Raw genomic sequence first — 57,671 nt, 5'->3', positions numbered from 1 at the left:
GGACAATACATATGAGTATAAAGAGGGAAAAGCAGCTCATTTCTTTACAGAACAGGACTTAATTCAGCATTTTGCTGGGATGCGAGTTATTGAAATGGGATTATTAGATGAAGAGATCCCCTATAGTGAGACGGAAACCGAGAAATACAGCTTGAGGTATATCATTGTGCAGATGGTATAATTTATAAACAGAGGAGTGGTCTTATGCCTTGGCCGATGGTTCATTTTGCCGTTGCATCTCGTCTGGTAGCGAATCCATCACCTGAATTTCTATTAGGCAGTATTGCGCCAGATTCGATTCATGTTAGAAACAACATCACTAGAGCTGACAAAGCCAAAACACACTTGATGATTGAAGAACATGTATTTGTTACTGACGAGCAACTGATGGATTATGTTGAACTGAACAGACAACAAGCGATGCAGGATAAACGATTTATGGACTACTTGTGCGGGTACATTGCGCATATTTACACAGATCGGGTCTGGACATTCAATATCTATCCGCCATATGAGACTCTTCCAGAAGGTAGAAAGTTCTACACCCAAGATGTCACGAAGCTGGAATTCCTTATTCTACAGCAGGATGGTGCCAACGAATGGCTAGATAAGCTAAAAGTAGGTCGAGCCTTCGACTTAGGTGGTCTTCGACAGCATGAAGTCTACCAATATCGAGAGGAGAAATTGCAATTCTTCAAGACACCGGAACATGAACCAATAGAAGATCCAAGCGTTATATCGTTAAGTCTAGTGAATAAGTTTATCACGAATACAGCCAATGAGATTAGGGAGCTATATCAGCAATCGGGAATTATGAAATGAGAGGACGAATAATAACATGACGAAATACATAACGGAAATTACTGATCTAATGCGTAAGTATCCAAGGGCATCAGCAGTTATATTATCTGCTATCACAATTAATCTAATCTATACCCTAGGCAAAAACATAGGCACATTCATCTATCAGTTAATTCACTAAACGCATAGAAGTCAGATAAAGGAGCGCTGATACGTAATATGAAGAATTCAATCCGTCTCACACGGTATGATCAGCAGTATGATGATGCATTAGCGAATTTTTCTCTCACAGGTGAACAGTTCCGATTTACCGCAATGCCTGCGGAAGTGATTGAGGAAGCGATTCAGAATGAAAATAAATACCCCATCGTTATTTTGTATGAAGATACGCCAGTTGGTTTTTTCATTTTGCATCGATACTCTGAATATGCTGATGAACATGTTAATCGAGAGAGAAGTCTTCTGATCAGGGCTCTATCGATCTCAACCGAATATCAGGGAAGAGGGTATGGCCTTGAAGCTATGCAAGTATTGCCGTCGTTCGTGCAGCAACTTGTTCCAGATATAAATGAGATCATACTGGCTGTAAATGAGGAGAACGTCGCTGCCCAGAAGTTATACCTCAAAGCAGGGTTTGTGGATACAGGCAGACGACTGGTGAAAGGGCAACTTCTCCAGTTTATTTTTCATTATAAAATGGGTTAGGAGTGAGGGAGATGGATATCGTAATGAATCTAGAACCCCATGGTTGGCTGGATATCTTCATCACACCGACTTCTGGTCAACCTATCGAGATTCCGGCTTCATTTCTTACGGATGCCATTCGTGATCTAGTAGATAAACTTATTGTCCTGAGAAAGGGAGCAAATGATGTGGAAATTACGATCCAGACAGAGCCAGGGGAATATCGATTCTGGATTAAGAAGCAATCGCCTAGCCGAGTTCGATTTGAAGTGTATGAAATGAGTGATAACTTTAGCTCAGAAGCAGTCCAAGAGGGACGCCGTTTAATGTCAGAAGAAGTTCCGATGGTACGGTTATATAAATTGATGTATAGAGAACTAAAGAAAATGAAAGATTTAGGACTTGATGAGTATAAAAAGCGGTGGAGCGGAGATTTTCCTCTAAGTGGATTTACACAAATAGAGAGATATGTTCAGAACTAACGAGGTGAACGTTGGATTTTAGAATACTAATGAAGATGACATGAGGGGGAGATTATGTACGCTGTCATTGCTAACGTGATTATAGACAACCAGCTCCGAACAGGTGCCAAGGTGTTTATTTTATATTGTCATGGGATGGCTGAGAGTCCTAAGGTCTACGGAATGGCCAAAGGTGGCAAGCGCATTGAGAAGTATATTTCATACAAGAAACTCAAGAAGTTCAGATCCCAGTGGATTCCCGAGCACATTAGGCCTCGCGTTCATTGGTCATATGAGGATCGAGCGAGTGCAGATCGGAGTGCCAAAGCACTGGAGTTGATGTGGACTAACGTCCGCGTATACGATACTTCTGGCAAGTTAGTTAAGGATGGCGTGTCTTCTAGTAAGGTTGATGAGATCGCTAAGAGCATGAACTTTATGGATCGTCGTTATGTTTTTGATGAGAATGAGAATTAAGAGGCTGCTCTGTAGAGTGGCCTTTTTTGGTATAGAGAGGAAGCAAAGTGCAACAAACCTACAAGTTCTTGCAACAAAACGCGGAATCGTAGTTATAGCTTAGTTCGGCATGTATGATAAGTCGTAAGAGGAGGGACATTCACGTGAAGCTTATATTTGAGGTCAGTTCATTGCTTGAGCGAAGTACAGCTAAGATTGTCACACATCCAGAGGAACAACAGCACTGGGATTCGATCCGAGAAGCTATTCAACAAATGGATACAAAGATGGTAGTCATCAACGCTAAAAACAACCGCAATATGCAGATTCCACTCAGTTCGATCGCCGTCATCCAATCGGAAGATCGGTTGTGCAGTGTACGTCTGATCACAGGTGAGCACTACTTACTCCCCAAACGCTTGAAATTTGTGGAAGAGGATCTAAGTGAGCAGCATTTTGTGAGAATTAATAATCAAACGATCATTAACACAGCTTGTATTCAAACATTCGCGGCAACCCAGCAGGCAAGAATTCAAGTCGAGCTTGTGGACGGCTCCAGCTATTATGTCAGTCGGTATTACATCAAACAATTCAGGGGGAAATTAGTATGATAAAACAACTTCGCCAATCGTTCTTTCAAGTATTCACATTGACTTCGTTATGGGTGACGCTTCTGTTAACGGTTTTTGATCCAAACCATTCCATTCGTATGACTTATCTATGGAATGTTGCTGGAATTGCTGTTATTGCAGCGCTAATATTCGGGGTTATGTATGATGCATTATGGAACTACTTTACCCTCAAGCCGGTATGGAATATTGTCATTACATCTACGTTGAATATTTTAGGTGGGATGGCGATGGTTTGGTTATATTCGCCAGACATGTTTGATGTGATCGCACCTTGGTTCCCTGGAATGTGGTTGCTATCCATTGTGCTGCATATCCTTGCTTTTTATTTTTATGCTAAAATGGATAACAAGAAAAAAGTGGAAGAATTAAATCGAATACTGAAGTAGGTAAGGAGAGTAATAATGCGTGAAGATGAACTGCTTGCATTATATGGCTTAGACCCGAACCCGCAGTATAGAGATCAGATCAGGCAAAAGTTAGAAGAAGAGATTCATCAGCTGCATGTCGAAGACCATGAATATCTCAAAACACTTTGCGTAATGTTGTTCTGTATGGGGAACGTGGAGGATACCCAGCTCATCTGGCAGGCTAAACGCAAAAATCAAGATACAGGCAGCTACATTGATGTGCAGCTCCTGTGTGGTGCAGGTTATGAGGAAACGATCTCTTACCTTGATCTACAAGAGGATGTGCTCGCATTAGCAGAATTACAATATCTTCGGCAGTGTGAGCCATATGATTTTGTGCATTTCTCCAAAGCGGAGTGGGTAAGCCATTACAAGCGTTATTATGGTATTTCGAGATAAGGAGGTTACATGACTAAAAAAGGTAGAAACATCATCCTTGTTGTTCTATTCGCCATTTTAATTCTAGTGTTTACGAATCCCAATGAAGCAGATTATGAGCAGTGGTTGGCGGAGGAACACGGTATTCATTATACGAGTTCTCCCGAGATGGGTAGAGAGTATGTGATGTCCACGAATGGTGTGGATCAGAAGATTGAATACCGTGGGGGTCATATCCAGCATGCTGGAATCTATACCTTCTATGACAATCGTTATACGGATGCTGACGGCAACGATATAAATATCAAGGCGTTCGGTATTCTGAAAATGCTATTTGATCGATCTTAATCTGTCCTGGTAATAAAATGGATCAATGACGAGTGAGTAAATTTTATTATTTCTTAGTTATGAAACTGAAAAAGAGAGTTGACTACCATACGCCCGTGCTATGATTTTACATCATGCATCGTGGCGTATTTTTGTTAAGCCATATATGGCAGGATCGTATGGATATTCGCAAATTCCACATTATGGGTTATGATGTACTATAGAGAAAATTTAACAGTAGCAATGATAAATAGCAGAGTTTCTCCTAGATCCGGTCGTAACGTGTGTTCCATAGTTGGGGGAAGTGCTATTGGGTAAGTTACCTTTTCCATATTATAAAAGGGGGAATCCAGAGATGCGGAAGGTAAGTATGCTTTTACTGGTACTCGTTGTTCTCGTATTAACTGCCTGTCAAGATCAATCTACAAGTGAACGTGTGCGAGAATCAAGCTCAACGCGAGCGACCAATAATGAAACAGAGCAGATCACTTCCGAGAACGAATCATCAAGCGAGGTAGTTGTTGAGCCGGTAGGAGAAGAACCTGTATATCTGGATGAAGCGAACTATTCAGGCGATGAACTCGAAATTATACAACTAATCAACGCCCGGATACGTTATTTATGGGAAGAGGATGAACAGCAGTATTTACAATTGTTCCAAGAACAATCAGGCGTTTCTAGCATACCAAGTTATAAGATAAAGAACGTTATGTTCACGAGTGATCTTACCATTAAAGAGCAACGAACATTGTACGAAGGGCTCGTTTTTCTCGAAGAAATTAGATTTGGTGGCAAGAAATCACCGAGCATGTATGTGTTCACTAAAATCAAGGGCGAGGGAGACTCTGCTCGTTGGAAGTTTGCTGGGATTGATTAAGTGTAGCAAGCCAGTTGCATGTTCCGCTAATAGGGATATGTAACTTGTACATATGTATTAGATTAACATTTTGGAGGTTCGATTATGTCAGTTTATGCACTAAGTGTCATCGTAGTAACTGCATTATTGCTCATTGTTGGGAAACGAAGAAAAAGCAAAGTCTTGCTAGGTTGGGGCGTTGCAAGTCTTACACTACTGCTGATCACTATGGGGACTGCGTTTATCTTCGGATTTATCGATGGATTTGCTGAAGGCATGTCAGCTAGATAGTTAAATGCGATGGAGGTTGCGTTATGGAATACATAGGTAAGCATGTGCGGATTACGCAAGTAACGGAGGAAGATCTTGATTTTCTGTGTAGATTGGAGTGTGACCCAAGCATCTGGGTGTACGAAGAGAGTGTAGAATCAGATGAAGAGAAGGTAAGGGAGAAATATCGAGAACAACTGCCTACAAGTGCAGAGCGATATGCTTACGATTTTATTATTAGACGTGTAGATGACTCTGAGAACACGCCGATTGGGCTTGTGCAGATGTGGAGCTATGTTGACTTTCGTAAGAGCTGGGAATTAGGGTTCGGCATGCTGCCGGATTATACTGGCCGAGGGTATGCGAGCGAAGCTACCCGGTTGTTGCTTCAATTTGCTTTTGCCGAAGTACAGGCTCACAAAGTGGTTGGCATGTGTAATGCACAAAATACACGGTCAGCTCTTCTAATGGAGAAGGTGGGTATGAAGCGGGAAGGTATCTTTAGAGATGAATTATTTTGTAATGATCAGTATGTGGATCAGTATTTCTTCTCGGTGCTCAAGAGTGAATTTTTTGCAGACGCAGGTGTAGAAGGAGAAGGAGTCTGACAATATGAAGGAAATGTAAAAGGAAAAGTGAGGAGTGCTGTGAGATGTTTGAAATCATTGATATTAGACAGAAGCCGGAACGGGTACAAGAGGCTGTGCAGTATTTCTGGAAACAGTGGGGAACTGAAACGAGCTATCACTTCTACCGAGATTGTATAGAGCGTTCGGTTGAGACGGAGAGTGATGTACCTCGATTTTATGTAATGTTGGATGGGGATCGAATCATTGGAGGTTACGCATTATTACGTAGTGATCTGAACAGTAGGCAGGATCTGTTTCCTTGGTTTGCCTGTCTCTATGTAGAGCCTGAATACCGAGGGAAAAAGCTTGGCGAACAACTACAGAAGCATGCTATTCGTGAAGTGCAGGATAAAGGTTACGACAAGCTTTACCTCTGCACAGATCTAACCGACTACTATGAGAAAAATAACTGGACTCATATCGGCAAAGGATATTTGCTAGATGATGAAGAGACACGGATCTATGAATACACCATTTAATGCCTTAATTCGTGCATACTTCAATCATGGGGAATATAACATAACGGATGTTCCTTTTGGTCAGACAAATACGACAAAGATCATGGAGATTCATGGACAAAAATATATTTTGCGGATCTATAATAAGTACACAAAGTCGATAGATGGCATTGAACTTGAATCCGAAGTAACGACCGCCCTTGATAAACATGTGGATCTGTTTGAGGTGCCTGTATTTCGTCGAACACTAACTAATGAGAAGTATATCGAGTTGGAAGAAGGGTCATTAGGAGCCGTTACGACATTTCTTCAGGGAGATGTACCACAATTAATTAATGTAGAGCAGGCTAGAGAGTTTGGGAGACTTGTGGGTGGTTTTTCTGGCCGAGTTCGTGAGTTCAGTGTGGATAACCATATTTACAGAGGGACATCATTTACAAAAATGTATGACATTCATCCGTTAGCTACTAGTCAATCGATTAGGTCATTTTTAGAGAATCCCCCTTTCCCAATATCGAGGAAATTACTTACGTTTTATCGCGATATGATTGAAGCTATTGAGGGTTCGGGGCAGACTTTAGAAGAATTGCCGCATCAGTTCGTTCATCATGATCTATTAATCTATAATTTGCTGGCTCAGAACAATAAAGTAACTGGGGTGTTGGACTTTGATTTTGTCTCTTGGGATGTTGCGTTTATGGAATGCACGATTAGCCTCAATCATCTAATTCATGAATCGGAAGGCTCATTTGAGATGATAGAATCATTTTTAACAGGCTATTCGTCTGAACGCAAACATTCTTCTCAAGAGATCGAACATCTGATGCTGCTAACACAGATATATTATATGTCAGTTTTACATTTTTATATTGGTCAGCACTATGCGGGTATTACAGTTGAACACAACTTCATTTTTATCCTCCAACAATATGAGAGAAATATACAATGGTTACATCAAAATGAATATCAATTACAAACTTTGTTGTATGAACATTTAGTTAACTAAGAGCTGTGACCGGTTGATCGGATTAAAAACGCTGTATAACAGCAATAGTTGATTCTATATATTTTGTATCCTGTGATTCCAACCTTGGAACGGAGTGAGAACATCGAACAGACCTTATATCTAGCTCAAATATTGGCAGAGAAAGTGATTCGGACGGCAGGACAGGTTGTTAGAAATTCGTTTGACCAATTAACCTGTGTGGTTCAAAAGGGAAGCCATGGTGATGTCGTTACGTCAGTAGACTACGAAAGCGAACGCATCATATGGGAAGAGATCACCGAAGCTTTTCCAAATCATGCGATTCACAGTGAAGAGCGAGGTCATAATGGTCAGAGCAATGAATGGTTGTGGCTGATCGACCCGCTAGATGGAACCAATAATTTTGCTATAGGGTTACCTGTGTTCTCTATCTCCATCACGTTAATGTATCGCGCAGAGCCAGTCCTTGGAGTGATTTATGAGCCTTTGGTGGATCGTTTGTATGTGGCTTCGAAAGGAAAAGGAGCATATTGTAATCAGGTCAAGCTTGCCGTAAGCAAGAAAGAAGATATTCATAGAGGTACAATCGGCTGGATTCAAGGTCATCAAGTTCAGAATGAAAAGAAATCGGTTAACTTACGGCAACATTTGGATGTTCGGTTCAAACGGATGATGAGACTGTGGGCACCGACACTACAGTGGTGTATGCTCGCCAAAGGGGATATCGATGGCATCATCCTCTACAATTCGGAAGGGGACGATCTCTATTCCGGCTTACTTATGGCTCAAGAAGCAGGGGCGATCGTTATGGATTTTTAAGGTGAGTTTTTTGAGAAAAGCCATCCTGAGCCCTATCTCATTGCATGCCATCCGAATCACCAAACCTATTTGCTCAACATCGTGAAGGAAGGGTTGGAGATATAGAGATGATTACGGAACTTCAACGGCAGGATTTCGATAAGGTGCAGCATATTATCAACACTTGTAGCACACTTGAGGTACGGGCTGTAGTGTCCGGCTATAATCCGGGCCGCATTTATGTTGATGATATTTCGAATATCACGGCTGCTCTCGTTTGGATTCAGGGGCAAAGCGGCTTTCAGTTAATCGGGGATCCGCAGAGCGAACCTTTTATGAAGGAATTGCCTGCATTTATGACAACACATATTGAACCTGAAATAGCAGAGTTAACACTCGATTCCGTGGAAATTGGCGTACAGGATGAGCGCTGGGAAGAAGTTCTGCGTAACATGGCAGACAAGCGAGAACTCTCCAGTGATAATCAGCATGTATATGGATTCCATTCACCACGGGGAACAGAACGTGTGGCAGGAAATGAAGAGACCGATGCTGATGTTCAACATCTAGAGCGGAATGCTGTCCAACTTGTGAGAGTAGATTCTGCACTTATACATAATCGCAAGTTCGGCAATTCATCCTTTGTGGCGGATAAGATCACTCACTTTTGGGATACAGCAGATGACTTTTTGCAGCATGGTTTCGGTTATATGTTAGTTCATGAACGGAACAATGAGATTATGAGTATTTGTCTCTCAGGATTTGTTGCAGGACAGACTCATGCTATAGATATAGAAACTGTGGAAGCATATAGGAATAGGGGCTATGCTGCTGTTGTAGCAAAAGCTTTTGTAGAAGAATGCAGGCGTGAGGGTCTTCAGCCGTATTGGGATTGTAGTCCGGATAATACAGGTTCTGTCCGATTGGCTGAACGTGTAGGAATGGTTTTCGATTTTGATTACAGCGTGTATTGGTATCCATTATCGTCATAATTGGGCGTATCGTTATTTTGTTATGTGAAGGAGATTGGACATGAATGAATTGTTGCAACAGCAAATGCAGTTCTTAATTGAGATTGATAAATTGAAGACGATTGAACGACAGACCCGAATTATTCATGGTGATCGACGTGAAAATGATGCAGAGCATTCCTGGCATCTCGCAATGATGGCCTTGATCTTGCAAGGTCACGCGAATCAGGATGTGGATCTGCTTAAAGTGATGAAGATGTTACTGGTTCACGATCTGGTAGAGATCGATGCGGGAGATACATTTGCTTATGATACGGTGGGTTATACGGATAAATATGAGCGGGAAATTCAGGCCGCCAACCGATTATTTGGACTGCTGCCACAGGCTCAAGCAGAAGAATTAATGAATCTATGGTTAGAGTTTGAAGCAAAAGAAACGCCGGAAGCTGCATTTGCTTCATCACTGGATCGTATGCAACCAGTTATACATAATCATCAGAATGAAGGAGATACCTGGATGAAGAACAACATCACCAGCGAACAGGTATTGAATCGAAACCGTGAAGTCGAGAGAGGTTCCGAGACGCTGTGGGCATACGTACAAGAGATTGTACAGGATTCTGTCGATCAAGGGATTTTAGCGAAGTCAGCACCCCAGGTTACTTCAGAATAAATGTAGTTTTGGTATAGAAGAAGGAGGTAGCCTATGGGATATATCACGGAACTAAGGACAATTTTGGGCTCACGACCACTAATTTTGACAGGTTCCTGTGTACTGGTGTTTAACGAACAAGGACATGTGCTCTTGCAAAAACGCACCGACAGTCTGGACTGGGGAACGATTGGAGGTTCGATGGAGCTGGGTGAATCCTTGGAGGAAACAGCAGCACGTGAATTGTATGAGGAAGCAGGTTTGAGAGCGGGGGCGTATCGACTCATTACGGTGTTTTCGGGACAAGACATGTATTATCGCTATCCGCACGGGGACGAGATCTATAATGTGATGGCTGTATATGAAGCATTGGACGTAGAAGGGGAACCTCAGATTATGGACGATGAAGGATTGGAGCTGCGTTACTTTGATCTATCCCAACCGATTCCAGAGATCAATCCGATTACAGCATATGTGTTACAAAATACAGGATATATCAAAATGCCTGATTAGGAAAAATGTGCTAATATATAACACTACGATTTAATTTATATTTTAGCAGGAGGTACTATGATGAGTTTTGACTTCATTACATCGTTGGTCATGTTATATTATTTCGCAGTTGCGGGGCTTGTGCTTTATGCTCTTATTGTTTTTATTAGACTTGGACATCGGGGAATCAAGGCACTTGATATTTATCTAAGTGAGAAGCGCGGGGATCGGCAATAGAAATTGAACAAAATATTTACATGAAAACGGAGAGGACAGAAATAACCTGAAGAAGCGGAGCGTTCGCCTTTATCCCCGGATTTCCCCTTTGGAAAAGGGAATTAAAAGAAATCTGGGGATAACAGTGATCGGAAGGTTGTTCTGTCATCGAAGTGACCAATGTGAATATTCTTTAGTTCAATAAAAATAGAATTATCATTTTTCTCTCAGTGTTTTATTGATCTTTTATTGGTATGATTGCACTATCACTCCATTTAAGAGAGGTTAATGATATGGATACCTTTTTAGAACAAATTAATGAACTACAGGTGATTCAGAAAGATCTGGTAAGCATACACCCGATGTTTGCAGAGTATTATCCGGTGGTTGTAGCATACGAATCTCTTCTATATATCTACGATTATTCTATAGATACACAGCAGTATGAATGGGTCAAAACCGTTCCAGATGACATGAACATTCCAGAGGAATGTATGGCAGCATTTCCAATACCTCATATGGATTGGCGCGTATGTGCAGTCGTTACCGATGCGGTGTTCCAAAGCTTTGAACAGAAGGTCTATCTGTTTCATGAATTCGTCCATTGTTATGTGTATGAACAGTACAGAGAGCAGGTTGGTGGGCGTATTGGTATCAAAAGCACGATGGAGCAGCGAAAACGGGTAAGCTGGGAAATTGATTATGAGTTTCCTTATGACGATGAGACGATTGTTGGCATCATTGACGAACTTAACTTTGCGTTACAAAAAAAGGACATCAAGCAGGTAAGAGAGATTCGAACACAGTTATTTAGCTCACTTAGCTTAGAAGCCGGTGAATTCTGGAACTGGCTGGAGTGGAATGAAGGTTATGCTCGGTATATCGAGAACCTAATTCGAGCAAAGTTCGAATTGGAACAGAATCGTGTGGGAACAGAGAAACCGCTCAGTCGGCTTATTTTCTATGCAACTGGCTCAGCCTATATTGATCTGCTCGTTCAAGAGCAGCCGGTGCTTCATACAGACCTGGCGCAATTATTTGAACAGTTACAAGCAGAGCGTGTGAATGTTGAACTGAAACGGAGAGAACAAGACGTATGAATCGCCTGATTACCATTCATCCCTTAACGGCATCAGATGTGGATAGCGCCAACTTAGTGTTTGAGACAGCCATTCGAGGTGCGTTTCAGGACGAAGGTTTGGATACTCTACATGATGACTTCTGGAATGAAGTGAATGACAAAAAAAGGCTGCTCCAAATGGCCTTGCAACAAAGCCATAATCAGGATGAAACGATGTTTTTTCTCCTAGCGAAGAGGGAAGATACAGTCGTTGGAACGATTTCCTTTGCGCCTTGTAGTGAGATCATTCGTAAGGGCACTAATCAGGAACTGGCAGATATCGGTGAACTGGGTACGTTGTACATTTTACCCAAATTACAAGGTCAGGGAATCGGTTCTGCTCTAATTCAGGCGTTAATCGGTGAACTTCAGCGGCGTGGTCTAGAAAAGTTCTGTCTGGATAGCGGTTATAAACATGCCCAACAGCGCTGGAAACGGAAATTCGGTAAGCCTCACACCGTGTTACGAGACTACTGGGGAGAAGGGGCAGATCATATGATCTGGCTGTGTGACGTGAAGGATTTTGCAGCCAAATAACACAAAAACAAGAAGAGATGATCCTCTGTCGAACAGGAATCATCTCTTTTTTTACAATGGCTTAATTCCAGTTCCATATCTCTACGCGATTAAGCTGGAATTGATGAAATTCCGGCAGCTTTGTTATTTTCTCCAACTCACGTACAGGACCTGTAACGACAGCCCCATAGACTTGCACGCCATTTTTTTTCAAATAGGCAAGACGCTGCTGATCCACATCCGAACCATTGTATTGTACATTGCTAGTCATCCATTCCAGATCAGACATCATCGCTTGAACTTGCTCTTGCATCTGTTCTGCCTCGTCTGGTGCAAAGTAGGCATACCAACTAGAACCAGTTTCTCCGAATAAGGTAAGAGGTTTTAGCGTGAGATGAGGCGTCATATAGTCGTACATACCCGAGCGTGAATAGGAGATATCTAACTCCTTCAATTCACCTGCATAGATTGACATCGCGGTTACCCCAACATCGTAATTGGCGAGAAGCTTCATCAGTTGTTCTGGAGATATTAGATTTTTCACGGAAAGGGATAACTCTGCGACATGCCCATCATCAATTTTAGCAAGCCTGTTCAAGTTCATACTATCGTTAGCATCTTCCTCAACAGGCTTATCGGATATAAGAGAGTAAGGAAGATAAAAAGGACCGGGGCTGTTGCCATTCATATATGCTCCTGTATTGGTAAACGTATAGCTCAATTTGCCGCTGATACTTAGTTCCGCTTCAATCTCTCCAGTGATTACTTCCCATGAGCCTACTTGTCGATATATTTTCAGATTCGCTTTTTGAGTTAGAAACGGACTAACCTCAAAAGCTTCATGAACGGGCTTTTCTACACGTAGCCCATCACCGTGCATCTCTACAACAGATACGATGGAACGTAGGAAGTCATTGCGTACTTTTGATTGATCGAAGTAGATATGGAGTGATGATACATAGATGTGGTAGACGATAAATACGAGAAATAGAGCACCTCCTGCGTTAAGGAAAATTTCCATCTCGTCTTCCATACCATGCGTTTGAACTGCTTTTGACCCCATTCAGGATGAAGATCCTCAAAATCTTCTTCTTGAAGGACACGCTGCTCATCATGTTCTGTGTGATTAGACATTCTCAATCGTCTCCTTTCATTTGAAGCATCTCTGCTTTGAATCGTTCTCTGGCACGAAAAAGGGTAACCTTGACCTGGTTCATATTCATATCCAGAATTTCGCAAAGCTCCTTGTAAGATAACTCGTTCATTTCGCGTAGTAACAATATGGTTCGATACTGTTCAGGAAGCTTCTTCATCACCTGTTGAATACGAATGGTTCGTTCACGTGCGTTAAGTACTTCCTCTGGAGAACGGTATGTATTTTCTGAACCTTGCTGTTCCAGTTCCCGATTCATTTGCATTTCACCACGTTGTTTACGATACCAATCAATAAATAAGTGCCGGGCTACTTTGTACAACCACGCTCTGGCGTAGCTTGCATGCTCGGCTTTCATAGATACCATAGCCCTGTAGAATGTTTCTTGAACTAACTCCTCAGCGGTCTCCTGAGATCCACACATGCGGTAGAGATAGAGATGCAGGGAGGATTGGTACTGCTTGAATAGTTCGGCATATAGATCACTCCTCATTTCAAGTTTCCTCCTCCTTCTCTTAAGACAACGGCGCAATGTCAATTATGTTACAGTACATTTGAAAATGTTAGGAGGTTAATTTTGTGGACAAGCCAAAGCACATGCATGAAATGATTAAAATTGTATTCATGGATATAGATGGAACTTTATTAAGTGAGGTGGATCGAACGCTATCACCTCGAACAGAGCGATCGATTCAAGAGCTGCTTCGCCGAGGAATCCAAGTCGTCTTAGTAACAGGCAGACCCTATAATCTATGTGAGGAATTCAGGAGATTGGGCATCGATACGATCATTTCAGCCAATGGTGCCTTGATTAAGAGTGGAGAACAAGTGATCCATAAGTCTGTACTCTCACCCGACATGGTAAGAACGTTCAGCGAATTTGCACAGGAGAATGGTCATGGTATTTCCTATTTTACAGAGACGTTTGAGATGAACGGGGACTTTGAAACCGATGTACGTATTACGGATGCATTAAGAGACACGTTGGGCATTATGGAGTACCCTGGGAGAATTAATTCGTTAGATAGCGAAATATATTGTCTCTGTCTATATGCAGATCAAGCGGAAGCGGAGATATATCATAGGCAGTTTCCATCCCTGAATTTTGTGCGTTTCCATGAGTATGTATCCAATGTGCTAGAAGAGAATATGGTATCCAAGTCATCCGCTGCTGAGAAAGTACTCACGTTTCTAAACATTTCCCGAGAAGAGGCAATGGCGTTTGGAGACGGTGAGAATGATATCGATCTGTTGGAGTATGTTGGTCTGGGTGTTGCGATGGGGAACGGGGGAGAACGCATTAAGTTAAGCGCAGATTATATTACGCGAAAAGCAAGTGAGGATGGGATTATGCATGCATTGAAGGCATTTAAGCTCATCTATTGATATCCTAATTATGGATTTTCATGTAGAATGGTGTGAATCTTCTAAAAAGAAATAAGGAGGAATTTTCCCTATGATAGCACCTAAACTGCAACCAGGAGACGAAGTTCGTGTGATCTCCCCATCGAGAAGTCTCTCCATTATAGAAGAGGAGCATATTAAACTAGCCAAAGAACGATTGGAGGCCTTGGGTCTAATCGTCTCTTTTTCGGCTAACGCATATGAGATGGATGATTTTGCTTCGTCCTCTATTGAATCGCGTATTCAAGATTTGCATGCAGCCTTTGCTGATCCGCAAGTCAAAGGAATACTGGCAACTATTGGTGGGTTCAACTCCAATCAGTTGCTGCAATATATCGACTATTCACTTATTCAGGCCAATCCGAAGCGGTTCTGTGGCTACTCCGATATTACTGCATTGAGTACCGCTATCTATACGAAGACAGGGCTGATAACCTATTCGGGTCCTGCGTTCTCGACGTTTGCTATACTTCATGGCAATGAATACACCGTCGAGTTTTTCGAGAAAATGATGATGGGATCGGCCGATTTAATTCACGTTACACCCTCTGAAGCATGGAGTGATGATGCGTGGTATCGGGATCAGGAGAATCGTCAGTTTATTACGAACCAAGGGCCGGTGATTCTGAACGAAGGACAGGCAGAAGGAACCATTATTGGCGGCAATCTATGCACATTGAATCTACTTCAAGGTACAGAATATATGCCATCTCTAGAAGAGACAGTTCTGTTCGTTGAGGATGACTATATGGCCGACCCGTCTACATTCGATCGTGATCTCCAATCACTTATTCATCAGCCTGGGTTCGAACAGGTGAGAGGGCTAGTCATTGGTAGATTCCAGAGAGCATCAGGAATGACACTGCAATTATTAGAGAAAATCATTCGCAGCAAGCGAGAATTAACGCAGATTCCGGTTATTGCAGATGTCGATTTTGGACATACCGCACCACACTTTACCTTCCCTATTGGGGGCAAGGTCAGGCTTCACGCACAAGGAACGAGCGTAGAACTCTGGATTTCGGAGTACATGTCGGAGTGAAAAATTAATGGATATCTTACTTGTTAAAAATAGGAAAGGTTAATATAATTACGTTTGGCATATGTAAGCAGACAATCCCACAGCCGATGTGGAAATCTAGAGGTGAATCATGAAATTCAGATGGGTGTATGTTCTTATTCTTGCTTTAATCACTACAATCGTCTTACCTACAGCAGATGCAAGTGCAGCAGGTACGATTGCAGTGAAATCGAAAGTGCTTTATTACAAAGGCCAACCGTACATAGAGCTTTCAGGTGGAAACAAGAGTGTGACAGCGAAGCTTAATAAGATGTTTAAGGTACATGCAGTTAACATTGTGAGTGCAGACAAAAAGATTAAAAGGGAAAATAAAAAGTACTCTGTAAGCACCACAAGTGCTACAGTGAAATTCAATCAGAAAGAAAAGATATCTGTTGTGTACGAGGATTATATTTATGCAGGAGCAGCACATGGTTTTCCATCCTCTACGTCCTACAACTATGATCTTAGAACGGGCAAGAAACTGAAGTTTATAAATTTTGTGCAAAATGATGACCAACTAGCCAATTTAGAAGACTCGATCTCAAGCAGCCTTAGAGCGATGTATAATGCGAATCAAGGTATCTTTGAAGAAAATATTAATGATTTCCCATTAGATCAAGAGCCTGCATTTTACCTCTATGATAAGGGGATCGTAATTCGCTTCTATCCTTATGAAGTTGCCCCATACGCTGCAGGATTCGTTGATGTTAAAGTTCCCTATAGCAAAATAAGCAAATAGATTTAAGAGTCAAGATGACGATTATGAAACTAGGTTTAACCAAGCATGGTTCTTAACTGAATCATGTTTTTTATTATTTTCAGTTCCATGACTAGTGGAATGCACGAGCGATAGAACGAGTACATACATAATTTCATAAAAATATTTAAAATATTCTAAATAATTCCAGTGTTCTTCGTCATTTTATAGTATATTTAAGGTATTCGGGAGGTGATAGAGGAACAATGCAACGTTAGTGATCTGTATGGCTTCTATGTGCATGCATACCGTAAGCGAAGCTTAACCCATTCCATGAAGGAGGTTTTAGTTGATGCCTATTGGTTGTTGGTTACGAAAAGCCGTTCTGTTGACCTTATCGTTCATGTTAGTATCTGTCGCATATTCACCCCACTCGGCTTCGGCAAATGCAAGTCCTGTGCAAGGATTTCATGTAAGCGGTACTAATCTATTGGATGCTACGGGAGCTCCGTTTGTTATGCGTGGTATAAACCATGCGCATACCTGGTTTAAGAACGATCTGGAAACTGCGATTCCAGCTATCGCGGCGACAGGTTCCAACACTGTACGAGTCGTACTATCGAATGGAAGCCGCTGGACAGCAGACTCGCTTGCTGATGTGGAGCGAATTCTAGCACTCTGTGATCAGTACCAGCTGACAGTTATGCTGGAAGTTCATGATGCAACCGGTTCCGATAGTATAGCGGAGCTTAAGAAGGCTTCGGATTATTTTATCAGCATCAAGCAGGCGCTAATTGGTAAGGAGGATCGTGTCATCGTGAACATCGCCAACGAGTGGTATGGTTCATGGGGCACGGATGTCTGGGCTGCCGGATATCAGCAGGTCATTCCTGAGCTTCGTCAGGCGGGGATTCGCAATACCCTTGTGGTAGATACAGCAGGATGGGGGCAGTACCCAACGGCGATCTTTGACAAAGGATTAGATGTCTTTAACTCCGACCCACTCGCGAACACGATCTTCTCCATTCACATGTATGAATATGCAGGCGGAGATGCAGCCACGGTAAAAAATAACATTGATCAAGCGCTCGCTATTGGCGTGCCTGTTATCGTTGGAGAGTTCGGCTTCCAGCATACCAGTGGTGACGTGGATGAGGCGACTATTATGAGTTACGCTCAGCAAAAAGGAGTAGGCTGGCTCGCCTGGTCTTGGTATGGAAATGGCGGTGGTGTGGAGTACCTTGATCTGAATAATGGTCCAGGGGGTGCACTGACGAATTGGGGACAAACGGTTGTGAATGGCCCTAACGGTACGCAGCAAACGTCGGTTCTGAATCGGATCTACACCACACCAGGGTACCAACCGGTTCCTGCAACATAGGTGGCATAATAAACACATACTATCCCAATTTGTACCTGCGTCAGGAGTTTGAATGCAAACCTGCCGCAGGTAGATTGGAGGGTGAGCCTAGGCGGAGGAAAAGGTTGTTTTGAAGCGCCGATTCCGCTGCTCAATAATCTTCTCATAGTCTGCAATGAGCTGGTCGAAGATGTTCTCCCATGACCGCTGATGTGCAAGTTTTCGCCCATGTATGCCCATGACTTTAAGCTGCTCAGGATGATTTGCCCACAGATCTATCTCACGAATCAGTGCATCTGCACGCCCCGGTTCAAACAATATGCCACTTCGATGGTCAGCGACAAGATCCCTTACACCGCCAGCATTAGCTGCTAATACAGGCAAGCCCGAAGCCATAGCCTCCAGTACGACATTGCCGAACGTTTCCGTACAGGAAGGAAATACAAATAGATCTGCCGAAGCATACATATGAGCAAGCTCATCCCCATGCAAATAACCAGTGAATGTTACATTTGCTGGTGCTTGTTGACGCATTTTGGGGAGTAGTGGTCCATCGCCAACGATAACCCAGTGAATACGCGATTGCAGCTCAGCCGGTAAATGCTGCATCGCCATAGTAAGTGTGCCGATATCCTTCTCAGGCGCGATTCGTCCAACGTAGAGCAGGATGAGCGGAGCAGTAATCCCATGACGAATACGGAATTCTGAATTTCGTTTATCCGGTGTATATAGATTGCAGTCAATTCCGCGCGACCATTGCTTTAATCGCTGAATGCCTTGTTTGTGCAACCATTCGAGAGTCTCCAGTGAAGGGGCGAATGTAGCGTCGGCTCCGCGGTGGAACCATTGGACATACTTCCAGTAGAGGGGAATCATGCTTTTTAATCTGTAATATTCGAGGTAACGATCGAAGTGGGTATGATAGGATACGACATGCGGAAGATGATATTTGTGTGCATAGCGGAGGCCAAGCAGCCCCATATTGAATGGCGTGGAGATATGTAACAGATCCGGCTGAAAAGCCTGCAATTGTTTGTAGGTGGAGGTTCTGCTGGGTAGAGCAATTCGACATTCGGGATAGAGGAAAAATGGGATATTAGCAACAGGCCGCACTGGACAATCATCATTGCTCTCGATAATGGAGTTAGGTGTGAATAACAGATGTTCGATCCCTCTGCGCTGCATATGGGTACTCCAACGTTCGAGTGTGGCAGCAACGCCATTCGTATCTGGAGCATAAGTATCCGTGAACAAGGCCAGGCGCATGATCATCCCTCCCGTGACTCTTGATGCCAAGATCATAACAACCGTTCATTATGGAGAAGTCAACGGCACGTTAACTTATTGCGTTTTCTTGTAAATTGTAAGCACGATACAGCACATCCGTTTACTAAGCTGGTAAGTATTCTGTCAGCATATCTTGTACAGCATATTCTGCTATGATGGGATGAGGTGTCGGCGCATTCTGGTAGCACATAATGGTAAGTCGTCATGTTAATTTGTTCGTTAAAGATAGAGAATTATTGGAGGCAGAGGAATGAAACAATTAATAGAAGAATTACAGGAATTATTACCTTTGGATCAACTTGAATCCATGTCAGGTGAAGAAGTGGTGGGTAGCGTAGCGATGGATCTATACCGCGCTGAATTTGCAACGATAAGAGAATGTGGAACAGAGCTCCCGCAAATCTTACGAGAAATGATCCTGATTATAGAATTAGACACTGAATTATCAATGAATGGAATAGCCGGATATTTGGAAAATTCAAGTGGGCGATTTTTAAGTGAAACGACAGCAGTATTACAGCGGATCGGTAATGAGACCGATGCAGAGATTATGCAGAGCATTCAAGACATGTTATCTTCGAACGGTGTGAGTACTGCACAGCTCAGAGAAAATGTGAATGGGTTGTCTGAAGGGGAGGTAACGAATTCCTTGGAGGTGCATGGACAGCAGATTCATGAGGTCATGCAACAAGTACAGCTTGCAGCGGAAGGATTACTGATGCAATCTGACAATGAAGAAGTATTTGAAATGCTTTATCAGTACGTGGATGCGAACATGGTCAGTTTGAAGCAACAGTTGGAGCAGCTCTTATCTAAATAATGAAGCGAACTTAATATGTATACACGACGAACGTGATACGGAGGAGTGGACTTACATGATTGTGATGATCAATGGAGCATTTGGCGCAGGTAAAACGTCGGCAGCGAACCAGCTACAGCCATTAATACCAAACAGTATGATCTTTGACCCTGAAGAAATAGGCTATATGCTGCGAAAGGTAATTCCAGAAGACGTAAGAATGAAGGAAGAGCAAACAGATGATTTTCAGGATATGGAGCTATGGAAAATCCTTACCGTAACCATCGCTCATGAACTGAGGCAGAAGTATAATAAACACCTAATTGTACCGATGACAATCTATAATACAGAACGCTTCGAATATATTCATGGTGGGCTTAGTGAATTAGATAGCGATCTATATCATTTTACGCTGATGACTTCAATGGAGACGTTACATGAGAGAATAGCCAAACGTGGAGATAAGCTGGGTGGATGGACGTACCAACAAGCGGTTAAATGTCTAAAGGCACTTCAGGATGCGCGGTTCGAACAACATATTATAACCGATGGTCTAACTACGGATGATGTGGTCAAGCACATTTATTCCAACGTAATGCAGAAGGAATTGGCTTTGGAATAGCGTTCAACCCTACAATCCTAATCCTAAGGAAGACTAAGCGATGAGATTGAACAAACCATTGGTGCTTGAATCCATCATCGTAAGTTTACTGTTAACCGTAGGCATCATCTGTTGGCAAGTCATCCAAGGTATGATATTAACGTACCAATATGAACCGGCTATTGCAGACAGCTTTGCCTCTGCGGAGAAATTGCAATCTACAGTTGCGTTCGGGACGGTTGTTCGAGCTGATCTGACATTCATGTTATTGATTGAAGCGGGGCTACTCCTCTTCGCGTGTCTGTACTATCGTGTTCGTTCAAGAATGAAGCAACGGAAGGCACATTTGTAACGAAATGCTCGTGAAACAACCTGGATGTATTTGAAAAAAACATAGATACTGTTAACAAATACATGCTGGGTATCGTTCACCCTTCAATTAATCATAGTTCACTATCTTCCCTGAGTCCTTCTGACTCGGGGTTTTTGGGCTGATTTAATGTTTTTCCGGTTCGAAGGGGAAATTTTGTATATCCAAGCTGGTCAAACAATCCGTTACAATGATCTTGTAAGCGCTTATCGTGTTGGAGAGAGAGAGGAGAGACAGGAATCATGATTACAACAGATCAGATTTATCTGGATCAATCATTGCCTAACAAAGAGGATGTATTTCAATTCATTTCTGCAGAAGCTGAACGTTATCACATTACAAGTAACCGCGAGCAGCTTGAAGCTGATTTGTGGGAGCGTGAACAGGTCTATTCCACGGGGTTGCAAGATCACTTCGCAATTCCACATACGCAGAGCGAAGCAGTGACTCGTCCAGCGGTGATGGTGATTCGTTTGAACGAGCCGATTGACTGGGAATCTCATGATGGGAAGCCCGTGAAATACATTTTTGTCATACTGGTACCGAAGGGTCATGTGGACGTATCTCATCTGAGGATCATTTCCTCACTTGCCACGTTATTACTCGAAGATTCATTCAAAGAGGGCATTGCAGCAGCGGCGAAGCCGGAAGATGTATATGGCTTGCTTCATCAATATACGGAAGGATTGGTGTCATAATGAAAATCGTAGGTGTAACGTCATGTATCGCAGGGCTTGCTCACACGCCAATGGCAGCAAAAGCATTGGAGAAGGCAGCAGTTCAATTGGGTTACGAGATCAAAGTCGAGCAGCAAGGTGCTATGGGTCAAGTGAACAAGCTGACAGAGGAAGATATTGCAGCGGCTAATTTTGTACTCATTGCTTCGGATCAAACGGTGAAGGATATGGAGCGATTCGGCGATAAGAAGGTCGTACGTGTCAAAATTGGTCATGCGGTTAGTCAAGCTGAAGCGGTACTAACCAAAGCGGTAGAAGCGGTAAAAGCACAATCCTAAATTATCTTCCATATGAGGAGAGAGTAAGATGAGAAAATGGTTTGGTGAAGCAAAAACACATCTCATGACAGGTATATCCTACCTGTTGCCAGTTATTATCGCGGGTTCCTTGGTTGTAGCGATCTGTAAGATCATCGCGTTGTCGATGGGCATAACAGACCTTGATCCATATAAAGATGGAAGCGGATTCTTGCATATTTTATACCTGGTACAAAATGTAGGTTGGAGCGGTATCGGGCTACTGACCATTGTATTGTCTGGTTACATTGCTTATTCCATTGCTGACAAACCGGCGCTGGCCGCAGGTCTGATCGGTGGGGTATTGGCTCAACAGACAAACGCAGGTTTCCTAGGCGCGCTCATTTCGGGTTTCTTTGCCGGATATATCACGCTCTGGGTCAAAAATAAAGTTAAAATCACAGGTCCAGCCGCGGGCTCGGTACCCTTAATCATTTTGCCGCTGATCACTGTGGGACTTACGGGTTTCCTGATGGCCGTTGTTCTTGGCGGGCCACTGGGCGCACTCAATGATTACCTGATTACATGGGTACAGAACATGAGTCAGAGCGGAACCAATACAGTCTTGCTTGTTATTATTCTGGGCGCGATGATCGGATTTGATCTCGGCGGACCAGTGAACAAAGCCGCTTGGATGGCAGGTAACGCGTTGTTCCTGTCTGGTGTATATCTGCCTAATGTGTTTATCAACATTGCGATCTGTATTCCACCACTTGGCTACGGTTTAGCAACATTGCTGATGAAGAAACGTTTCTCCAAAACGTATCAGGAAGCGGGTAAAGGCGCTGTCATTATGGGTGTCATCGGGATCACAGAAGGAGCAATTCCATTTACGCTGCGTAATCCTGCAAAAATGATTTTGGTCAACATGGTTGCCTGTGCATCAGGTGCAGCATTAACCGCGTTGCTCGGCGCGCACATCATCATGCCACCGATCGGCGGATTGTACGGTGCGATCTCCGTAGGTACACCACTTGCGTACCTTGCCGGAGGTATCTTCGGGGCACTCATTGTTGCGGGCGGAACGATGCTTGTTAACTTCCGTGATGAAGAAGAGAAACAACCTGCTGAAACGAAGGAAGCTTCTGTGAAGAAAAATGGAGAAGAGATTGAACTTGTTTTTGACTAAATAAATGAGAATTTATTAGAACCAATATGTATTCAACTAAACTTTTACACGAGAACGGAGAGGACAGAAATAACGTGAAGAAGCGAAGCGTTCGCCTTTATCCCCGGATTTTCCCTTTATAGAAGGGAATCAAAAAAATCTGGGGATAACAGCGATCGGAAGGTTGTTCTGTCATCGGAGTGGTTAGTGTAAACATCTTTTAGTTGAACTATATAGAGCTAAATAAGCAACTGGAGGGATACAGAGATGAGTGAGAGAGAACGTACGAAGGTGCATGTTATTCCACACACACACTGGGATCGGGAATGGTACTTCACCACCTCCCGTTCCAAAGTTTATCTAGTCAAACATGTTAAAGAAGTGCTAAATGCACTGGAGAATATTGAAGGATTTCATTATTACCTGCTAGATGCTCAGGGCTCCTTGTTGGATGATTACATCCGTTGGTGTCCAGAGGATGAGGAACGTATTCGTAATCTAGTTTCAGCTAAACGACTCATGACTGGCCCGTGGTATACCCAAACAGATCAGTTGGTCATTTCCAGTGAATCCATGGTTAGAAACCTGTACTATGGAACGGAAACAGCACGCAAATATGGGCATGCCATGAAGGTTGGTTATGTACCAGATGCGTTTGGACAATCAGCACAAATGCCGCAGATTTATCGGGAGTTCGGCATTGAACGTTTCTTGTTCTGGCGTGGGGTGTCCGATAATACGAATCCGCGTACTGAATTTACCTGGGAAGGATCGGATGGTAGCCAAGTATTCGCGGTTCAGATGCCGTTTGGATATTACTACGGAGGAAACATTCCAGAGGATGCCGAGGATTTGCAGCCGTATTTGGAAAAACAGATTGGCGCGCTTGAGAACAAAGCATCAACGCGGCATATTTACTTCCCGAATGGCTTCGATCAAGCACCGATTCGTTTGAATCTGCCTCAATTGATTGAACGCTTCAACGAGCTAGATGACAAAAGGGAATATGTAATGAATGAGCCGGAACGTTTCATGGCAGAGATCGAAGCAGACAGTCATGATCTGCCGGTACTCCGCGGTGAGTTAATGGAAGCTAAGCATATGCGCATTCACAAATCCATTTTTTCCACGCGTGCAGATCTCAAGCAACAGAATAACCAGATCGAGAACTTCATTGCGAACATCTTAGAGCCTGTACTGGCCATCAGTCACTCTCTTGGACATGAATATCCGCATCGCATTGTGGAAGATATCTGGAAGTTGATGTTTGAGAATGCGGCGCATGATAGTATTGGTGGATGCAACAGTGATACTACGAATCAGGACGTTGCTTTCCGTTACAAACAAGCCAATGATATCGCACGCAATCTACTAGATTTGCATATGCGAATGATTGCTTCCACCATTGAGCAGGAGGAGACATTTGCCTTTACCCTGTTCAATACTTTACCGTATGTTCGTGGGGGTGTTACGGAGATTGAAGCGTACATTCCAGAGGAATCGTTTGTTATTCGTGATACGAAGGGAAGAGAACTGGCCTATACGATTGTGGACAAAGTAGATCAGACAGATTATGTGTTAGGACAACACATTGATCTGAATCCAAGTCGTAAAGTATATCTCCCAGACCGTGTATATCGTGCGAAACTATTAGTAGAACTGCAAGAGGTTCCGGCGATGGGATATACTCAGATCATCTTTGACTTTAGTCAGGGAGCGGCACCAACGATTGAGCGACGCAATGATCAGCATATCGAAAATGAATTCTTTGGCATCGTTGTTGAAGATAACGGTACATTAACCATTACAGATAAAACCTCTGGACAGACGTATGCCAATCAGATGGTGTTTGAAGATAACGGTGATGACGGAGATTCTTACAACTATTCACCACCAGAGCGGGATCTTATTGTATCTTCCATTGGTAGCAAACTGAATGTGACTACGGCGAAGACCACCGTTCTTGAAGAGCTTCAACTGGGATGCACACTGAATGTGCCTGCGGATCTGCATGAACGTGAAGCAGGAATAAGCTCGGGACAACTGCCAATCCAAGTTCAAGTAGGACTTCGTAAGGGAGAGTCATTGATCCGCTTTGAGGTTCAGGTACAAAATCAGGTGCTTAGCCACCGACTACGTGTACTCTTTGATACAGGTCTAGCTTCCTCCTTATCGATTGCAGATCAGCCTTTTGGTGTTATTGCTCGTCCTACGTCCTTGCCTGAAGCCCAGGTGTGGGAACGTGAGAAGTGGCAAGAGAAGCCGATTACGATTGAAGCGATGCAGAGTTATGCGGGATTGAATGACGGTAATCGTGGCATCGTAGTGATCACCGAAGGAGTGCGTGAGTACGAGATTGTAGGCGAGAAGATGGATACTATTGCCTTGACCTTGTTCCGAACGTTTGGTTTCATGGGTAAAGAAAATCTTGTGTATCGCCCGGGGCGAGCTTCGGGAGAGAAAATCGTTGCTACACCAGATGCCCAGTTGCTGGGTGAGCTGAACTTCTCGTTTGCATTGTATATCCACCATGCTGGACTGGATGAAGCGAAGGTAGCGCATGTTGCGCGTGAATATTTAACCCCGATCGCCAGCTATCAATTGTGTGACTTTTTGAATGGACGATTGATCTTCGCCTTCCGAGATGAAGAGCGTACATTGCCACAGAACTACAGCTTAATGTCCTTTAAGGAGGAATCTAATGCTGTACTCAGCGCGTTCAAGAAAGCGGAACATCGTGATGGTTATATTATCCGTGTATTCAATCCGTACTTGAAGCAAAATGCACAAGCAACAGTTCAGTTCAATCAGTCGGTTTCGGTGGAACGAGTATCCTTGGCCGAACAGTCTTTGGAGCCAGCACAGGTTATTGCGAATAAAGAGCAAGTCATTCCATTGCCTGAGCTTACCCATTGCAAGCTGTTGACCGTCCTTGTATCTGTATAAATTGAACTTAACATTTACATTTATACTAGAACGGAGAGGACAGAAATAACATGGAGAAGCGGAGCGTTCGCCTGAAAGCTTTCTGCAAGAAAGCTACATCGGAAGCATACGCTATCCCCGATATTCCCTTTGGAAAAGGGAATCAAAAAAATCTGGGGATAACAGCGATCGGAAAGTTATTCTGTCATCGGAGTGGCAGTGTAAATATTCTTTAGTTCAATTTATATAAGCTGAATTAATATAAATACTGTTCACAGTTAGACGTGGTTAAATGGATTTTATCGAATGCTCAGCTTAGACGGATCAGAGAGGAGGTCGGATATAGATATGATATTTCCATACAAACGTTTGCAGAAGTTGTTTCTCCTTCTTCATGGTGAAGGGCAGGATCAGGCGTGGACAAGCCAGGCTCTTGCCGAGAGGCTAGAGGTCACAGTGAGAACCATTCGGGACGATCTGAAGAAGCTGGAGAGCATCCTTGTGCAACATGGAAGCAGACTGGAATCCAAACGAGGGAAGGGGTATTCCATCGTGATCGATGAGCCTTCCAGCTATGAAGCGTTGCTTGAAAACCGGCATAATCTTCAATCTGGGAGCTTGCCCATCCCTGGATCACCTGAGGAGCGGATACGATTTGAATTGTTTAAATTGTTAAACGAACCAGGTCATATCAAAATGGAAGACCTCGCTGATCAATTATTTATTAGCCGTGCAACGATGAATAATGACCTTAAGATCATTCGTCAGATTCTAGAGAATTATCAATTGCAGCTCTGCATTAAACCTGGATATGGCGTGCAGGTAACTGGGGATGAGAAAAGCATTCGATATTGTCTCGCTGAATATGCTGACGTGCGTGATGAACAATTACAATTGGCTCCAGATGGAATTACGGTTGCGCAGGAGCAATTGTTGCAGCCTGTGGATCCAGCCCAAATTCGGGAAGTGGTGATGCGACATTTGCGTCATAAGCATGTTCGGATCGCTGATCTGGCTCTGAAGGATCTGATCACACATTTGGCTGTTATGGTACTTCGTGTTATGCAGGGCCATGGGTTAGAGAAGTTTGATACAGTAGAGGCGAGTGGGCAGGATCAAGAACTTGCTCTACAGATGATTAAAGATCTGGAGGAGTTATATTCCATTCGTTTCTCCGCGGGTGAGCGTGATTATCTGTTATTGCATATTATTAGCAAAAAAATGACGGCTACGGATTGGGATGGTCTATCGGATGATCCTCTATATGTTACCGTTCAGCGGATGCTAGACTATGTCTGTGAACGATATAGTTATGATCTAAGAGATGATGAACGATTACCACGTGACCTTTACGCCCATCTGAAACCCATGATTACACGGCTAGAGCATGGGATGAACATGCGTAATCCACTATTGGGACATATCCGTAAATATTATCCGCTGGCATATGAGATTACGATTGGTGCGATTAAACAGCTACAGACGTATGTGCCTTATGAAATTAATGATAGCGAGATTGGTTATCTGGCACTGCATTTCGGAGCGGCGTTGGAACGCAAATATCAAATTCCTCACCGAAAACGGAAGTCCGTTCTACTCGTATGTGGCTCAGGTTATGGTACAGCACGTATCCTTGAATCGCGTTTGCGTTCATTGTTTGCGGAGCTGGAGGTATCTCGCGTTGTATCCTTACGTGAATATGAGGAAATGGTGAGCATTCCCGAGGATATGGTGATCTCCACCATTCGCTTACGAGAGTCTAAGGGCAAGCCTTCGGCTGTCATCGCTGCTATTCCTTCAGAACGGGATATGGCAACCATAACGCATATGGTACGTTCCAGTGATACCCAAGAGGAAATGACGTTGCTACGCTATTTCGATCCTGAATTTTTTATGTATCGTACGGATCAGCCTGATAAGTTCAAGCTTATGTCTGAGATGAGTGATAGGTTATCAGCACGAGGTGTAGTGACGGGTCGGTTTTGGCCTGCATTACAGGAGCGTGAGGAAATGGCTTCCACGGCTTTGGGTAGAGGTATGGCGATACCCCATCCGTTAGAGCTAAGTTCTACACGTACGGTTGTCTCCGTCTGTTTGCTGGAGAAGCCAATTCGTTGGGATAATGAGAACGAAGTACACGCGATATTCATGTTATCTATATGCAAAGAGGATTATGAGCAAGCGATGGGTATCTACGATCTATTTGTGGAATTCATCCGTCAGGAGGAACTCCTTGAGGGGTTGCGAACCTGTAATGCCTTTGAGGATTTTGCCCAGATCGTTCGCCATACACTGCGTACCAAAAGTACGGATGCTTATTCCTGAGTAGTATTAGGCTTAATCGAAATATTACATGTGAACTAAACAAACAAGCAGGTCTCTATCCGATTAACTGGGGAGAACTGCTTGTTTTTTTTATGATTTATGATTTATTGTTTATTGTTTATTGTTTATGGTTTGTTAATTATCGTCTGTTTATAGTTCTATATCACTTTCACTGAATTAAATGTGCTTCGAAATAACTTCTTCCAACCCTTGCGCCACCGATTGTGCTCCGCGCGCTAGATGCCGCTCATATAGGTGTAGTCGGACAAAGCTCTCATCTGTACCCATCGCTTCTGAGAAAATGCCACTTAGCCCTCTAGCACGACGATCGATCTGTAGCAGTAGCTCTAGCGAGTCGCCCATCGGATAGAACAGAACCTCCAGCTCATCCAAATATCCACGAAACTTATTCGTGGGTACGAATTCGAATTCCTGAACAAAGGGCAGATTGCAGCCAAGTTTAGGTGCGTAGTCATTGGTGACTTCACGCAACTTGAAGCCAAGGATGTCAATGGCATCTAAGACGGTACGCATCTCTTGGGTTGGTACAACACGTAATAAATCCCGATCCGAAGGATCCATAGCACTTGCAATATCAAGGCCTGTTTCCACCCATACCTCGGCACTATGCAGCGTGAGCGGAAGATTTTCCGGTAGGTCAAATGAGAACTGTTTCTCCAGCTTTGCGCCTGGCTGCAAGGTGAAGCCATCCGTTAACAAAAACTTGGCGATAGTTGCCTTCTCCTTGAACTTACGATCATCGCGTTCACGTAGGTAATGAGTGTGAATACTTAGGTATATTCGGTCGACGTTCTGTTCGACATCACCACCTTGTATGTATACCGTTCCTGTAATAACACCGCCTGGGATAACCTCAGGAGTATCTAATTCCGTATTTACTTTTGCTGCGCCTACGCCTACACTAGCTAACATTTTCTTGAAAAATGACATTTGCTCAACCTCCGGATCAGTTCGATTTCTGGGAAAAAATACGACTTCGACCTTTATACGGAATGTGACGGATTGCCGTTTCAAATTTTATAGTATAAAATTCTCGGAATAGTGGGGGAAATGAACGGTCATTGTCGAATATAGTTAAATAAAGGAATATGCGGAGGGGGAATCGGATGGGACTGGCATGGTATGACATGATTGCGAGACGTAACGGAGGATATCGGGGCAGGTCGAAGTTTATCGTCGAAGGACACTCAGCGGAAGATGTGTTTGAAAAGCGATTAATTGAAATGTTACCTCTCCATAACACGGTACTTGACGCGGGATGTGGTCATGGTGAGTTTACATTGCGAATGTCAGCTTACGCTCAGCACGTTACCGGTTTCGACAACTCCAGCGAGATGATACGAATCGCATTATCGGGGCTAGCATCGTCTGGTGTGAGGAACGTAGAGTTTGTACACGCTACGACCAAGACGAAGATGCCTTTTGTGGATGAACAGTTTGACCTAATTTATGATCGTCGCGGACCAACATCTATCATTGAACATGGCCGAGTGCTTCGCAAAGGCGGAACAATCATCGGTATTCATGGCGATGTGAGTAAGGTGAGAGAACGGTTGTTGAATAACCGATATGAGGATATTGAAATCGAAGAATTCAACGATGCAGTTCTAGTGTTCCCTAATGAACATGAATTTGCACTCTTTCTCTCCGATACGCCAGGAAATCCTGACTATACGTTGCCTGAGCTTCAGGAAGCATTTCAAGCCAAACTAGATGAAAGTCTGGTTGACGGAAGAATCTGTGTACAGGAGCGCAAGTACATTTGGAGAGCAGTAAGGGCAGGAGAGTAATCTATATATTCAGAAGAACGGGATTAACATTTAAACTGAGGTGTGGAGGGAATACATGATGGATTTGAGATATCCTATTGGATCATTCGAACATTCGGGGGAGATTACAGTAGCTCAGAGAGAACAGTGGATTGAGGACATTGCACAGTTACCCGCTAGCGCTCGTCAAGCTGTAGAAGGATTGAGCCCAGAACAGTTAAGCCTACCTTACCGGGACGGAGGCTGGATGGTTAAACAAGTGATCCATCATATGGCGGATAGTCATATGAACAGCATGATTCGATTCAAGTTGGCACTGACCGAGGATAATCCAACGATCAAGCCGTATTACGAGGATCGCTGGGCTGAGCTTAGTGATTCACGGGAACTGGATATCGAATTCTCCCTTCAGATTCTAGATGCATTACACCGCCGGTGGGTCGGGCTGCTACATACCTTAACAGATGCGGATTTTGCCAAATCATTCTATCACCCAGGTTCACAAGAAACGACTAGATTGGACTATAACCTAGGCTTCTATTCCTGGCATGGCAGACACCATGTCGCTCATATTACCTCACTTCGGGAACGATTAGGTATATGAGATTGGTATAACTTTTTTACCTTTCATAGGGAAGTAGTAAGGACGTCTCAGTGGAGCAATACGCTCTCCTTAGACGTCTTTTTGTATGCCCAGTTTTATACCTATACATCATGGAATTCTTCAAGAAAAATAGAGAACTTCTGGGTAAAAATGTTATAATAGAGTGTAGCATAATTTTGAGAGAAATCCGTTTGAAATGCTTATTCTACAAGGGGGTTTCATCTGAATTAGGAGGCGAAAGGTATAGAAAAAACAATTAGAAATATTCAGGATGTATATGACATGTTAGATGCGGAATTTCGCTCTGCAAAACAGTTCTGGGAACCTTTTTATGAAGATCGTAGCAGACCGATTCCCTTTTTCCCGAATAAGCCTGATGAGAATTTGGTAGCACATGTGAACTCAGGATTGCTGACTGGAGGCAAGGCTCTAGAGCTTGGCTGTGGGCCAGGTAGAAATGCAATCTATCTGACGCGTGAGGGTTACCAAGTCGATGCATACGATCTATCCGAGACGGCTATTGCATGGGCAAAAGAACGGGCTAATGAAGAACAGCTCGCGGTTAACTTTGAGTGTCGATCCGTATTTGAGTTATCTCCGCATGCAGAATATGATCTCGTATATGATTCCGGCTGTCTTCATCATCTCTTGCCCCATCAGCGTATACCGTATCTAGAGATGATCTATAGTGCGCTTCGACCAGGAGGCTACTTTGGCATGACTTGTTTTGCTCCAGGATTCGGAGGTATGGGCGGGCCAGAGACCGTTATGGATGATTGGGATGTATACCGGGAGAAATCAATGAAGGGTGGTCTAGCATTTACAGAAGAGAAGCTCCGCTATATGCTGGAGGAATCATTCGAATGTGTAGAGTTACGCCCAATGAAGACAATGAATCAGGAAGATGCTGAGTTTGGCATACCCATCCTATGGGTGACGTTGTGGAAGAAGAGAGACGCATAATTACATAGATAGTGCGGTTTAAACTTAAATTAGGAGGATGACGAATGAGAACAGAACATTATATCATCACAGGTACTTCTAAAGGCATTGGGATGCAATTAGCAGAAGTGTTATTGGAAAGGGGAGCTTGGGTTCATGGTATTTCACGAGGCACTCATGAGCCGTTAACAGCTCATTCTCAATATACACATTACGCGTATGACCTTAGTGATCATACGGGAATCGATGAGCTGATGACTCGAATTCTGGCACAGATTCCAGCACAGGAAGCTGAGATCGTTGGACTGATTAATAATGCAGCCATGGTTGAACCGTTAAAACCCATAGATCAATGCAATGCCGCAGAGATCAGTCACAGTTTGAATATTAGCTTGGTAGCACCCATGATATTAAGTTCTTCTTTTATTCGCCATAGCAATGCTATGAATGTAAGGCGAAAAATTGTAAACGTTTCTTCTGCATCAGGGCAATATCCAGCGCCCGCTATGGGAACGTACTGCACAGCCAAAGCAGGCATCAACATGTTTACACAATGTCTTGCGACAGAGCAAGGCAGCGCGGTGAATCCAGTTGAAGTGCTAACTTTTGACCCAGGTATGGTCGATACAGAGTTACAGGCGGTGGCACGAGGTAAGAGCGAAGCAGAATTTGCGCTATCTACACTATTCAGTCAAGCTTACGAAGCAGGCCAACTGCAAGATGCGAGAGATGTTGCAGAGCGACTTCTAGCCCAACTCAAGTAGCAAAGGAATTCAGACTGAAGTTCAGTCCGAATTCGCCACCAAGGAGTGAGTTTTTGAAGAAAATAGGATGGATTATCTTGTCGCTCTTGATTATTGCTGTAATTACCCTAATGATCATTAGAGCCAACAGCTTGAAGCTTGCTTTATCTTGGGGAGGATATTCAACGTCATACTCTACTTACCATCAGGGATATAATGCGAATCAGCTGGAATACAAGGTGATTGAGGCAGGAGAAGGGGATAATCCAATTTTGATCTATTTGGAGCGCAATAGATTTGGTTTTTGGAAGATTCTATACGACAGCGGACAGACTCCGGACGCCAAGTTTGCGCACATTTTATGGATGAATTCGGGCGGATTTAAGAAATTTGCTTTTCAGGATGATCCAACGTTTTCAACGGAGTGGAACTATCTGGCTGTTGGAACAAACGCTGTAAAACAGATTGAGTTGTCGCCTGACTGGCTCCGCCCTGGGACAGCCTTCAAAATCCAGCAGACAGGCGAATCGTATAGCATTTATCTGATCACGTTTACGGATCCTGAGGATGGTGAGATCATGGATATTTACCAACTGCTGCTCGACAAAGGAATGATTAAATAATCTAATGTTCAAAATTATGCTGATAGAGGATGACGAATCCCTATTTAATGAAATGAAGGATCGATTGAGCCAGTGGTCATATGATATTTATGGCGTGCAGGATTTTGGCAAAGTGATGGAGGCTTACAGTAGCATTCAGCCTGAACTTGTCATCATCGACATTAAGCTGCCGCAATATGATGGATTTCACTGGTGTCGATTGATCCGGGCGCATTCCAATGTGCCTATTATCTTTCTGTCTTCACGGGATCATCCTACGGATATGGTAATGTCCATGCATCTGGGTGCTGACGATTTTGTGCAGAAGCCCTTCCACTTTGAAGTGTTGATTGCGAAGATCCAGGCGACGCTACGGCGCGTATACAATTACAATACAGAGCGGGTAGAGTTACGGACTTGGCGAGGTGCAACGATTGAGTATGTGAAAAATACGCTTACTCATGATCAGCAAGCAGTTCTACTAACGAAGAATGAAATGTTGATTCTTAAATTGCTTGTCGAACACAAAAATCAAATTGTGACCCGTGAAGAACTCATCCGTAGTCTGTGGGATCATGAGCATTTTGTTAGTGACAATACGTTGACGGTGAATGTGAATCGATTGCGGAAGAAGCTGGAACCTCTTGGCTTAGATTCGTATATTGAAACTCATGTAGGACAAGGTTATCAGGCTACGGAAGAGGCAAATATATGATTTGGCAGTATTTACGTGAGAAGCTGACTTGGTTGTTACTCCTGATTTTCATACAGCTCATCACTTTGTTTGTTGCTTATATAGATACATCTATTCCTTTTGGAGCGTTAGCTTATATTGTGTTGCTTCAGGTTGTCATATGTATTGTGTTTATCTGGGCGAGATACCCGAAAGAGACGCGTTATTACAAAAAATTGACTACTTGGGATCATACATATGATCTCGCCGAGCTGGATCAAGCGGATAGTCCGTATGAGCGCATTATACATGATGCCGTGGCTTCTCAGACCGAGCGTTACCGGAAGGAATCGACTTCTCATTTTAGTTCATTAGAACAGGAGAAGGACGAGATTCTGTCTTGGATTCATGAGGTTAAGACGCCACTGACGGCATTACAGCTAATGATTGAACGGATGCCTGACGATCGCTTGCGGGCACAGATGACGTATGAATGGTTGCGTATACATCAGCTCTTGGATCAACAGCTTCATCAGAAACGCATTCCGTTTATGCACAATGACTTGTTTGTGGAGAATACGGAGATTGAATCTGTAATCGTTGGGGAGGTTCGAGCGTTAAAGTCATGGTGTATTTCCAAAGGAATTGGGTTCGATGTATCTTTATCTGCCACTCATGTACTGACAGACAGTAAGTGGCTGAGCTTCATCATTCGCCAGCTTCTAAGTAATGCAGTGAAATATAGTGATTCCTCCGATATTGTTATTATGAGTGAAGAGCAAGAGGGACACGTTGTACTTACTATTCAGGATCAGGGACGAGGCATAGAGGCTCAGGACCTGCCGCGTATTTTTGATAAAGGCTTCACATCCACTCAAGGACGGCTCGAAGGAACGGCTACGGGCATGGGACTGTATCTAACGAAGCAGGTTGCGCAGACTCTTCGGATTGATGTTCATGTGCACTCCGTTCCGGGAGAAGGCACAACAGTACAGTTAACCTTTCCACGAGAGAATGAAATGGTGCGGCTTGCAGGCATGTGACGATAATGTCACATGCTTTTTGGTTTTGTTAGATCAATCGAAGGATAAATAATCCCGTTCCCCTTATGATAAAAATTGTTCAGAGAGCCGCTTTTGATTACGAAGGATGCCTAGAAGCATATCGAGGAGGAGTGAATGGGACATGTTCATTTTGGAAGCGAAGAAAATATATAAAGTATATGGAGATAAATTTAACAAACAAGAGGTATTAAAAGGTATTGATCTAGGGGTGCGCAAAGGGGAGTTTGTTGGCATCATGGGACCTTCCGGCTCAGGCAAAACAACCCTGTTAAATGTGCTGTCCTCGATTGATCGTGTCAGTCAAGGCACTATAGAGATTGAGGGTAAAGAGTTTACTGGGATGAAGGAGAAGCAGCTCGCTGAATTCCGCAAACGACATCTCGGTTTTATATTCCAGGAGTACAATCTGCTGGACACACTTACGGTTAAGGAAAATGTACTTTTGCCACTCTCCGTTACGGGCATACCGAAACAAGAAGCGCATCGTAGATTCGACCACATTGCAGGGGAATTAGGAATTGCTGAACTAAAGGATAAATATCCGTCTGAAATCTCGGGCGGGCAGAAACAGAGGACTTCGGCTGCACGTGCATTCGTTCATGATCCCAGCATTATTTTTGCAGATGAGCCGACAGGAGCATTGGATTCCAAGTCAGCTTCCGATCTGCTTGGTAAGCTCAGTGATATGAACACTAAACATCAGGCAACGATTATTATGGTTACGCATGATCCAGGCGCTGCGAGCTATTGTAGTAGAGTTATTTTTATTCGCGATGGACAGATCTATACGCAATTGAACCGAGGGGACGAGTCACGTCAGACCTTCTTCAATGATATCATCAAAACGCAGGGTGTACTGGGTGGTGTGCAGCAATGAGTCTAAACCACATCATTTTTCGCAATTTGCGCAAAAATCTGAAAAATTATTATCTCTATGTTTTTGCACTAATTTTCAGCGTTGCCTTATATTTTTCGTTTGTGACATTACAGTACGATTCATCCATGACTGAAGTGGAGAATTCCGTTAAAGGTGCGGCTGCAATAGGTACATCATCGGTGTTATTAATCGTCATTGTAGCCATTTTTCTGTTATATGCGAATACGATCTTTATCAAACGTCGCAGTAAGGAGATTGGATTGTTTCAGCTTATTGGATTAACCAAAGGTAAGATTTTTCGAATTTTGAGTGTAGAGAATTTCATTCTTTATTTCGGTTCTATGATTATTGGGGTGTTGATCGGATTCCTTGGATCGAAGCTGATCCTAATGATTTTATTCAAAATTATTGGTGTAGATGCCATTACGAAGTTGGTCTTCTCTCCGATGGCGTTAGTGCAGACTATCATTGTTTTTGTCGTATTGTACATGCTGATCATGTTGATGAACTATACCTTCATTCGAGCACAGAGTATTCTTTCGCTCTTTCGTGTCTCTTCAACCTCGGAGCAGCGACAAAGCCAGATGTCAACGGGGCAGGTTATCGTAGGTGTATTAGGCATTATCCTCATCGTATTCGGCTATGTCTTGTCAGCCCAATTGTTCAGTGGAGCCGCACTCGATATGCAGCAATTGATGGTCACGATGCTTGTGATCCTGTTCTCTGTTATATTGGGCACTTATCTGTTCTACAAAGGTTCCGTTAGTTTTCTGTTTAATCTGATTCGCAAAAGAAAACAGGGTTACCTATCTATTCATGAGGTGTTATCGTTATCATCTATTATGTTCCGCATGAAGTCGAATGCCTTGTTGCTCACCATTATTACAACGGTCTCGGCTCTTGCCATTGGCATGCTGTCTCTGACATATATTTCATATTATTCGGCAGAGGCTCAAGCACGAGAGAGTGTGCCAGAGGATTTTTCGTTTGCACAAGCGAATGTGAAGAATCGATTTGTAGCTGAATTGGATCAGCGAGAGATTGCTTATGAGGTAAAGCACAGACAACCGATTTTCATTGAAATTGATGGAAAAGATATCATGAATGAATCTCAAGGTAAGGAGTTTTTGTACAGCAGTGTCGTGAGCGACCAGATGGTGGATGACTTGGATCTCACCCCGGGTGAAGTGGTCTTTATGGGGTATGGAAACGTCGTTCGGCAATTAATTCCGATTCGGGAAAAAGGGTCTATTGTTCTGCATGGAATGAAGCATAGCATCGATCAGGAGTTAATTGGAACCTCGAAGCAGGGAGTACTCCCTACGTATTATACGAAAGGAACACCAGTCGCTGTGGTGGACGAATCGGTCTATCAACAGCTTCAACAGGATCTCGATCCTAAGCTTCAGGAGGAAGACAAGGCTGATAGTTATGGTGTACAGATTGTAAGCTCGGCTCAGGCGGAGGAAGCATACAGGATATACAAGGCACTAGACTTGCATGTCCCGAATTTCGCTCAGATCGAAATTCGAGACAGTCAGCGCACCAATATGGGCCTTATTATGTTTATCGTAGGTTTCTTAGGTCTGACCTTCCTGATTACCTCAGGATGCATTCTATACTTCAAACAAATGAACGAAAGTGAAGAAGAAAAGCCGAATTATACGATACTCCGTAAGCTCGGCTTCACCCAAGCTAATTTGTTACGCGGTATTCAATTGAAGCAATTGTTTAACTTTGGTATCCCGTTAGTTATTGGATTGAGTCATAGTTATTTTGCGGTGAAGTCGGGGTGGTTCTTCTTCGGTACTGAGCTCGTGACACCAATGGTGATTGTGATGATTGTATATACGATGTTGTATTCGATGTTTGGGTTATTATCTGTCTTGTACTATAAACGTGTGATTAGAGAATCATTGTAGATCAGAGATCAGGAGAAGAGAGCCATCTCAGCATACGAATAAACAGCCTTAGTTTGGTATCCTATAGGATTGCCTAAGCTAAGGTTGTTTAGGAGTTATAAGACACGCCTTAGTCATTTACTAATGGAAAAAAAGGAGGATCAAGGAAGTATAGCGAAATAATGATCAGATGGATGTTACATTACATATGGAAGAATGCTTCGATGCTGAGGCGCTAATATAAGAGTTTATAGAAGGGATGGTAGAACAGAATCATGTCCAATCATATATTAAATTCAAGTACTGCAGAAGATTCTCAGTATGTTCGTCAGCAATTAATAGCGTATAATGCAAGTCATATATCGACTGAACTCAGAGATCGGTATGAGGAACTAAACTTCCATGTGAAAAATGAGGCTGGCGAGATTGTGGCAGGTATACTCAGTACACTATGCTGGAACTGGATTGAAATCGACATTTTGTGGGTAAATCCAGAACAGCGTCAACAGGGTTTTGGCTCACAGCTTCTGCTTGAGGTGGAACAACTTGCGCGTGCGAAGCAATGTGACTTTGTTATGCTGAACACATTTTCCTTTCAAGCACCAGAATTTTACAAGAAGCATGGGTACACAGTCACGACAGTTATTGAGAATGCCCCAACAGGGCACACACACTATTATTTTAAGAAAGAACTTTAAATGAGCCATTGTGTTATCGTTTAAGGTCAACAGGGGGTATTCCATCATGGTAACCGTAAAAGCTATTGAACTTCAAGATTTGCCAGCATTAAGTCAGCTATACAATGAATTGATGGAGACACCAACAAATGAGGTTCAGATGCAGAAGATGTTTCGATACATTCAACAGAATGGGCACTACTATATCCTCGGAGCATTCTATGAGGGGAAGCTGGTCGGCTCTGTGATGGGTATTGAGTGTATGGATCTGGTAGGTCAGTGCAAACCATTTATGGTGGTGGAGAATGTGATTGTATCTGATCAGGAGCGTAGGCAGGGAATTGGCCAAAAGCTAATGCTACAGATCGAACGAATCGCTAGAGATCTCGCATGTGGTTATATGATTCTGGTATCTGGCGATCAGCGGAAGGAAGCACATCAGTTTTATGAGAAGCTAGGGTTTAAGGATGAGAAGGTTCAGGGGTACAGGAAGCAATTTAGCTGATCTCGTCTGAGGCTGTTACATATTCACATGGATTCCAACGGAGCATGCTCTAACAAGAAAGGCTTTAGAACAAAAGGGAGCCGTAGGCTCTCTTTTTTTGATGTCTCTTCTATTGACCTTCCACTGAACATCATTATAAAACCTGTCTGATTTTGACAAGTCGCAACTTAGTCTTCATCTTAGAGCAGATCGTTCAACGTCCTGGAGAGCACTTGGCAGATGTAGATAGATCCTACAAAATAAAATTACCCCTGCCGATAATCTACAAATGTTGGTAAAATATACAGAGCTATTGCTGTTTAATTTCTTATGAGTACAAGGAGGTTTTATACATTATGCGTGTGATTGATAACATTAAAGTTTGGGGGGAACCGCTGGAGAATGCAGTGAGCCAGGCTGTGACTTGCTCGCAGTATGGAGATGTGCTTGGTGTGGCATTAATGGCGGATCATCATAAAGGATATTCTCAGCCCATTGGTGGTGTGGTCGCCTACCGTAATATGATTAGTCCTTCAGGTGTGGGATACGATATTGCCTGTGGTAACAAGGCGGTACGTACGAATCTAATGTGGGACGATATTGCTCACGGGATTGCGAAGATGATGGATGAGATTAACCGGGTCGTTTCATTTGGGGTGGGACGGAACAATCCAACACCGATTGACCACGAATTGTTTGATGATTCGAGCTGGAAGCTATTTGACACCATCGAGCCTAAGCTAGAGCAGAAGTTAAAGACGCTGGCACGCAACCAACTCGGAACCGTGGGCAGTGGTAATCATTTTGTTGATATTTTCGTGGAAGAAGCTACGGGCAAGGTGTGGATTGCCAATCACTTCGGAAGTCGTGGATTCGGTCATAAAGTGGCGAGTGGTTTCCTCAACTTGGCAGCAGGGCGTGAGTTCAGTGGGAAAGCGCCTGGTGAGTCGATGGATCAACCCCCTACACTGTTTGATCTAGGTAGTGAAATGGGTGATATGTACTGGAAGGCGATGACCCTTGCGGGTAGATATGCATATGCAGGACGTGACTACGTCATCGAACAGGTACTGGATATCCTCGGAGCTCGCAGCGAATACGCTGTCCATAACCACCATAACTTTGCTTGGAAAGAAGATCATTTTGGCGAAGAAACTGTTGTAGTAAGAAAAGGTGCAACACCGTTATCCCCAGGACAGCTTGGTTTTGTTGGAGGTAGCATGGGAGATATCTCGGTCATTGTCGAAGGGATTCACAGTGATGAGAATACGGAATCTTTCCGGAGCACTGTCCATGGAGCGGGACGGATTATGAGCCGTACACAGGCTGCTGGCAAAATGAATTACAAGCTTCGCACACGTATGGGTGGAGAGATTAGTGAAGAACAGATGCAACAAGCCATCCGTGCGTATGGCGTAGAGCTGCGTGGTGCAGGAACAGATGAAAGTCCGTTCGTGTATAAGAAACTGCAGGATGTGCTCCATGCCCATGCAAGTACCTTGAAAGTGAATCATATTCTGCGTCCTGTTGGCGTGGCCATGGCCGGGGGCAATGAGTTTGATCCGTACAAGGATTAATATCTAAAGAAGGTGAATCCATTGAAAAATTGTGCCTTATACAGCTCACAGTTTGACTTAGAGCAAGTTCATGAACTTCTTCGGTCAATGTATCCCCAAGATCGGATAGAGCTGAATGAAGATAAAACACATATTACCGTAACTCATAAGAAATGGTTTAGCAAAAAAACCAAAGGGTTCAACATCATGACGAGTCGAACGCATCCGGAACAATTTACAGCTATGATCCAAGGCATGATGAATTTTCTTGGCCAGATTGATGCAAACCGTCCTCAACTCCAGGAGAAAGTATTAATCAAATGCTCGACCTTGAATATGGTTATTGGCATTGAGACGGATGAGGACATATCCGAGGAGTTCTTCAATGAGCTGTTGCAGCTGGCGGATCAGCTTGATGCGTTGATCTTCTGGGGAGGGGGCTCTCTATTGAACGCTCAAGGACAATTGTTACTTGATACGAACGGTGATTCAGAAGTTGAAGATTACACAGTAACCGCACATCCAAGCCTACTAGATGATGCTCGGCCTCAGTCTGCATCTGGCATTCGACGTAAGGAGCGCTCTGAACGTATTTTGACCGAACAGGGCATTCCATTCAATCCACATTTACCTGCCAGAGCTGGAGAGGAACATACCAGAATCCGAACACTTGACGAAGTGGCAAGGCGAGCAGTGGCTCTATGTCTTGCGGCTCTCAAGGGGGAATGTTTGGGTGCGGGTGAGAGTGCTGAAGATACCGCCGCACTTGTCCAAGAGGTCATTGATAAGTATGATGCAGATTCGTTCTTTTCTCCAGCAGAGCGAAGGTTTATTCATCAGCATGGAGCGGAGCAGCAGGAGGTAATTTCCTTCTCGTGGGGATATGAAGCTTATTATGTTATGCTCTGGGCTCTTGGTTATGTTCAAGAATTAGGGGCTCCAACACAGCTATGTAACGTGGGACAAGCGGTAGGATATTTGCAGCAGTGTGACACGTTTGAAGAGTTTGTATCCCAGGCTTCATTCCGTGATGTGAGCGAAATCCTAGATGAGGCAGACTTAATCTATCGATATAACTGGGTCTGTGTAGACAGTCGCGTGAAAGGGACTACACCGCCTGCGGGTCTGAATGGCGGAGTTGCCTACGAACGACATCGGGCGTTGAATTGGTTAATCTGTTATCTGGATCAAGAGTGGGATGATGTTAGAACGGATACGTAAGCGCGCTTAGGCTGATAAATTAGAAAAATAAAAACAAATACCCTCATGCTAATTCATGAATGGCATGGGGGTATTTGTATTGCTTTTTATAGTGATTGTTTAAGTTGGGCTAACTGTAATATAGATCAACCGCTATGTCGGCCGAAATGTTCTCGAATAATAACATCTGCGAGAATAAGTTTTTTTTCCACATTGCTTTCGGGATTAATAATGCGCCATAACATCTGATCCACTGCACGCGCACCGAGTAATTCCTTGTTAACATTGACACTAGCGAGCACGGGAATGTCGTTGTATACATTATCAAAGCCCGTGACGACACATTGATCAGGTACACGGATGCCCATATCTTCTAATGTCTCAATGGTAGAGAGAGCATAGAAGTCATTGGCACACACAAATACTTCAGGCAAATTGGTTTCGTTAAACAGCGAACTGAAGGTCTTGCGAAAGTCCTCGAGATCTGGGCTGCTAAGCTCGGGAATCTGGTCGAGTTCAATTCCGTGTCCCATAAGGACTGAGCTGTAGGCAAGCCAGCGTTCATAGAAGCTGTGTGCATCATGGATGTTACCTACAAACTGGAAACGTTTGAACCCCTTACGAAGCAGGTAGAGCATAATGTCACGCATCGATGCAAAATTATCTGTGAAAATACTGTCACTATGGAAGACGGGATCTAGATGATCGACCATAACTACAGGTATGCCCAACCGTTTGATTTCAAGCAGGATCGGTGTGGAGATGGAGCCCACCGTAATAATGCCGCGAATGGCATCTGGATTTAATAACGTGAATAATTGGTCAGTAGAAGGCTCTGTCAGTGTCAGTATATTAATACCCTTCTGATTGAGCCGAGAGGATATCCCATTAAAGACGGGACCCCAGTACACGGATTCCTGATTCTGATAACGGACGTTAGGAAACAAAATCAAAATCGTCCCGCTCCAACGTATGTTTTGTGGATCATTAAGATCATTACTATTGTGGACATCCCCAGATAACGCAGCGTTATCTTTAAAATATCCAAGCTTGCCGGCGGCTTTAAGGATAACATCCCGTGTCTGGTCACTAACTCCTGATTTTCCAGACAACGCGCGTGAAACCGCAAATTTCGACAAGCCCGTAAAGTGTGCAATTTCCTGGATTGTTACCTTCGTCTTCATCATACCATCCTTACACTCGTAGTTCTGCCGTATTGTCTACAACGAATTATGAAACTGATTCTAGTATACATGATTAATTTCCTTGAATCGAATTACAGACAGACATTTCAAGAGGATAGCTCTAGGTTGGTTTAAGCAGATAGTGAAATCCATAGATGAGAGATAATGAACAAAAAATAAGGCGAATTTTGTCTAAAAAATTATGACTTGTTATTTTAAATAAATAACAAATTAAAAAATAATGATTGGTTCTTCATTCGCGTGTACTCAATAGGTGATATGGATAATATGCTTTGGAATAAGCATTTTTATTGCCTGTAATTGCATTCTAACAGAAGAAATAGAAAATGTTAACAACAAAAATGTTGACGCTTACATTGTGCTATGTTAAATTTTGTTTGTTGAAACCAAACGAGAAAATAACAAATGGTGGTGGTCATGTATTTTCTTTAGGGCATATGGGAGGTATCGGTTTCGGTTTGTCCATGATTTGTAAACACATTTGGGGAGGTTGTTCTAATCATGATTAGAAAACGGAGCTTTTTTCCTATTCTTTTATTGGTGTTCATGCTTATTGTATCCGCTTGCAGTGGAGGGGGAACAGCGCAGAACGCCACGGAACAGGAAGGTACGGCGAATTCAGGCAATACCACAGAAACGGTAGAAGTAAGCACAGAAGCTGAAGAGCCTGCAGCTGATGTTCCGAATCTTAATGGCCGTGTCATTAAGGTTGCAGCATGGTGGGATTTAAAACCAGCTGGAGAGACTGCGTCCGACAAAGCACGTCTAGACAAAATTGCTGAGGTTGAGAAAAAATACAACGTGACCATCGAATTCGTAAATGTACCGTTTGAAGAGTACATGAACAAATTCACAACGACTGCCCTTGCTGGCGAGCCGTTTGCAGATATTGTACAGATGGAATATAAATCTGCACTCCCGGCTGTACTCAAAGGGCAGTTATTGCCAGTCTCTGAGTTTACCACTAGTGAGAACAACATCAATCAGGAAGCTAACCTGATGACTCGATTCCCGTCCATTGCGGGTAATGATTACGCATTTGACTCACCAACAAGTATTGGTCTGGGTCTTCACTATAACCGTGATCTATTCAAGAAGCTATCACTGCCTGATCCACAGGAACTGTACAACAACGGTGAGTGGAATTGGGATAAATTCATGGAACTTGCTAAACAAGCAACCAAAGATACGGATAACGATGGCAAAATTGATGTCTATGGATATTCCGGCTGGGCAATCGATGCACTGCGTCACTTTACGGCAGCCAATGGCGGTACGATCGTAGATGACGGAAATTCCAAAGAAGGCTTGTCTGATCCGAAAACGATTGAAGCGGCTGAATTCATCAAACGCCTGTATAACGTGGAGAATGTGGTGAAAGTGAAAACAGGCGACAAAACGAACTGGGAAGAAAGTAATACATTCAAGGACGGAGACGTCGCTCTCTTCACTGCGGCAGAATGGCAATTAGGCGATCTGACCTTCGCTGCTGGCGTAGTACCTATCCCGAATGGTCCTCAGGGCGATAAGTCTGTAACGTATGCAAACAATGCTGCTGCAGCGAAGTTTATTCCTAAAGGTGTAGAAGATCCGAAGATTGTATACCAAATCTATGAAGAGACCTTCGACATTCCACAGATTGAAGAATACCCAGGTCAAGACTACCTGGAAAGTCTCTACTCAGACGAGAAGGACATCGCGATGATTCGTGAGCATATTGCAGGCACAGGTCGCATCTTGCTGGATGATGCCTATGCAGGTTATCCAATCGGTGATTATGTAAACGATATCATTAAAAACAATGCATCCGTTAAGGCAACAGCAGAGAAGTATAAAGCACAGGCTCAAGCTGCTGTAGATAAGCTCAGTAAACAATAACACCAGCAGTAATTAGGGTAGGTCTGAAAACTCCGAAGGAAGCAGATTTGGCTGAATTTTCGTTCCAAGCAAGGAAGTTTTCCGCAGGCGTGCTGGGGCACGTCAAGGGAAAGTGGCGCAGCAGGGGACGAAATGGGGGTAAAAGATGCACTTCAGTGAGTTTTCAGACACATCCTTGGTAGGGGTACCTCGTATCTAAGATGCAGGAGTACCCCTCTTCCTAAATTCCAAAAAAAGGAACGCTGGCATCAGCCTTGATGAGGAGGACTCGTAGGATGGCTGGAATTCTACAACGAAAGAAATGGATCCTGCCTGCCGTAATGGTCATCGCAGCAGCCGGGGTGATTTTTTATTTCACATCGGGGACAGATGCGGAAAGTGCGGATGTTCCACCCGGCGGTTTGCCGGCCATTGAAGTGGATGCTATCTTGCAGCAGACAAGGCAGAAGAAGGGGTATGAGCAATATTTGTCTAAAGTAGGCGAAGCTGCTCGGCCGAATGTGGATATTACGATTGAAGCTGGGGAGTATACACGAGCCAGTGGCGACGAGGTGCAGACACTCGATCATTACGAGGGCCTGGAAGGAACATCGCTACATACGGGTGAGACCGGAGAGGTCGACTGGATGATCAGCGTACCAGAATCGGGATGGTACAACCTTTCTGCAACGTATTTCCCTGTAGAGGGCAAGAGTTCCGCGATTGAGCGTGCACTGTACATTGATGGTGAACTTCCGTTCGCGGAAGCCGCCTATTTGCAGTTTGATCGGGTATGGAGCAATGAGAAGGATGAGGTTCAGCAGGATAACCAAGGGAATGATCTTCGACCTAAACAGGTGGAGAAACCGCGTTGGATCGAAGAGATATTTCAGGATTCGGACGGTTACGAACAAGCACCATTCAAGTTTTATTTGGAAAAAGGGAAGCACACGCTAACGCTGAAATCTTCTCGAGAACCGATGGTTATACGCTCGTTACGACTGTTCAATGACCAATCGGTAGCTCCGTATTCGGAGATAGCACAAGCACAGAATAGCGATTCATTCCCACAACCGAAGGATGTGCTCATTCGCATAGAAGGGGAGGCAGCCGTTGCCAAGTCTTCTCCAACGTTATATCCAACTAGCGAAAGATCAAGTTCAGCAGTGTCTCCTTACAGCGCCTCCCAGGTACGAATCAATACGATTGGCGGCTATAACTGGCGTTTGCCCGGACAATGGATTGAATGGGAAGTGGATGTGCCGGAGGATGGACTTTATCATATCGGATTTACGGCGCAGCAAAATTTTGTGAAAGGGATCTATTCCACTCGTAAGCTGACCATTGATGGCGAGGTTCCATTTGCCGAAATGATGAAAGCTCCCTTTCGGTATCAGAGCGATTATCGTGTAGATGTGATGGGTGGAGATGAACCTTATAAGTTCTTGCTGGAAAAGGGCAAACATGTCATTCGGCTGGAGAACAGCCTGGGGGACTTCGCACCACTTATCCGCAATGTAGAGGATAGCTTGTACAATCTGAATTCCATGTACCGGCGGATTCTGATGATCACAGGTACCAAGCCTGATGAGTTCAGGGATTATCGGGTGGAGAAGCAGATTCCGAATCTGCTGGAAGTGTTCAGTGGTGAGAGTGAACGCTTACGTGAAGTGGCTGCTCAGCTTCGCATCTTATCCGGTCAATCGAGTGATCAGGAAGCGCTGATCAAAACGATGGCGCAGCAGCTCGATGAGATGATTGAGAAGCCGGATACCATTCCGAGAAGACTCGCTGCTTACAAAACGAATACAGGTGGACTCGGTACATGGGTGCAGCAAGCGAGAGAACAGCCACTGGAGATTGACGCACTCTACGTTACCTCGCTAAATCGCAACATTCCTGAATCAGGTATGGGGCCAATGGCCAAGATCGGGCATGAAGCGAAAACGTTCTACAATTCATTTTTCATCGATTATAACCAGATCGGAAACGTTGCTACATCAGAGGATCAGCGGACAGTTACTGTCTGGATCGGTAGTGGGCGAGATCAAGCGAACACGATGAAAGCAATGATTGATGAGACGTTCACACCTGAGAGCGGCATCAATGTCAATCTGAAGCTAGTGAATATGGGAACGTTGCTGCCAGCGACGTTATCAGGCGAAGGGCCAGACATTGCGATGCAGATTGGTAATGACCTGCCTGTGAACTTTGCGATGCGGAATTCGGCAATGGATCTGACACAGTTTAGTGATTATGACGCGGTGGAACAGGAGTTTAGGGAAAGTGCGATCGTTCCATATGCCTATGATTCTGGTGTGTATGCACTCCCCGAAACGCAGACGTTCAATATGTTGTTCTATCGTAAAGATGTGCTTGCTGAGCTCGGTCTTGAGGTGCCTCAGACGTGGGATGATGTGGAGAGCTTACTTGCGATCCTGAGCAAAAATCATATGGAATTTGGCATGCCGATTGTAACACAGGCGAACATGCAAGGTGTCAATATTCCGCCGAACTCACAATACGCAACGATGCTGTTGCAAAATGGCGGTGCATTCTATCGAAATAACGATAAGGAATCGGATCTGGATTCTCGCATCGGAATTGAGACGTTCAAGAAATGGACGGAGTTCTACACCGATTACAAGCTGGAACGAGAATACGATTTTGCCAATCGATTCCGTACCGGTCAGATGCCGATTGGTTTAACGGATTACACCATGTATAACCAGCTATCTGTCTTTGCACCTGAGATTCGTGGACTGTGGGGATTCGTGCCTGTGCCGGGAACCGTTCAGGATGATGGAACACTGAATCGTGATGTGCCAGGCGGTGGTACTGCGGTCATGATGTTACAGAGTGCGAAGGATCAAGAGGCCGCATGGGAATTTATGAAATGGTGGACCAGTACACCGATTCAAGCGGAATTCGGACGTGAGATGGAAGGTTTAATGGGAGCCGCTGCACGTTATCCGACTGCGAATATAAAAGCTTTGGATTCACTTCCATGGCCTGCTGAGGATTACGCTAATTTGAAGGCGCAATTCGAAACGGTGAAAGGTATTCCTGAAGTGCCCGGCGGTTACTTTACAGGACGCCATCTGTTTAATGCGTTTTACAAAACTGTCGTAGGTCAGGTGGAAGCAAGGGAATCCATTATGGACTACACCCAGTATATTCAGGACGAGATTCGGATCAAGCGTAATGAATTTGGTCTTCCGTAAGCAGAGGGAGGGTTAACAGTGTCACAAATATCACTCCGAGACGGACAAAACAGTCCTCCTGAGAAAAAGCCAACGATGGGCATGAAATCATGGTGGAGCTGGAAGCTCCAGGAAATGAAGGCCAGCAAACATTCCTATGTGCTGCTCGCTCCTTATATGATCCTGTTCATCATGTTCACCGTGATTCCCGTTGTCATCTCAATCATATTGAGTTTCACCTATTTTAACATGCTGGAATTTCCGAAATTTATTGGCTGGCAAAACTATACGCGCTTATTTCTGGAAGATGACGTATTTCTCATTGCGATCAAAAATACGTTACTGTTTGCCATTATTACAGGGCCGATCAGTTATATTGCTTGTTTCGTGTTTGCCTGGATTATTAATGAGTTGACTCCGAAATGGAGAGCGTTTATGACGTTGATTTTCTACGCGCCCTCTATTTCGGGCAATGTCTATTTTATCTGGCTGATGATCTTCTCGGGAGATCGGTACGGGATTGCGAACGGTCTCTTAATTAAATGGGGATTTCTACTCGAGCCGATCCAATGGTTGAAGACCGAAGCCTACATTATGCCGATCCTCATTCTAGTGCAATTGTGGCTCAGTCTAGGAACAGGATTTCTCGCGTTTATCGCAGGTCTGCAGACGGTAGATCGGACGTTGTATGAAGCAGGGGCTGTAGATGGAATCAAGAACCGTTGGCAGGAGTTATGGTACATTACGCTGCCTTCGATGCGGCCACAGCTGATGTTTGGTGCAGTTATTCAATTAACGACCTCCTTCGCTGTAGCGGACGTATCCATTGCGCTTGCAGGCTTCCCGAGTGTTAACTATGCTGCTGAGACGGTTGTTACACATTTGATTGATTTTGGTACCACGCGGTTTGAGATGGGGTATGCCTCAGCCATAGCGACAGTGCTCTTTATGATTATGGTAGGCACGAACTTGCTGGTACAGAAACTTCTGAGAAGGGTGGGAGAGTAACGATATGGCCGCCATTACAACAGCCAAAAAGCGGGTGAACCGCTCATTATCCGGAAGCATCTCCCTGTTTGCCCTTCTACTGGTGTTCGGAGCGTTCATGGTGCTGCCGCTCATCTATGCGATCAATAATGCGTTCAAGCCACTGGATGAGATCTTTACTTTTCCACCGACCCTATTTGTTAAAAACCCAACGTTAAGCAACTTCACCGATTTGCTGAACCTGCTTAGCGATTCATGGGTTCCATTCTCACGTTATATTTTCAACACGTTATTTATTACAGGAATCGGCATCGTGGGTCACGTGCTGCTGGCTTCTGCGGCAGCTTACCCACTTGCCAAACACAAGTTTCCGGGCAAAGTATTCATGTTTCAGGTGGTTGTACTTTCCCTGATGTTTACTCCTGCCGTGACGGCAATCCCGAACTATATGATCATGTCATGGTTAGGATGGATCGATACGTATTGGGCTGTTATCATTCCGGCGTTTGCCTATTCGCTGGGTCTGTATCTCATGAAGCAATTCATGGAACAGATTCCGGATGCATTGCTGGAAGCAGCTAAGATTGATGGCGCGAGTGAGTATCGCATTTTCTGGTCGATCGTCATGCCGAATGTGAAGCCAGCGTGGCTTACTTTGATTATTCTGTTATTCCAGATGCTGTGGGGAAGCGATGGTAATGGATATATCTATAGTGAGCAATTGAAGACCTTGCATTATGCTGCAGGGCAGATCATTCAAGGCGGAATTTCCCGTGCCGGAGCAGGTGCAGCAGTTGCATTGATCTTGATGAGTGTGCCAATTACGCTGTTTATTTTCTCACAGAGCCGCATCATTGAGACGATGGCAAGCTCAGGCATGAAGGATTAAGGGGGAACGATATGGCACGCACAGTGAAAAGGTGGCTAAGTCTTCTGGCGGCAGTATCCCTGTTGCTGGTGAATGCCATGCCTGCGGCAGCCTCCCCGGCGCCGTATGACAGTTATAACTACAACTACTGGAAAGAAGCGGTTCCTTCACCGGATGCTTACCTGCCTGAGCGGACCATTTCAGGCAGCGATCTGGGGATTGGCGAATTCAAAGATCCTGGTGATATCAACGTCTCTTCATCCGGTCAGATCTATATTTTGGACAGTGGTAACAGCCGCATCGTCGTCATGGACGCAAACTACAAGCTGTTACGCGTTATTGAAGGTTTTATGCTGGATGGCAGCAAGGAGGCATTTAGCGTTCCAAGCGGACTATTTGTAGACGAAGAGGAACAGATTTACATTGCAGATACCGGCAACAGTCGCGTCGTTGTGTTAGATGCAGAAGGAAACCTGGTACATACCATTACGAAGCCAGAATCGGACATTTTGGCGACTGATTTTCAGTTTCAGCCTTTGAAGCTGACCGTGGATCGTGTGGGCCGGGTATACGTTGTGGCACAGGGTGTATATGAGGGCATTATGCAATTTGATGAGAACGGTCAATTCATTGGTTATGTAGGAACAAACAAGGTTGAACGGGATTATGGCGAATATATATGGCGCATGTTGTCAACTAAAGCTCAACGGGCTCAGATGGTTCTCTTTGTACCAACCGAGTTCTCGAATGCAGATATCGACCATAAGGGATTCGTATACGCCACCAACATTGATCCAGGTTCGAATGAACCGATCAAGAGGTTAAATCCGTCGGGCGAGGATGTTCTCAAACGATTCGGTTACTACGATGTCAAAGGGGACATCCGATTCCGAAATAGTACCGGGCCATCCAAGTTAATTGATGTAAAAGTGTTAGGTAACGGCATGTACAGTGTACTGGATGCAACGCAGAACCGAGTGTTCACCTATGACGATGAAGGCCATCTGCTGTATATCTACGGGGGCAAAGGTAACCAGGTCGGTACACTTAAGACTCCTGTTGCGATTGAGCAATCCGGTGATCATTCGTTAGTGCTAGATCGAGGCAAAAGCAATTTAGTAGTCTATGAGCCTACGCGATTCGGATCGACGGTGAATCAGGCTGTTGCTCTGCACTATCAGGGCGAGGACACGGAGGCGGTGCATCTCTGGAAAGAGGTGCTTAAGCTGAACGCTAACTATGATATCGCTTATATCGGCATCGGTAAGTCATTGCTGATGGAGAAGAAAAACGAAGAGGCTCTTGGTTACTTCGAGCTGGGCATGGATCGCAAGAGTTATTCTGTCGCATTCAAACGACATCGGAGAGAGGTCATGAAAGAGAATTTTGGCACATTTCTAACGGTTGCTATTGTGGCGGTCTTTGTTCTGATCCTTGTTCGATTGGCGGTTAAATGGAAACGGAGGAGGCAGATCGATCGTGAAGCAGGATTACATTAAGTTTCCGTTGCACCTCATTTTTCACCCCATTGATGCATTCTGGGATCTGAAGTCAGATAACCGGGGTAGGTTAGCTGTTGCTTTTAGTGCACTCGTGCTGACGATTATCATTATGATTTTGCAAAAACAGTACGCAGGTTTTCTCGTCAATTATTCGGATCCGCGGACACTGAACAGTATTCAAGAGATCTTAACGATTGTTGTACCGTTCTTTCTCTGGTGTACAGCCAATTGGGCCATCACAACCCTAATGGAGGGTGAAGGCAAGTTCAAGGAAATTGTACTTGCGACAGGTTACTCGCTCATCCCGCTTATTTTGATTTATGCACCGATGATTGTGATTAGTCGGTTTATGGTTCAAGAAGAAACAGCTTTTTATTATCTGCTGACGACGATAGCTTTTATCTGGTTTGTGCTCTTGTTGTTCATCGGTACAATGACGGTTCATCAGTACACTGTTATCAAAACTATTATTACGATGGTGCTGACCGTTATTGTTATGGGGATCATCATTTTCCTTGGAGCGCTAGTGTTTAGCATGCTTCAGCAATTATTCGAATTTGGCTACAACATCTATCGCGAATTGATTTTTCGGACGTAAAGGAGGCGGCATCGGTGAACAAAAAGCAACGACTATACACGGTGCTGGCCGGCGGTGTAGCTGTGGTGATCATTGCAGCCGGGCTGTTGTATATCAATAACCGGGGCATTCCTGCTGTTGAAGTTGCAGCTTATGCCCAGACAACAACAGAAGCGCAGCCAACCGAGGTGGAGGCACTTCGTTTCTTGACAGACGCATCTGAGAGCGTGCCGGGTATGAAGCTAGTGGCCGAGGACACGGGTCTTGCGCTCTACTACAATGAAGAGACGACCGAAATTGCGGTTCGTAACGGAAATAGCGGACAGATCTGGTACAGCAATCCGGAAGCGCGAAATGAGGATGGTCTGGCCTCGGGATATGAGAAAGAGGTGTTGTCCTCTCAGCTCAACGTTTCCTTCCGTGATGCAATCGGTACGTTGGAGAATTATCCTAATTTTAGCTCCAGTATTAGTAACAAACAATTTGTCGCATCCAATATTGAACAGGGAATCCGCGTGAACTATACCCTTGGGGATACTTCGCTTGGCATTAATGCGTTGCCTAAACTGATCAGTAAACAGCGGCTGGAAGAAAAGGTTCTCTCCAAGCTGGATGAAACCGCAGCGCGGTATACATCTGCCCGCTATTACCCAAGCCAAGCGAATCCAGATGTGCTGGAAAGATTGGATGGACAGATTTCTAAACAGCTTGTTCTGAACAAGATGTTGGATGCATTTGAGACCGCAGGATACAGTGAAGAAGATCTAGCCTATGACAATCAGGAGAATGGTGTCGAGGGTGGAGGCACGTCGGAGAAGCCTAGTTTTGAAATTCCTGTGGAGTATCGGTTAGAGGAAGGAACACTTCTTGTAACTGTACCGCTGAGTCAGGTAAAAGAGAGTGGGCAATACCGTATTCGTAATATTGATCTGCTTGCTTATTTTGGAGCTGCCGATGCTGAAGAAGAGGGATATATGTTTGTACCTGATGGTTCGGGCAGCCTGATCCATCTGAACAATGGGAAGATTAAGGAAGAGCAGTATGTACAACGTGTCTACGGTATGGATCCCAACGATAATTCTCTTAGTCGGCCGCAAGTGAGTGAGTCTGCTCATATGCCTGTCTTTGGACTGAAGAGCGGTGATCGTGCTTGGTTTGCCATCATTGAGAAGGGTGATGCGATGGCTAGCATTGCCGCAGATATCGGTGGCAGACAGAATAGCTACAACCACGTATATAGCAGCTTCTCCTTACGCGGTGAGGATGAATTGGAGATGTATACGTCGCAGAAAATGCAGGAGATTCAGTTACTTAGTGAAGAACCGTTTCGCGGAGATATTCAAGTGCGCTATCAATTCCTTCAAGGGAATGATGCCAGTTATTCCGGGATGGCGAGGTTATATCAGCAACAGCTAATGAATCAAGATGTATTGAAACCATTGGTGGATCAAGAGGATATTCCTTTCTATGTGAACGTGCTTGGTGCGGTGGACAAAAGGGCTTCTTTCCTAGGGGTACCTTATCGTACTACATTAGCGATGACCACTTACGAGCAAGCGGGCACCATTGCAGAAGAGCTTCAGCAAAAGGGTCTGAAACACGTGCAAATGCGATATCAGGGATGGTTTGGTGGGGGATTCAGTCATCATACACCAACACGAGTGAAGCTGGATTCGGAAGTGGGGAGTTCATCGGAGTTGAAGCAGCTCTCTGAGCAATTGCGTGAATCAGGTGGTGCGTTGTTCCCGGATGTGGCTTTTCAGCATATCTATCACAACGATTCTCGTTTTGCACCTTCCGCAGATGCGGCGCGTTTTGTCACCAAGGAGACCGCTCAGCAGTATCCTTACAATCCTGCCTTGAACCGAATGGATCAGAGCAAAGACTACCACTATCTGCTCTCGGCAGCCAAGCTTCCATATGTAGTCAGTGAGTTCGCTGAGAAGGTAGGCAAGTTGGAGCTACAAGGGTTATCCCTGCGTGATCTCGGTCAGGTACTAAGCTCGGATTATCGGGATAGTCGTGTCATTCATAGGGAGACGGCGAAGAATATTGTGCAAGAACAGCTTGAAAAGTTACAGCAGGCTTACCCGAATATGATGCTTTCATCAGCTAATGCATATGCCTGGGGCTACGCGCAGCATATTGTGGATGTGCCGGGAGGCTCAAGCCGGTTTAATATCACGGATGAGGAAGTACCGTTTTACGAGATGGTTATTCATGGATACAAAGACTATGCAGGTTCACCTATGAATACGTCAGGAGATCAAGATTTGCGCAAACAATTGCTGCGTAGTCTGGAGCTCGGAGCAGCACCGCAATTTCAATGGACCTATGAGCCATCATCGCTCCTGAAGCTGACGAACTACGATTCGGCGTATGCTACGGACTATGCGTACTGGGTGGATGAAGCTGTAGAGTTATATCAAGAAGCAAATGAAGTACTCCGTGGTTTGAGAACCCAAACGATCGTAGATCATAAGCGGATACAGGACGGGGTTGTGCAGGTCAATTACAGTGGTGGTGCACAGATCCTCGTTAACTATACCTCAGAGCCGGTTTCGGTGGATAACATCGTTGTGGGTGCGGCGGATTACGCGCTGAAAGGAGTTAACCGATGAGAACGATTCGATTATCGCTAAAATCACGGAGAGCGTTGCTTGGCCTTGCCTTTATCTCACCATGGCTGCTAGGCTTCATCTTTCTCTTCGTAACACCGTTGCTGCAATCGATTCGGTTCAGTTTGAGTAATTTATCGGTTGCCCCTGGAGGATATGTACTGGATTTCGTTGGGTTGAAGAACTTCAAGGATGCGATCCTAGTCGATGCAACCTTTAACCGTATTTTGTTAGATTCGGTCGGCGCGATGTTGCTGAATGTCCCGATGATACTCTTCTTTAGTTTGTTCACGGCGACATTATTGAACCAGAAGTTTAAGGGGAGAACGATGGCACGTGCAATTTTCTTTCTTCCCGTCATTCTGGCTTCAAGTGCAGTAGCAGCGGCTGAGTCTGCGGGGTTGATTAATATGATGGGGGATGTCTCTGCTGTCGATTCGTCAGTGGACGGAGGCGCGTCCTTTAACGTTGTATCTATTGTGCGCATGCTCTCTGATGTGGGATTGCCTATGGCTTATGTTGACTATATTGTGGAAGCTATTATGCGTATTTACGAGATCGTCAGCAGTTCAGGTGTGCAGATTCTGATCTTTCTTGCCGCACTGCAGTCTGTGCCTGGTTCAATGTACGAGGTAGCCAAGATTGAAGGCGCGACAGCTTATGAGTCGTTCTGGAAAATTACATTCCCCATGGTCAGCCCGCTGATTCTGACGAATGTCATCTATACCATTATCGATTCATTTGCTGGAAGTCCGGTCACGGAGGCTATTTATCAGACGGCATTCAAAACCCAAAACTTCGGTCTCAGCTCGGCGATGTCCTGGCTATACACGATCGTCATTGGACTCGTGCTGGTTGTTGTCGGCTGGGTGTTGTCCCGGCGCGTTCACTATAACTAACAGACCGTTTAGATTACGCCTGAAGGAGGCATTAGACTATGGCTGCGTCCGGAACAGATCGCATGGTAGTCGTCCCCAAAGAAAACTATCATATGCATAGGGTGCGGAACAAAACATCGGACCTGCTCTATTCCATCTTCCGATATGCACTAGTAATTGGAATTTCGTTTATTATCCTATATCCATTGTTTCTCAAAATTTCGGTTACGTTCAAGGATAAGCAGGATATTTATAATCCAACGATCTATATGATTCCGCAGCATTTCACGTTGGATAATATTAAGCTTGCGGCGCAGGTAATGGATTACCTGCCTTTGCTTGCGAACACGCTCTTATTTGTAACCATCACCACCATACTCACGGCAATATCTTGTGCTCTTGCTGGATATGGGTTTGCACGTTTTTCTTTTCCGGGTAGTAATGTGTTATTTGTACTCGTCATTCTTACGATTTTGGTGCCGACCAGCACTTTGATGGTGCCGATGTATCTGCACTTCCGTAGCTTTGACTTTATGGGTATTATTCATCTGTTTACCGGGCGAGATGGGATTAATTTGCTCAATACGTACTGGCCGTCCATTATTACAGCAGCAACTGCGGGAGGGTTAAAGGCAGGTTTGTTCATTTATATTTTCCGTCAGTTCTTCAAAGGCATGCCTAAAGAGATCGAAGAAGCCGCATTGATCGACGGTGCGGGTGGATTTCGAACATTTGCTAGAATTATGTTACCCAATGCCATATCACCGCTGATTACAGTTATTCTGTTTTCATTTGTATGGCAGTATAACGATACATTCTACTCGGCATTGTTCATGAGTGAGAGCCCACTTATCTCACTTAAGGTCGCTTCATTACCTGCACAGGCGAACCAATTGATTCCGCAACTGATGGGCTTTGGTTCCAACTCAGGTATGAAGGCAGACCCGAACTATGTTGCGATGATTGTAGACACAGGCATTTTGCTCGCTATTGCACCGTTAATTATTTTGTATTTGTTTGTACAGCGGTATTTCGTTGAGAGTATCGAGCGTTCTGGAATCGTTGGTTAACACAGCAAGACTCAAGTTCTTCGATAAGAACTTGGGTCTGTTGTTTGTTATGCTGGTATCTAACCTAATCTTAGATGAAAAGGGGGGACATATGTTGTGCGAGAGTGGCAAGACCGATTTTAACGCCTATCATTATTTTGATAAAAGGGTTGGACCATTTCGTAATCTTTCCAGTCTACCTGAGCAGGAAGCAGAGGAGATTAGCAATCAGCTTCGACAAGAAGGATTGAGCTTTGCCAGCAAACGTTCAGATGATTATATGATGATTCGTAGAGAGCTTGAAATGAAGGCGTACGAGCAATTTGTCGCCAAAGGGGGAAAGCCCATGCATACGTTTCCTCACTATATGACATTAGGAGCATGTAATTGGCTTGAATCTTGGTATATGGAATCGGCGTGTGTTCGTATTCCGTGGGAATATCTGAATGAGGCTTATGTCAGTTTCACCTACGGAGATCTGTTCCCAACGATGAGATATACGGACGGTAAACCATATCGCAAACAGGTGTTTACTAAAAGCGAAATTGTGGACGTTATTCATCGATATGGATGGCCGCAGGAGTGGAATCGTCAGGGCAATCTTGGCCCAGAGCGCTACATTGAAGTTCAGGTATGGGATAAGCGCATAATCGAGCCCTATATAGGTTGTTCCAAAAGTCCGCTTTTGAATACGAAGGATACCTAACGGCATCTCAGCGTCGAAGATGAGATTCAGCCAAATAAGTAGAACACGTACTTATATAGAGTCATAGGGAATGGCTGTAAAATAAATCATTCTTTCGTTCAGCTCCTATACAGGATAAGTCCGGTTGTTTAACGAATACGATAGAGAAACGAGCTTTCCTAATCCAATTACTAGAGGGGTTAAAATTCATGAATCTATTTGAGCAATGTTCAGGTCAAACGTTATCCTCCAATTTGCAATGGTTGAATGAGCCAGCAGAGTGGTTTATTCAGGATGGAGAAGTCACGATTACCGTTCCACCGGTAAGTGATTTTTTCATTGATCCAGCAGGTGCTGCGGTAAAAGCTTCTGCGCCATACTTACATACAGTGATTAAGGGTGATTTCAGTATTGTTGCAAGAATAGAGGTGGATATGAGAGAACAGTATGATTCGGGATGTCTGATGCTTATGGCAGATGATGTACACTGGGCTAAAGTATGTTTTGAATTTTTCGAAGGTCAGCCTTCTATTCTGAGTGTTGTGACACGAGGGGATTCCGATGATTGCGTATCATCCCCTGTAGACGTGAACAAGCCATATTTGCGCATTGCTCGCTCGGGTAACAGCTTTGCGTTCCATTACTCACAGGATGGCGAGAAGTGGAAGCTGGTTCGATATTTTGGCATGGAATGTCCTGAAGAGATTAAGGTGGGTATTGTCGCCCAATCTCCTGTCGGACAGGGAAGCATGTCAACATTTACAGAGGTACAGCTTCAGTATGGTGTAGACACAGATATTCGCCGTGTGAAGTGACGGATATCTGTGTCTATAAGCTATTTCACTCGAATCAATAATCCGAACAAACCCAGTACAGCGAAAGTTAGAAACGCAAT

62 protein-coding genes and 1 pseudogene (2 of these 63 only partly in view) are annotated in these 57,671 nt (G+C 44.2%); 57 read left to right on the top strand and 6 right to left on the bottom strand.

Annotated elements, in window-relative coordinates; genetic code table 11:
* From ASD24_RS18955 to ASD24_RS18860, 21 genes and pseudogenes are all read left to right on the top strand, one after another.
* On the top strand, positions 1-181 hold the 3' portion of the coding sequence (locus ASD24_RS18955) for a class I SAM-dependent methyltransferase (RefSeq protein ID WP_235540673.1). The gene continues 449 nt to the left of window position 1, outside the view; the window shows 181 of its 630 coding nt (coding positions 450-630); the start codon falls outside the window, past its left edge; its stop codon occupies positions 179-181.
* A 23-nt stretch (positions 182-204) separates the two neighbouring features.
* Complete coding sequence (locus ASD24_RS18950; RefSeq protein WP_056698938.1) at positions 205-822, top strand: zinc dependent phospholipase C family protein; 618 nt, start codon at positions 205-207, stop codon at positions 820-822.
* A gap of 198 nt (positions 823-1,020) precedes the next feature.
* Positions 1,021-1,506, top strand: coding sequence for a GNAT family N-acetyltransferase (locus tag ASD24_RS18945; protein WP_056698934.1), 486 nt, complete (start codon positions 1,021-1,023; stop codon positions 1,504-1,506).
* Positions 1,507-1,517: 11 nt separating this feature from the next.
* The gene (locus ASD24_RS18940) at positions 1,518-1,967 is read left to right on the top strand and encodes a hypothetical protein (protein ID WP_056698931.1); all 450 of its coding nucleotides are present in this window, start codon (positions 1,518-1,520) and stop codon (positions 1,965-1,967) included.
* Positions 1,968-2,021: 54 nt separating this feature from the next.
* Entirely contained in the window at positions 2,022-2,423 is a 402-nt protein-coding gene (locus tag ASD24_RS18935; RefSeq protein ID WP_056698928.1) for a hypothetical protein, read from the top strand.
* Positions 2,424-2,566: 143 nt separating this feature from the next.
* Complete coding sequence (locus tag ASD24_RS18930) at positions 2,567-3,013, top strand: LytTR family DNA-binding domain-containing protein (protein WP_056698924.1); 447 nt, start codon at positions 2,567-2,569, stop codon at positions 3,011-3,013.
* Positions 3,010-3,420, top strand: a complete 411-nt coding sequence (locus tag ASD24_RS18925) for a hypothetical protein (protein WP_056698922.1) — start codon at positions 3,010-3,012, stop codon at positions 3,418-3,420. The genes ASD24_RS18930 and ASD24_RS18925 overlap by 4 nt, the downstream gene beginning before the upstream one ends.
* 15 nt (positions 3,421-3,435) lie before the next feature.
* Positions 3,436-3,840, top strand: a complete 405-nt coding sequence (locus ASD24_RS18920; protein ID WP_056698919.1) for a hypothetical protein — start codon at positions 3,436-3,438, stop codon at positions 3,838-3,840.
* Between the two features lie 9 nt (positions 3,841-3,849).
* A complete protein-coding gene (locus ASD24_RS18915) occupies positions 3,850-4,167 on the top strand; it encodes a hypothetical protein (RefSeq protein WP_056698917.1) in 318 nt (105 codons plus the stop codon).
* Positions 4,168-4,501: 334 nt separating this feature from the next.
* Positions 4,502-5,023, top strand: coding sequence for a hypothetical protein (locus ASD24_RS18910; protein ID WP_056698915.1), 522 nt, complete (start codon positions 4,502-4,504; stop codon positions 5,021-5,023).
* 84 nt (positions 5,024-5,107) lie between these two features.
* Positions 5,108-5,293 carry a hypothetical protein gene (locus tag ASD24_RS18905; protein ID WP_056698912.1) on the top strand — a complete coding sequence of 62 codons (186 nt, stop codon included), beginning with the start codon at positions 5,108-5,110 and terminating at the stop codon, positions 5,291-5,293.
* A 23-nt stretch (positions 5,294-5,316) separates the two neighbouring features.
* Complete coding sequence (locus tag ASD24_RS18900; RefSeq protein ID WP_056698908.1) at positions 5,317-5,880, top strand: GNAT family N-acetyltransferase; 564 nt, start codon at positions 5,317-5,319, stop codon at positions 5,878-5,880.
* Positions 5,881-5,903: 23 nt separating this feature from the next.
* Positions 5,904-6,380: pseudogene (locus tag ASD24_RS18895) on the top strand (GNAT family N-acetyltransferase); the annotation flags it as partial.
* Positions 6,364-7,365 (top strand): phosphotransferase enzyme family protein, encoded by a 1,002-nt coding sequence (locus ASD24_RS18890; RefSeq protein ID WP_056698903.1) that lies wholly within the window; start codon positions 6,364-6,366, stop codon positions 7,363-7,365. The pseudogene ASD24_RS18895 and the gene ASD24_RS18890, both read left to right, overlap by 17 nt.
* An 84-nt stretch (positions 7,366-7,449) precedes the next feature.
* A complete protein-coding gene (locus tag ASD24_RS18885; protein WP_327205249.1) occupies positions 7,450-8,163 on the top strand; it encodes an inositol monophosphatase family protein in 714 nt (237 codons plus the stop codon).
* Positions 8,164-8,270: 107 nt separating this feature from the next.
* Positions 8,271-9,134, top strand: coding sequence for a GNAT family N-acetyltransferase (locus tag ASD24_RS18880; protein WP_056698901.1), 864 nt, complete (start codon positions 8,271-8,273; stop codon positions 9,132-9,134).
* A gap of 40 nt (positions 9,135-9,174) precedes the next feature.
* On the top strand, positions 9,175-9,786 hold the full coding sequence (locus ASD24_RS18875; protein WP_082560460.1) for an HD domain-containing protein: 612 nt from the start codon (positions 9,175-9,177) through the stop codon (positions 9,784-9,786).
* A gap of 33 nt (positions 9,787-9,819) precedes the next feature.
* On the top strand, positions 9,820-10,278 hold the full coding sequence (locus ASD24_RS18870) for an NUDIX hydrolase (protein ID WP_056698897.1): 459 nt from the start codon (positions 9,820-9,822) through the stop codon (positions 10,276-10,278).
* A gap of 60 nt (positions 10,279-10,338) precedes the next feature.
* On the top strand, positions 10,339-10,494 hold the full coding sequence (locus tag ASD24_RS30770) for a hypothetical protein (protein WP_235540671.1): 156 nt from the start codon (positions 10,339-10,341) through the stop codon (positions 10,492-10,494).
* 272 nt (positions 10,495-10,766) lie between these two features.
* Positions 10,767-11,573, top strand: a complete 807-nt coding sequence (locus tag ASD24_RS18865; protein WP_056698894.1) for a hypothetical protein — start codon at positions 10,767-10,769, stop codon at positions 11,571-11,573.
* Positions 11,570-12,130, top strand: coding sequence for a GNAT family N-acetyltransferase (locus tag ASD24_RS18860; RefSeq protein ID WP_056698890.1), 561 nt, complete (start codon positions 11,570-11,572; stop codon positions 12,128-12,130). The genes ASD24_RS18865 and ASD24_RS18860 overlap by 4 nt, the downstream gene beginning before the upstream one ends.
* Positions 12,131-12,191: 61 nt before the next feature.
* Here ASD24_RS18860 and ASD24_RS18855 read toward each other — a convergent pair whose 3' ends face one another.
* Positions 12,192-13,172 (bottom strand): anti sigma factor C-terminal domain-containing protein, encoded by a 981-nt coding sequence (locus ASD24_RS18855; RefSeq protein ID WP_056698886.1) that lies wholly within the window; start codon positions 13,170-13,172, stop codon positions 12,192-12,194.
* Positions 13,173-13,245: 73 nt separating this feature from the next.
* Entirely contained in the window at positions 13,246-13,755 is a 510-nt protein-coding gene (locus ASD24_RS18850) for an RNA polymerase sigma factor (RefSeq protein WP_056698884.1), read from the bottom strand.
* 113 nt (positions 13,756-13,868) lie between these two features.
* Here ASD24_RS18850 and ASD24_RS18845 point away from each other — a divergent pair, with 113 nt between their 5' ends.
* The 4 genes from ASD24_RS18845 (at position 13,869) to ASD24_RS18830 (ending at position 17,807) form a co-directional block, all read left to right on the top strand.
* Positions 13,869-14,648 (top strand): Cof-type HAD-IIB family hydrolase, encoded by a 780-nt coding sequence (locus ASD24_RS18845; RefSeq protein WP_056699916.1) that lies wholly within the window; start codon positions 13,869-13,871, stop codon positions 14,646-14,648.
* 70 nt (positions 14,649-14,718) lie between these two features.
* On the top strand, positions 14,719-15,708 hold the full coding sequence (locus tag ASD24_RS18840) for a S66 family peptidase (protein WP_056698881.1): 990 nt from the start codon (positions 14,719-14,721) through the stop codon (positions 15,706-15,708).
* Between the two features lie 109 nt (positions 15,709-15,817).
* Positions 15,818-16,468 carry a DUF3298 and DUF4163 domain-containing protein gene (locus ASD24_RS18835; RefSeq protein ID WP_056698878.1) on the top strand — a complete coding sequence of 217 codons (651 nt, stop codon included), beginning with the start codon at positions 15,818-15,820 and terminating at the stop codon, positions 16,466-16,468.
* Between the two features lie 310 nt (positions 16,469-16,778).
* Positions 16,779-17,807, top strand: a complete 1,029-nt coding sequence (locus ASD24_RS18830; RefSeq protein WP_056698876.1) for a glycoside hydrolase family 5 protein — start codon at positions 16,779-16,781, stop codon at positions 17,805-17,807.
* An 87-nt stretch (positions 17,808-17,894) separates the two neighbouring features.
* Here the strand turns inward: ASD24_RS18830 and ASD24_RS18825 are convergent, their stop codons facing one another.
* Positions 17,895-19,052 carry a glycosyltransferase family 4 protein gene (locus ASD24_RS18825; protein ID WP_056698874.1) on the bottom strand — a complete coding sequence of 386 codons (1,158 nt, stop codon included), beginning with the start codon at positions 19,050-19,052 and terminating at the stop codon, positions 17,895-17,897.
* Positions 19,053-19,323: 271 nt separating this feature from the next.
* On the opposite strand from ASD24_RS18825, the gene ASD24_RS18820 reads away from it, so the two are divergent.
* The 8 genes from ASD24_RS18820 (at position 19,324) to ASD24_RS18785 (ending at position 28,234) form a co-directional block, all read left to right on the top strand.
* The gene (locus tag ASD24_RS18820) at positions 19,324-19,893 is read left to right on the top strand and encodes a DMP19 family protein (protein ID WP_056698871.1); all 570 of its coding nucleotides are present in this window, start codon (positions 19,324-19,326) and stop codon (positions 19,891-19,893) included.
* A gap of 55 nt (positions 19,894-19,948) precedes the next feature.
* Positions 19,949-20,494, top strand: coding sequence for an AAA family ATPase (locus ASD24_RS18815; protein ID WP_056698867.1), 546 nt, complete (start codon positions 19,949-19,951; stop codon positions 20,492-20,494).
* Between the two features lie 40 nt (positions 20,495-20,534).
* Complete coding sequence (locus ASD24_RS18810) at positions 20,535-20,825, top strand: hypothetical protein (RefSeq protein ID WP_056698865.1); 291 nt, start codon at positions 20,535-20,537, stop codon at positions 20,823-20,825.
* Between the two features lie 260 nt (positions 20,826-21,085).
* Positions 21,086-21,541: a PTS sugar transporter subunit IIA gene (locus tag ASD24_RS18805; protein ID WP_056698862.1), complete on the top strand. Its 456-nt coding sequence runs from the start codon at positions 21,086-21,088 to the stop codon at positions 21,539-21,541.
* Positions 21,541-21,858 (top strand): PTS fructose transporter subunit IIB, encoded by a 318-nt coding sequence (locus tag ASD24_RS18800; protein WP_056698859.1) that lies wholly within the window; start codon positions 21,541-21,543, stop codon positions 21,856-21,858. The genes ASD24_RS18805 and ASD24_RS18800 overlap by 1 nt, the downstream gene beginning before the upstream one ends.
* A 28-nt stretch (positions 21,859-21,886) precedes the next feature.
* Positions 21,887-23,005: a PTS fructose transporter subunit IIC gene (locus ASD24_RS18795; protein WP_056698857.1), complete on the top strand. Its 1,119-nt coding sequence runs from the start codon at positions 21,887-21,889 to the stop codon at positions 23,003-23,005.
* A 246-nt stretch (positions 23,006-23,251) separates the two neighbouring features.
* Positions 23,252-25,930 carry a mannosylglycerate hydrolase gene (gene mngB, locus ASD24_RS18790; protein WP_056698855.1) on the top strand — a complete coding sequence of 893 codons (2,679 nt, stop codon included), beginning with the start codon at positions 23,252-23,254 and terminating at the stop codon, positions 25,928-25,930.
* Between the two features lie 327 nt (positions 25,931-26,257).
* On the top strand, positions 26,258-28,234 hold the full coding sequence (locus ASD24_RS18785) for a BglG family transcription antiterminator (RefSeq protein WP_056698852.1): 1,977 nt from the start codon (positions 26,258-26,260) through the stop codon (positions 28,232-28,234).
* A 177-nt stretch (positions 28,235-28,411) separates the two neighbouring features.
* Here ASD24_RS18785 and ASD24_RS18780 read toward each other — a convergent pair whose 3' ends face one another.
* Complete coding sequence (locus ASD24_RS18780) at positions 28,412-29,185, bottom strand: sporulation protein (RefSeq protein ID WP_056698849.1); 774 nt, start codon at positions 29,183-29,185, stop codon at positions 28,412-28,414.
* A gap of 176 nt (positions 29,186-29,361) precedes the next feature.
* On the opposite strand from ASD24_RS18780, the gene ASD24_RS18775 reads away from it, so the two are divergent.
* The 13 genes from ASD24_RS18775 (at position 29,362) to ASD24_RS18715 (ending at position 41,368) form a co-directional block, all read left to right on the top strand.
* Positions 29,362-30,045: a class I SAM-dependent methyltransferase gene (locus ASD24_RS18775; protein ID WP_056698847.1), complete on the top strand. Its 684-nt coding sequence runs from the start codon at positions 29,362-29,364 to the stop codon at positions 30,043-30,045.
* 55 nt (positions 30,046-30,100) lie between these two features.
* Positions 30,101-30,628: a YfiT family bacillithiol transferase gene (locus tag ASD24_RS18770; RefSeq protein ID WP_056698842.1), complete on the top strand. Its 528-nt coding sequence runs from the start codon at positions 30,101-30,103 to the stop codon at positions 30,626-30,628.
* A 282-nt stretch (positions 30,629-30,910) separates the two neighbouring features.
* Positions 30,911-31,591 carry a class I SAM-dependent methyltransferase gene (locus ASD24_RS18765; protein WP_056698839.1) on the top strand — a complete coding sequence of 227 codons (681 nt, stop codon included), beginning with the start codon at positions 30,911-30,913 and terminating at the stop codon, positions 31,589-31,591.
* A gap of 44 nt (positions 31,592-31,635) precedes the next feature.
* Positions 31,636-32,334 carry an SDR family NAD(P)-dependent oxidoreductase gene (locus ASD24_RS18760; RefSeq protein WP_056698836.1) on the top strand — a complete coding sequence of 233 codons (699 nt, stop codon included), beginning with the start codon at positions 31,636-31,638 and terminating at the stop codon, positions 32,332-32,334.
* A gap of 53 nt (positions 32,335-32,387) precedes the next feature.
* Complete coding sequence (locus ASD24_RS18755; RefSeq protein WP_056698833.1) at positions 32,388-32,936, top strand: hypothetical protein; 549 nt, start codon at positions 32,388-32,390, stop codon at positions 32,934-32,936.
* A 4-nt stretch (positions 32,937-32,940) separates the two neighbouring features.
* Positions 32,941-33,630, top strand: a complete 690-nt coding sequence (locus ASD24_RS18750; RefSeq protein WP_056698830.1) for a response regulator transcription factor — start codon at positions 32,941-32,943, stop codon at positions 33,628-33,630.
* Complete coding sequence (locus ASD24_RS18745) at positions 33,627-34,631, top strand: sensor histidine kinase (RefSeq protein ID WP_056698827.1); 1,005 nt, start codon at positions 33,627-33,629, stop codon at positions 34,629-34,631. The genes ASD24_RS18750 and ASD24_RS18745 overlap by 4 nt, the downstream gene beginning before the upstream one ends.
* A gap of 142 nt (positions 34,632-34,773) precedes the next feature.
* Entirely contained in the window at positions 34,774-35,529 is a 756-nt protein-coding gene (locus ASD24_RS18740; RefSeq protein ID WP_056698824.1) for an ABC transporter ATP-binding protein, read from the top strand.
* Entirely contained in the window at positions 35,526-37,451 is a 1,926-nt protein-coding gene (locus ASD24_RS18735) for an ABC transporter permease (protein ID WP_056698821.1), read from the top strand. Before ASD24_RS18740 ends, ASD24_RS18735 begins: the two co-directional genes overlap by 4 nt.
* A 254-nt stretch (positions 37,452-37,705) precedes the next feature.
* On the top strand, positions 37,706-38,128 hold the full coding sequence (locus tag ASD24_RS18730; RefSeq protein ID WP_056698817.1) for a GNAT family N-acetyltransferase: 423 nt from the start codon (positions 37,706-37,708) through the stop codon (positions 38,126-38,128).
* Between the two features lie 46 nt (positions 38,129-38,174).
* Positions 38,175-38,612, top strand: coding sequence for a GNAT family N-acetyltransferase (locus ASD24_RS18725; protein WP_056698814.1), 438 nt, complete (start codon positions 38,175-38,177; stop codon positions 38,610-38,612).
* Positions 38,613-38,947: 335 nt separating this feature from the next.
* Entirely contained in the window at positions 38,948-40,168 is a 1,221-nt protein-coding gene (locus ASD24_RS18720; protein ID WP_056698810.1) for an RtcB family protein, read from the top strand.
* Between the two features lie 87 nt (positions 40,169-40,255).
* The gene (locus tag ASD24_RS18715) at positions 40,256-41,368 is read left to right on the top strand and encodes a DUF4272 domain-containing protein (protein ID WP_235540669.1); all 1,113 of its coding nucleotides are present in this window, start codon (positions 40,256-40,258) and stop codon (positions 41,366-41,368) included.
* Positions 41,369-41,493: 125 nt separating this feature from the next.
* Here ASD24_RS18715 and ASD24_RS18710 read toward each other — a convergent pair whose 3' ends face one another.
* Positions 41,494-42,534, bottom strand: a complete 1,041-nt coding sequence (locus tag ASD24_RS18710; protein ID WP_327205248.1) for a LacI family DNA-binding transcriptional regulator — start codon at positions 42,532-42,534, stop codon at positions 41,494-41,496.
* A gap of 519 nt (positions 42,535-43,053) precedes the next feature.
* Here ASD24_RS18710 and ASD24_RS18705 point away from each other — a divergent pair.
* The 11 genes from ASD24_RS18705 (at position 43,054) to ASD24_RS18655 (ending at position 57,591) form a co-directional block, all read left to right on the top strand.
* Positions 43,054-44,430 (top strand): ABC transporter substrate-binding protein, encoded by a 1,377-nt coding sequence (locus ASD24_RS18705; RefSeq protein ID WP_056698803.1) that lies wholly within the window; start codon positions 43,054-43,056, stop codon positions 44,428-44,430.
* A gap of 275 nt (positions 44,431-44,705) precedes the next feature.
* The gene (locus ASD24_RS18700; protein ID WP_056698800.1) at positions 44,706-47,633 is read left to right on the top strand and encodes an extracellular solute-binding protein; all 2,928 of its coding nucleotides are present in this window, start codon (positions 44,706-44,708) and stop codon (positions 47,631-47,633) included.
* Between the two features lie 75 nt (positions 47,634-47,708).
* The gene (locus tag ASD24_RS18695) at positions 47,709-48,620 is read left to right on the top strand and encodes a carbohydrate ABC transporter permease (RefSeq protein ID WP_056699913.1); all 912 of its coding nucleotides are present in this window, start codon (positions 47,709-47,711) and stop codon (positions 48,618-48,620) included.
* A gap of 4 nt (positions 48,621-48,624) precedes the next feature.
* The gene (locus ASD24_RS18690) at positions 48,625-49,488 is read left to right on the top strand and encodes a carbohydrate ABC transporter permease (protein WP_056698799.1); all 864 of its coding nucleotides are present in this window, start codon (positions 48,625-48,627) and stop codon (positions 49,486-49,488) included.
* An 11-nt stretch (positions 49,489-49,499) separates the two neighbouring features.
* Positions 49,500-50,966: an NHL repeat-containing protein gene (locus ASD24_RS18685; protein ID WP_056698795.1), complete on the top strand. Its 1,467-nt coding sequence runs from the start codon at positions 49,500-49,502 to the stop codon at positions 50,964-50,966.
* Positions 50,947-51,567: a Yip1 family protein gene (locus ASD24_RS18680; RefSeq protein WP_056698791.1), complete on the top strand. Its 621-nt coding sequence runs from the start codon at positions 50,947-50,949 to the stop codon at positions 51,565-51,567. The genes ASD24_RS18685 and ASD24_RS18680 overlap by 20 nt, the downstream gene beginning before the upstream one ends.
* A 14-nt stretch (positions 51,568-51,581) precedes the next feature.
* The gene (locus ASD24_RS18675; protein WP_056698789.1) at positions 51,582-54,167 is read left to right on the top strand and encodes a DUF5696 domain-containing protein; all 2,586 of its coding nucleotides are present in this window, start codon (positions 51,582-51,584) and stop codon (positions 54,165-54,167) included.
* The gene (locus ASD24_RS18670) at positions 54,164-55,063 is read left to right on the top strand and encodes a carbohydrate ABC transporter permease (protein WP_056698787.1); all 900 of its coding nucleotides are present in this window, start codon (positions 54,164-54,166) and stop codon (positions 55,061-55,063) included. Before ASD24_RS18675 ends, ASD24_RS18670 begins: the two co-directional genes overlap by 4 nt.
* Before the next feature lie 38 nt (positions 55,064-55,101).
* Entirely contained in the window at positions 55,102-56,112 is a 1,011-nt protein-coding gene (locus ASD24_RS18665; RefSeq protein ID WP_082560458.1) for a carbohydrate ABC transporter permease, read from the top strand.
* 91 nt (positions 56,113-56,203) lie between these two features.
* Positions 56,204-56,797 (top strand): hypothetical protein, encoded by a 594-nt coding sequence (locus tag ASD24_RS18660; protein ID WP_056698784.1) that lies wholly within the window; start codon positions 56,204-56,206, stop codon positions 56,795-56,797.
* A gap of 188 nt (positions 56,798-56,985) precedes the next feature.
* Complete coding sequence (locus tag ASD24_RS18655) at positions 56,986-57,591, top strand: DUF1349 domain-containing protein (protein WP_056698781.1); 606 nt, start codon at positions 56,986-56,988, stop codon at positions 57,589-57,591.
* Positions 57,592-57,611: 20 nt separating this feature from the next.
* Here the strand turns inward: ASD24_RS18655 and ASD24_RS18650 are convergent, their stop codons facing one another.
* On the bottom strand, positions 57,612-57,671 hold the final stretch of the coding sequence (locus ASD24_RS18650) for an MFS transporter (RefSeq protein ID WP_056698778.1). The gene runs 1,047 nt beyond the window's last position; only the last 60 of its 1,107 coding nucleotides appear in the window; the start codon falls outside the window, past its right edge; the stop codon is at positions 57,612-57,614.

It is taken from the genome of Paenibacillus sp. Root52 (assembly GCF_001426865.1).
Lineage (GTDB): Bacteria > Bacillota > Bacilli > Paenibacillales > Paenibacillaceae > Paenibacillus.
The sequence above is the reverse complement of the archived record's forward strand: the minus strand, read 5'-3'. Positions and strand labels throughout refer to the sequence as shown.

What these genes read in the sequence shown, in the direction of transcription:
- ASD24_RS18815 (WP_056698867.1), top strand. Translation starts at nt 19,949, where the DNA reads ATGATTGTGATGATCAATGGAGCATTTGGCGCAGGTAAAACGTCGGCA.
- ASD24_RS18940 (WP_056698931.1), top strand. Translation starts at nt 1,518, where the DNA reads ATGGATATCGTAATGAATCTAGAACCCCATGGTTGGCTGGATATCTTC.
- ASD24_RS18905 (WP_056698912.1), top strand. Translation starts at nt 5,108, where the DNA reads ATGTCAGTTTATGCACTAAGTGTCATCGTAGTAACTGCATTATTGCTC.
- ASD24_RS18935 (WP_056698928.1), top strand. Translation starts at nt 2,022, where the DNA reads ATGTACGCTGTCATTGCTAACGTGATTATAGACAACCAGCTCCGAACA.
- ASD24_RS18715 (WP_235540669.1), top strand. Translation starts at nt 40,256, where the DNA reads ATGTATCCCCAAGATCGGATAGAGCTGAATGAAGATAAAACACATATT.
- ASD24_RS18805 (WP_056698862.1), top strand. Translation starts at nt 21,086, where the DNA reads ATGATTACAACAGATCAGATTTATCTGGATCAATCATTGCCTAACAAA.
- ASD24_RS18915 (WP_056698917.1), top strand. Translation starts at nt 3,850, where the DNA reads ATGACTAAAAAAGGTAGAAACATCATCCTTGTTGTTCTATTCGCCATT.
- ASD24_RS18855 (WP_056698886.1), bottom strand. Translation starts at nt 13,172, where the DNA reads ATGGGGTCAAAAGCAGTTCAAACGCATGGTATGGAAGACGAGATGGAA.
- ASD24_RS18725 (WP_056698814.1), top strand. Translation starts at nt 38,175, where the DNA reads ATGGTAACCGTAAAAGCTATTGAACTTCAAGATTTGCCAGCATTAAGT.
- ASD24_RS18740 (WP_056698824.1), top strand. Translation starts at nt 34,774, where the DNA reads ATGTTCATTTTGGAAGCGAAGAAAATATATAAAGTATATGGAGATAAA.
- ASD24_RS18845 (WP_056699916.1), top strand. Translation starts at nt 13,869, where the DNA reads ATGATTAAAATTGTATTCATGGATATAGATGGAACTTTATTAAGTGAG.
- ASD24_RS18685 (WP_056698795.1), top strand. Translation starts at nt 49,500, where the DNA reads ATGGCACGCACAGTGAAAAGGTGGCTAAGTCTTCTGGCGGCAGTATCC.
- ASD24_RS18835 (WP_056698878.1), top strand. Translation starts at nt 15,818, where the DNA reads ATGAAATTCAGATGGGTGTATGTTCTTATTCTTGCTTTAATCACTACA.
- ASD24_RS18800 (WP_056698859.1), top strand. Translation starts at nt 21,541, where the DNA reads ATGAAAATCGTAGGTGTAACGTCATGTATCGCAGGGCTTGCTCACACG.
- ASD24_RS18735 (WP_056698821.1), top strand. Translation starts at nt 35,526, where the DNA reads ATGAGTCTAAACCACATCATTTTTCGCAATTTGCGCAAAAATCTGAAA.
- ASD24_RS18870 (WP_056698897.1), top strand. Translation starts at nt 9,820, where the DNA reads ATGGGATATATCACGGAACTAAGGACAATTTTGGGCTCACGACCACTA.
- ASD24_RS18710 (WP_327205248.1), bottom strand. Translation starts at nt 42,534, where the DNA reads ATGATGAAGACGAAGGTAACAATCCAGGAAATTGCACACTTTACGGGC.
- ASD24_RS18875 (WP_082560460.1), top strand. Translation starts at nt 9,175, where the DNA reads ATGAATGAATTGTTGCAACAGCAAATGCAGTTCTTAATTGAGATTGAT.
- ASD24_RS18950 (WP_056698938.1), top strand. Translation starts at nt 205, where the DNA reads ATGCCTTGGCCGATGGTTCATTTTGCCGTTGCATCTCGTCTGGTAGCG.
- ASD24_RS18830 (WP_056698876.1), top strand. Translation starts at nt 16,779, where the DNA reads ATGCCTATTGGTTGTTGGTTACGAAAAGCCGTTCTGTTGACCTTATCG.
- ASD24_RS18670 (WP_056698787.1), top strand. Translation starts at nt 54,164, where the DNA reads ATGAGAACGATTCGATTATCGCTAAAATCACGGAGAGCGTTGCTTGGC.
- ASD24_RS18865 (WP_056698894.1), top strand. Translation starts at nt 10,767, where the DNA reads ATGGATACCTTTTTAGAACAAATTAATGAACTACAGGTGATTCAGAAA.
- ASD24_RS18765 (WP_056698839.1), top strand. Translation starts at nt 30,911, where the DNA reads ATGTTAGATGCGGAATTTCGCTCTGCAAAACAGTTCTGGGAACCTTTT.
- ASD24_RS18760 (WP_056698836.1), top strand. Translation starts at nt 31,636, where the DNA reads ATGAGAACAGAACATTATATCATCACAGGTACTTCTAAAGGCATTGGG.
- ASD24_RS18785 (WP_056698852.1), top strand. Translation starts at nt 26,258, where the DNA reads ATGATATTTCCATACAAACGTTTGCAGAAGTTGTTTCTCCTTCTTCAT.
- ASD24_RS18880 (WP_056698901.1), top strand. Translation starts at nt 8,271, where the DNA reads ATGATTACGGAACTTCAACGGCAGGATTTCGATAAGGTGCAGCATATT.
- ASD24_RS18810 (WP_056698865.1), top strand. Translation starts at nt 20,535, where the DNA reads ATGAGATTGAACAAACCATTGGTGCTTGAATCCATCATCGTAAGTTTA.
- ASD24_RS18665 (WP_082560458.1), top strand. Translation starts at nt 55,102, where the DNA reads ATGGCTGCGTCCGGAACAGATCGCATGGTAGTCGTCCCCAAAGAAAAC.
- ASD24_RS18825 (WP_056698874.1), bottom strand. Translation starts at nt 19,052, where the DNA reads ATGCGCCTGGCCTTGTTCACGGATACTTATGCTCCAGATACGAATGGC.
- ASD24_RS18850 (WP_056698884.1), bottom strand. Translation starts at nt 13,755, where the DNA reads ATGAGGAGTGATCTATATGCCGAACTATTCAAGCAGTACCAATCCTCC.
- ASD24_RS18660 (WP_056698784.1), top strand. Translation starts at nt 56,204, where the DNA reads ATGTTGTGCGAGAGTGGCAAGACCGATTTTAACGCCTATCATTATTTT.
- ASD24_RS18690 (WP_056698799.1), top strand. Translation starts at nt 48,625, where the DNA reads ATGGCCGCCATTACAACAGCCAAAAAGCGGGTGAACCGCTCATTATCC.
- ASD24_RS18840 (WP_056698881.1), top strand. Translation starts at nt 14,719, where the DNA reads ATGATAGCACCTAAACTGCAACCAGGAGACGAAGTTCGTGTGATCTCC.
- ASD24_RS18820 (WP_056698871.1), top strand. Translation starts at nt 19,324, where the DNA reads ATGAAACAATTAATAGAAGAATTACAGGAATTATTACCTTTGGATCAA.
- ASD24_RS18720 (WP_056698810.1), top strand. Translation starts at nt 38,948, where the DNA reads ATGCGTGTGATTGATAACATTAAAGTTTGGGGGGAACCGCTGGAGAAT.
- ASD24_RS18890 (WP_056698903.1), top strand. Translation starts at nt 6,364, where the DNA reads ATGAATACACCATTTAATGCCTTAATTCGTGCATACTTCAATCATGGG.
- ASD24_RS18705 (WP_056698803.1), top strand. Translation starts at nt 43,054, where the DNA reads ATGATTAGAAAACGGAGCTTTTTTCCTATTCTTTTATTGGTGTTCATG.
- ASD24_RS18910 (WP_056698915.1), top strand. Translation starts at nt 4,502, where the DNA reads ATGCGGAAGGTAAGTATGCTTTTACTGGTACTCGTTGTTCTCGTATTA.
- ASD24_RS18920 (WP_056698919.1), top strand. Translation starts at nt 3,436, where the DNA reads ATGCGTGAAGATGAACTGCTTGCATTATATGGCTTAGACCCGAACCCG.
- ASD24_RS18945 (WP_056698934.1), top strand. Translation starts at nt 1,021, where the DNA reads ATGAAGAATTCAATCCGTCTCACACGGTATGATCAGCAGTATGATGAT.
- ASD24_RS18700 (WP_056698800.1), top strand. Translation starts at nt 44,706, where the DNA reads ATGGCTGGAATTCTACAACGAAAGAAATGGATCCTGCCTGCCGTAATG.
- ASD24_RS18925 (WP_056698922.1), top strand. Translation starts at nt 3,010, where the DNA reads ATGATAAAACAACTTCGCCAATCGTTCTTTCAAGTATTCACATTGACT.
- ASD24_RS18655 (WP_056698781.1), top strand. Translation starts at nt 56,986, where the DNA reads ATGAATCTATTTGAGCAATGTTCAGGTCAAACGTTATCCTCCAATTTG.
- mngB (WP_056698855.1), top strand. Translation starts at nt 23,252, where the DNA reads ATGAGTGAGAGAGAACGTACGAAGGTGCATGTTATTCCACACACACAC.
- ASD24_RS18745 (WP_056698827.1), top strand. Translation starts at nt 33,627, where the DNA reads ATGATTTGGCAGTATTTACGTGAGAAGCTGACTTGGTTGTTACTCCTG.
- ASD24_RS18730 (WP_056698817.1), top strand. Translation starts at nt 37,706, where the DNA reads ATGTCCAATCATATATTAAATTCAAGTACTGCAGAAGATTCTCAGTAT.
- ASD24_RS18780 (WP_056698849.1), bottom strand. Translation starts at nt 29,185, where the DNA reads ATGTCATTTTTCAAGAAAATGTTAGCTAGTGTAGGCGTAGGCGCAGCA.
- ASD24_RS18860 (WP_056698890.1), top strand. Translation starts at nt 11,570, where the DNA reads ATGAATCGCCTGATTACCATTCATCCCTTAACGGCATCAGATGTGGAT.
- ASD24_RS30770 (WP_235540671.1), top strand. Translation starts at nt 10,339, where the DNA reads ATGAGTTTTGACTTCATTACATCGTTGGTCATGTTATATTATTTCGCA.
- ASD24_RS18775 (WP_056698847.1), top strand. Translation starts at nt 29,362, where the DNA reads ATGGGACTGGCATGGTATGACATGATTGCGAGACGTAACGGAGGATAT.
- ASD24_RS18900 (WP_056698908.1), top strand. Translation starts at nt 5,317, where the DNA reads ATGGAATACATAGGTAAGCATGTGCGGATTACGCAAGTAACGGAGGAA.
- ASD24_RS18750 (WP_056698830.1), top strand. Translation starts at nt 32,941, where the DNA reads ATGTTCAAAATTATGCTGATAGAGGATGACGAATCCCTATTTAATGAA.
- ASD24_RS18795 (WP_056698857.1), top strand. Translation starts at nt 21,887, where the DNA reads ATGAGAAAATGGTTTGGTGAAGCAAAAACACATCTCATGACAGGTATA.
- ASD24_RS18770 (WP_056698842.1), top strand. Translation starts at nt 30,101, where the DNA reads ATGATGGATTTGAGATATCCTATTGGATCATTCGAACATTCGGGGGAG.
- ASD24_RS18695 (WP_056699913.1), top strand. Translation starts at nt 47,709, where the DNA reads ATGGGCATGAAATCATGGTGGAGCTGGAAGCTCCAGGAAATGAAGGCC.